This is a genomic window from Bordetella muralis, from assembly GCF_965139205.1.
GTDB lineage: Bacteria > Pseudomonadota > Gammaproteobacteria > Burkholderiales > Burkholderiaceae_B > Bordetella_A > Bordetella_A muralis.
Genome location: NZ_CBCSIU010000002.1, coordinates 1 through 56,289, shown reverse-complemented (window position 1 = coordinate 56,289; position 56,289 = coordinate 1). Strand labels below are relative to the sequence as shown.

The 56,289-nt window shown below is 59.4% G+C and carries 52 protein-coding genes, 2 pseudogenes and 1 riboswitch (1 of these 55 only partly in view); of the genes and pseudogenes, 20 read left to right on the top strand and 34 right to left on the bottom strand.

Going from position 1 to position 56,289, the window contains the following annotated elements:
• Both ACNA0I_RS04635 and ACNA0I_RS04630 read left to right on the top strand, forming a co-directional pair.
• Window positions 1-326 carry the 3' end of an MFS transporter gene (locus tag ACNA0I_RS04635; protein WP_415804889.1) on the top strand. It extends 1,003 nt beyond the left edge of the window, so 326 of the gene's 1,329 nt are visible here — the last part of the coding sequence; its start codon lies beyond the left edge, outside the window; its stop codon occupies window positions 324-326.
• Window positions 327-413: 87 nt separating this feature from the next.
• Window positions 414-1,559, top strand: a complete 1,146-nt coding sequence (locus ACNA0I_RS04630) for a YgeY family selenium metabolism-linked hydrolase (protein WP_415804888.1) — start codon at window positions 414-416, stop codon at window positions 1,557-1,559.
• A gap of 223 nt (window positions 1,560-1,782) precedes the next feature.
• On the opposite strand, the gene ACNA0I_RS04625 is transcribed toward ACNA0I_RS04630, so the two are convergent.
• The 4 genes and pseudogenes from ACNA0I_RS04625 to ACNA0I_RS04610 all read right to left on the bottom strand — a co-directional run.
• Window positions 1,783-3,216 (bottom strand): type II toxin-antitoxin system HipA family toxin, encoded by a 1,434-nt coding sequence (locus ACNA0I_RS04625; RefSeq protein WP_415804887.1) that lies wholly within the window; start codon window positions 3,214-3,216, stop codon window positions 1,783-1,785.
• Window positions 3,213-3,509, bottom strand: a complete 297-nt coding sequence (locus ACNA0I_RS04620; protein WP_415804886.1) for a helix-turn-helix domain-containing protein — start codon at window positions 3,507-3,509, stop codon at window positions 3,213-3,215. Before ACNA0I_RS04620 ends, ACNA0I_RS04625 begins: the two co-directional genes overlap by 4 nt.
• A gap of 116 nt (window positions 3,510-3,625) precedes the next feature.
• Window positions 3,626-4,334 (bottom strand): annotated as a pseudogene (locus tag ACNA0I_RS04615) (AMP nucleosidase); the annotation flags it as partial.
• 4 nt (window positions 4,335-4,338) lie between these two features.
• Window positions 4,339-5,119 (bottom strand): AMP nucleosidase family protein (locus ACNA0I_RS04610; protein ID WP_462935935.1); only part of this gene is annotated, 781 nt, incomplete at its 3' end.
• A 243-nt stretch (window positions 5,120-5,362) separates the two neighbouring features.
• Here ACNA0I_RS04610 and ACNA0I_RS04605 point away from each other — a divergent pair.
• Window positions 5,363-5,968, top strand: a complete 606-nt coding sequence (locus ACNA0I_RS04605) for a C40 family peptidase (protein ID WP_415804885.1) — start codon at window positions 5,363-5,365, stop codon at window positions 5,966-5,968.
• An 85-nt stretch (window positions 5,969-6,053) separates the two neighbouring features.
• Here the strand turns inward: ACNA0I_RS04605 and ACNA0I_RS04600 are convergent, their stop codons facing one another.
• Window positions 6,054-6,827 carry an SDR family oxidoreductase gene (locus ACNA0I_RS04600; RefSeq protein WP_415804884.1) on the bottom strand — a complete coding sequence of 258 codons (774 nt, stop codon included), beginning with the start codon at window positions 6,825-6,827 and terminating at the stop codon, window positions 6,054-6,056.
• Between the two features lie 213 nt (window positions 6,828-7,040).
• Between ACNA0I_RS04600 and gmk the strand changes: the two genes are divergently transcribed.
• The 3 genes from gmk to ACNA0I_RS04585 are packed head-to-tail and all read left to right on the top strand — an operon-like array spanning window position 7,041 to window position 10,232.
• A complete protein-coding gene (gene gmk, locus ACNA0I_RS04595) occupies window positions 7,041-7,673 on the top strand; it encodes a guanylate kinase (RefSeq protein ID WP_415804883.1) in 633 nt (210 codons plus the stop codon).
• 39 nt (window positions 7,674-7,712) lie between these two features.
• Window positions 7,713-7,916 (top strand): DNA-directed RNA polymerase subunit omega, encoded by a 204-nt coding sequence (rpoZ, locus tag ACNA0I_RS04590; protein WP_094821324.1) that lies wholly within the window; start codon window positions 7,713-7,715, stop codon window positions 7,914-7,916.
• Between the two features lie 21 nt (window positions 7,917-7,937).
• A complete protein-coding gene (locus tag ACNA0I_RS04585; RefSeq protein WP_415804882.1) occupies window positions 7,938-10,232 on the top strand; it encodes a RelA/SpoT family protein in 2,295 nt (764 codons plus the stop codon).
• Between the two features lie 11 nt (window positions 10,233-10,243).
• On the opposite strand, the gene glnQ is transcribed toward ACNA0I_RS04585, so the two are convergent.
• The 3 genes from glnQ to glnH form a co-directional block, all read right to left on the bottom strand.
• On the bottom strand, window positions 10,244-10,972 hold the full coding sequence (gene glnQ / locus ACNA0I_RS04580; protein WP_415804881.1) for a glutamine ABC transporter ATP-binding protein GlnQ: 729 nt from the start codon (window positions 10,970-10,972) through the stop codon (window positions 10,244-10,246).
• Window positions 10,969-11,628, bottom strand: a complete 660-nt coding sequence (glnP, locus tag ACNA0I_RS04575) for a glutamine ABC transporter permease GlnP (protein ID WP_415804880.1) — start codon at window positions 11,626-11,628, stop codon at window positions 10,969-10,971. The genes glnQ and glnP overlap by 4 nt, the downstream gene beginning before the upstream one ends.
• Before the next feature lie 105 nt (window positions 11,629-11,733).
• Entirely contained in the window at window positions 11,734-12,480 is a 747-nt protein-coding gene (gene glnH, locus ACNA0I_RS04570) for a glutamine ABC transporter substrate-binding protein GlnH (protein WP_415804879.1), read from the bottom strand.
• Between the two features lie 247 nt (window positions 12,481-12,727).
• On the opposite strand from glnH, the gene ACNA0I_RS04565 reads away from it, so the two are divergent.
• Complete coding sequence (locus tag ACNA0I_RS04565) at window positions 12,728-13,750, top strand: C45 family autoproteolytic acyltransferase/hydolase (RefSeq protein ID WP_415804878.1); 1,023 nt, start codon at window positions 12,728-12,730, stop codon at window positions 13,748-13,750.
• Between the two features lie 125 nt (window positions 13,751-13,875).
• On the opposite strand, the gene ACNA0I_RS04560 is transcribed toward ACNA0I_RS04565, so the two are convergent.
• Window positions 13,876-15,423 carry an autotransporter outer membrane beta-barrel domain-containing protein gene (locus tag ACNA0I_RS04560; RefSeq protein ID WP_415805268.1) on the bottom strand — a complete coding sequence of 516 codons (1,548 nt, stop codon included), beginning with the start codon at window positions 15,421-15,423 and terminating at the stop codon, window positions 13,876-13,878.
• Between the two features lie 438 nt (window positions 15,424-15,861).
• A pseudogene (locus tag ACNA0I_RS04555) lies at window positions 15,862-15,984 on the bottom strand (ESPR domain-containing protein); the annotation flags it as partial.
• Between the two features lie 908 nt (window positions 15,985-16,892).
• On the opposite strand from ACNA0I_RS04555, the gene ACNA0I_RS04550 reads away from it, so the two are divergent.
• On the top strand, window positions 16,893-17,081 hold the full coding sequence (locus ACNA0I_RS04550) for a hypothetical protein (RefSeq protein WP_415804877.1): 189 nt from the start codon (window positions 16,893-16,895) through the stop codon (window positions 17,079-17,081).
• 35 nt (window positions 17,082-17,116) lie between these two features.
• Entirely contained in the window at window positions 17,117-19,306 is a 2,190-nt protein-coding gene (locus ACNA0I_RS04545; protein ID WP_415804876.1) for a phosphocholine-specific phospholipase C, read from the top strand.
• 92 nt (window positions 19,307-19,398) lie between these two features.
• On the opposite strand, the gene ACNA0I_RS04540 is transcribed toward ACNA0I_RS04545, so the two are convergent.
• On the bottom strand, window positions 19,399-20,724 hold the full coding sequence (locus ACNA0I_RS04540) for a 3-deoxy-D-arabino-heptulosonate 7-phosphate synthase (RefSeq protein WP_415805267.1): 1,326 nt from the start codon (window positions 20,722-20,724) through the stop codon (window positions 19,399-19,401).
• 74 nt (window positions 20,725-20,798) lie between these two features.
• On the bottom strand, window positions 20,799-21,374 hold the full coding sequence (locus ACNA0I_RS04535; RefSeq protein WP_415804875.1) for a GNAT family N-acetyltransferase: 576 nt from the start codon (window positions 21,372-21,374) through the stop codon (window positions 20,799-20,801).
• A gap of 196 nt (window positions 21,375-21,570) precedes the next feature.
• On the opposite strand from ACNA0I_RS04535, the gene ACNA0I_RS04530 reads away from it, so the two are divergent.
• Genes ACNA0I_RS04530 through ACNA0I_RS04520 form a run of 3 tightly spaced genes read left to right on the top strand, consistent with a single transcriptional unit; the run spans window position 21,571 to window position 24,345 of the window.
• Window positions 21,571-22,545, top strand: coding sequence for a TRAP transporter substrate-binding protein (locus ACNA0I_RS04530; protein WP_415804874.1), 975 nt, complete (start codon window positions 21,571-21,573; stop codon window positions 22,543-22,545).
• 5 nt (window positions 22,546-22,550) lie between these two features.
• Window positions 22,551-23,051, top strand: coding sequence for a TRAP transporter small permease (locus tag ACNA0I_RS04525; RefSeq protein WP_415804873.1), 501 nt, complete (start codon window positions 22,551-22,553; stop codon window positions 23,049-23,051).
• Window positions 23,044-24,345 carry a TRAP transporter large permease gene (locus ACNA0I_RS04520; protein WP_415804872.1) on the top strand — a complete coding sequence of 434 codons (1,302 nt, stop codon included), beginning with the start codon at window positions 23,044-23,046 and terminating at the stop codon, window positions 24,343-24,345. Before ACNA0I_RS04525 ends, ACNA0I_RS04520 begins: the two co-directional genes overlap by 8 nt.
• A 147-nt stretch (window positions 24,346-24,492) precedes the next feature.
• On the opposite strand, the gene ACNA0I_RS04515 is transcribed toward ACNA0I_RS04520, so the two are convergent.
• Both ACNA0I_RS04515 and ACNA0I_RS04510 read right to left on the bottom strand, forming a co-directional pair.
• Window positions 24,493-26,793, bottom strand: a complete 2,301-nt coding sequence (locus tag ACNA0I_RS04515) for an ATP-dependent DNA helicase (protein ID WP_415804871.1) — start codon at window positions 26,791-26,793, stop codon at window positions 24,493-24,495.
• A gap of 70 nt (window positions 26,794-26,863) precedes the next feature.
• Window positions 26,864-28,504 carry a VRR-NUC domain-containing protein gene (locus ACNA0I_RS04510; protein WP_415804870.1) on the bottom strand — a complete coding sequence of 547 codons (1,641 nt, stop codon included), beginning with the start codon at window positions 28,502-28,504 and terminating at the stop codon, window positions 26,864-26,866.
• Between the two features lie 127 nt (window positions 28,505-28,631).
• Between ACNA0I_RS04510 and ACNA0I_RS04505 the strand changes: the two genes are divergently transcribed.
• From ACNA0I_RS04505 to ACNA0I_RS04495, 3 genes are all read left to right on the top strand, one after another.
• Entirely contained in the window at window positions 28,632-29,024 is a 393-nt protein-coding gene (locus ACNA0I_RS04505; RefSeq protein WP_415804869.1) for a phage holin family protein, read from the top strand.
• Window positions 28,999-29,448, top strand: a complete 450-nt coding sequence (locus ACNA0I_RS04500) for a hypothetical protein (RefSeq protein ID WP_415804868.1) — start codon at window positions 28,999-29,001, stop codon at window positions 29,446-29,448. The genes ACNA0I_RS04505 and ACNA0I_RS04500 overlap by 26 nt, the downstream gene beginning before the upstream one ends.
• Window positions 29,449-29,571: 123 nt before the next feature.
• Window positions 29,572-30,630, top strand: coding sequence for a porin (locus tag ACNA0I_RS04495; protein ID WP_415804867.1), 1,059 nt, complete (start codon window positions 29,572-29,574; stop codon window positions 30,628-30,630).
• Window positions 30,631-30,696: 66 nt separating this feature from the next.
• Here ACNA0I_RS04495 and ACNA0I_RS04490 read toward each other — a convergent pair whose 3' ends face one another.
• From ACNA0I_RS04490 to ACNA0I_RS04460, 7 genes are all read right to left on the bottom strand, one after another.
• A complete protein-coding gene (locus ACNA0I_RS04490; RefSeq protein WP_415804866.1) occupies window positions 30,697-31,491 on the bottom strand; it encodes a putative hydro-lyase in 795 nt (264 codons plus the stop codon).
• A gap of 86 nt (window positions 31,492-31,577) precedes the next feature.
• Window positions 31,578-32,936: an amidase gene (locus ACNA0I_RS04485; RefSeq protein ID WP_415804865.1), complete on the bottom strand. Its 1,359-nt coding sequence runs from the start codon at window positions 32,934-32,936 to the stop codon at window positions 31,578-31,580.
• Window positions 32,937-33,085: 149 nt separating this feature from the next.
• Window positions 33,086-33,775 carry a DUF2848 domain-containing protein gene (locus ACNA0I_RS04480; RefSeq protein WP_415804864.1) on the bottom strand — a complete coding sequence of 230 codons (690 nt, stop codon included), beginning with the start codon at window positions 33,773-33,775 and terminating at the stop codon, window positions 33,086-33,088.
• 90 nt (window positions 33,776-33,865) lie between these two features.
• The gene (locus tag ACNA0I_RS04475) at window positions 33,866-35,149 is read right to left on the bottom strand and encodes a TRAP transporter large permease (protein WP_415804863.1); all 1,284 of its coding nucleotides are present in this window, start codon (window positions 35,147-35,149) and stop codon (window positions 33,866-33,868) included.
• Entirely contained in the window at window positions 35,146-35,766 is a 621-nt protein-coding gene (locus ACNA0I_RS04470; protein ID WP_415804862.1) for a TRAP transporter small permease subunit, read from the bottom strand. Before ACNA0I_RS04470 ends, ACNA0I_RS04475 begins: the two co-directional genes overlap by 4 nt.
• Window positions 35,767-35,943: 177 nt before the next feature.
• Complete coding sequence (locus ACNA0I_RS04465; RefSeq protein WP_415804861.1) at window positions 35,944-36,990, bottom strand: TRAP transporter substrate-binding protein; 1,047 nt, start codon at window positions 36,988-36,990, stop codon at window positions 35,944-35,946.
• Between the two features lie 413 nt (window positions 36,991-37,403).
• Window positions 37,404-38,327 carry a LysR family transcriptional regulator gene (locus ACNA0I_RS04460; RefSeq protein ID WP_415804860.1) on the bottom strand — a complete coding sequence of 308 codons (924 nt, stop codon included), beginning with the start codon at window positions 38,325-38,327 and terminating at the stop codon, window positions 37,404-37,406.
• Between the two features lie 119 nt (window positions 38,328-38,446).
• Here ACNA0I_RS04460 and ACNA0I_RS04455 point away from each other — a divergent pair, with 119 nt between their 5' ends.
• On the top strand, window positions 38,447-39,418 hold the full coding sequence (locus ACNA0I_RS04455) for a DMT family transporter (RefSeq protein WP_415804859.1): 972 nt from the start codon (window positions 38,447-38,449) through the stop codon (window positions 39,416-39,418).
• Between the two features lie 16 nt (window positions 39,419-39,434).
• Here ACNA0I_RS04455 and ACNA0I_RS04450 read toward each other — a convergent pair whose 3' ends face one another.
• Window positions 39,435-40,109 carry an ABC transporter ATP-binding protein gene (locus ACNA0I_RS04450; protein WP_415804858.1) on the bottom strand — a complete coding sequence of 225 codons (675 nt, stop codon included), beginning with the start codon at window positions 40,107-40,109 and terminating at the stop codon, window positions 39,435-39,437.
• Between ACNA0I_RS04450 and ACNA0I_RS04445 the strand changes: the two genes are divergently transcribed.
• The gene (locus ACNA0I_RS04445) at window positions 40,108-40,776 is read left to right on the top strand and encodes an arylesterase (RefSeq protein WP_415804857.1); all 669 of its coding nucleotides are present in this window, start codon (window positions 40,108-40,110) and stop codon (window positions 40,774-40,776) included. The genes ACNA0I_RS04450 and ACNA0I_RS04445 overlap by 2 nt on opposite strands.
• Here the strand turns inward: ACNA0I_RS04445 and ACNA0I_RS04440 are convergent.
• From ACNA0I_RS04440 to ACNA0I_RS04430, 3 genes are all read right to left on the bottom strand, one after another.
• Window positions 40,773-42,746: a SurA N-terminal domain-containing protein gene (locus ACNA0I_RS04440; RefSeq protein ID WP_415804856.1), complete on the bottom strand. Its 1,974-nt coding sequence runs from the start codon at window positions 42,744-42,746 to the stop codon at window positions 40,773-40,775. The genes ACNA0I_RS04445 and ACNA0I_RS04440 overlap by 4 nt on opposite strands.
• A 378-nt stretch (window positions 42,747-43,124) precedes the next feature.
• Window positions 43,125-44,165: a CDF family Co(II)/Ni(II) efflux transporter DmeF gene (gene dmeF, locus ACNA0I_RS04435; protein ID WP_415804855.1), complete on the bottom strand. Its 1,041-nt coding sequence runs from the start codon at window positions 44,163-44,165 to the stop codon at window positions 43,125-43,127.
• Between the two features lie 105 nt (window positions 44,166-44,270).
• Window positions 44,271-44,546 (bottom strand): metal/formaldehyde-sensitive transcriptional repressor, encoded by a 276-nt coding sequence (locus tag ACNA0I_RS04430; RefSeq protein WP_415804854.1) that lies wholly within the window; start codon window positions 44,544-44,546, stop codon window positions 44,271-44,273.
• A gap of 50 nt (window positions 44,547-44,596) precedes the next feature.
• Window positions 44,597-44,773: riboswitch (yybP-ykoY riboswitch) on the top strand.
• Window positions 44,774-44,776: 3 nt separating this feature from the next.
• On the opposite strand from ACNA0I_RS04430, the gene mntP reads away from it, so the two are divergent.
• Window positions 44,777-45,349, top strand: coding sequence for a manganese efflux pump MntP (gene mntP, locus ACNA0I_RS04425; protein ID WP_415804853.1), 573 nt, complete (start codon window positions 44,777-44,779; stop codon window positions 45,347-45,349).
• Window positions 45,350-45,396: 47 nt separating this feature from the next.
• Here the strand turns inward: mntP and ACNA0I_RS04420 are convergent, their stop codons facing one another.
• The 9 genes from ACNA0I_RS04420 to ACNA0I_RS04380 form a co-directional block, all read right to left on the bottom strand.
• The gene (locus tag ACNA0I_RS04420) at window positions 45,397-46,350 is read right to left on the bottom strand and encodes a Hint domain-containing protein (protein WP_415804852.1); all 954 of its coding nucleotides are present in this window, start codon (window positions 46,348-46,350) and stop codon (window positions 45,397-45,399) included.
• 323 nt (window positions 46,351-46,673) lie between these two features.
• On the bottom strand, window positions 46,674-47,153 hold the full coding sequence (locus ACNA0I_RS04415; protein ID WP_415804851.1) for a VOC family protein: 480 nt from the start codon (window positions 47,151-47,153) through the stop codon (window positions 46,674-46,676).
• 148 nt (window positions 47,154-47,301) lie between these two features.
• Window positions 47,302-48,609, bottom strand: coding sequence for an ABC transporter substrate-binding protein (locus ACNA0I_RS04410; protein ID WP_415804850.1), 1,308 nt, complete (start codon window positions 48,607-48,609; stop codon window positions 47,302-47,304).
• 160 nt (window positions 48,610-48,769) lie between these two features.
• Window positions 48,770-49,894 carry a zinc-dependent alcohol dehydrogenase family protein gene (locus tag ACNA0I_RS04405; RefSeq protein ID WP_415804849.1) on the bottom strand — a complete coding sequence of 375 codons (1,125 nt, stop codon included), beginning with the start codon at window positions 49,892-49,894 and terminating at the stop codon, window positions 48,770-48,772.
• Between the two features lie 196 nt (window positions 49,895-50,090).
• Window positions 50,091-50,843: an SDR family oxidoreductase gene (locus tag ACNA0I_RS04400; RefSeq protein ID WP_415804848.1), complete on the bottom strand. Its 753-nt coding sequence runs from the start codon at window positions 50,841-50,843 to the stop codon at window positions 50,091-50,093.
• Between the two features lie 125 nt (window positions 50,844-50,968).
• Window positions 50,969-51,625, bottom strand: coding sequence for an ABC transporter ATP-binding protein (locus tag ACNA0I_RS04395; RefSeq protein WP_415804847.1), 657 nt, complete (start codon window positions 51,623-51,625; stop codon window positions 50,969-50,971).
• A 3-nt stretch (window positions 51,626-51,628) separates the two neighbouring features.
• On the bottom strand, window positions 51,629-52,369 hold the full coding sequence (locus ACNA0I_RS04390; RefSeq protein ID WP_415804846.1) for an ABC transporter ATP-binding protein: 741 nt from the start codon (window positions 52,367-52,369) through the stop codon (window positions 51,629-51,631).
• A 2-nt stretch (window positions 52,370-52,371) separates the two neighbouring features.
• Entirely contained in the window at window positions 52,372-53,316 is a 945-nt protein-coding gene (locus ACNA0I_RS04385) for a branched-chain amino acid ABC transporter permease (RefSeq protein WP_415804845.1), read from the bottom strand.
• Window positions 53,316-54,221: a branched-chain amino acid ABC transporter permease gene (locus ACNA0I_RS04380; protein ID WP_415804844.1), complete on the bottom strand. Its 906-nt coding sequence runs from the start codon at window positions 54,219-54,221 to the stop codon at window positions 53,316-53,318. Before ACNA0I_RS04380 ends, ACNA0I_RS04385 begins: the two co-directional genes overlap by 1 nt.
• 260 nt (window positions 54,222-54,481) lie before the next feature.
• Between ACNA0I_RS04380 and ugpQ the strand changes: the two genes are divergently transcribed.
• Complete coding sequence (gene ugpQ / locus ACNA0I_RS04375; protein WP_415804843.1) at window positions 54,482-55,222, top strand: glycerophosphodiester phosphodiesterase; 741 nt, start codon at window positions 54,482-54,484, stop codon at window positions 55,220-55,222.
• A gap of 15 nt (window positions 55,223-55,237) precedes the next feature.
• The gene (locus tag ACNA0I_RS04370; protein WP_415804842.1) at window positions 55,238-56,095 is read left to right on the top strand and encodes a 23S rRNA (adenine(2030)-N(6))-methyltransferase RlmJ; all 858 of its coding nucleotides are present in this window, start codon (window positions 55,238-55,240) and stop codon (window positions 56,093-56,095) included.
• The last annotated feature ends 194 nt before the right edge of the window (window positions 56,096-56,289 follow it).

Sequence of the window (56,289 nt, the reverse complement as noted above, 5' to 3'; positions counted from 1 at the left end):
GCACGGGCCTCGTGTTAAGCACGATGTACAGCCACAACCCGCCGTTCGCGGTGCTGATGCTGTCCGTGGCGGCTGCGGGATGCATGGTGTGCTCACCGCTGTTCTGGAGTTTGCCCACCGCGTTTCTAAAGGGCCGCAGCGCCGCTGCAGGGATTGCTGGCATCAACTCTTTCGCCGGCTTGGCGGCCTTTGTCAGTCCGTATGTTATCGGCTGGATCAAGAACGCGACAGGATCGACCGATTACGGCATGTATTTTCTGTCCGCGTTCACGGTGCTGGGCGCCATTCTGGTCTATCTCGTCCCCAAAGACCTGGTCAACCGCTGACAGCTGCTCGTTTGATGTGTGCCCGCCCTGCCCTGGCCGCATCGCGCGCCATGGCGGCCCTTTCTGATTTGCAGTGGAGTGAATTACATGACTAGCGATGTCATCCAATTGACCCAGGACATGGTGCGCATACCCAGTCTTTCCGGTCAGGAAAGCGCGATGGCCGACCTGATGAAGCAACGCATGCGCGAATTCGGGTTCACCTCGGTCACTATGGATCGAAATGGGTCTGTCCTGGGCTTGATCGGACCCGACGACGCGGACGTCGCGTTGCTGTTCGATGGCCACATGGATGTCGTGCCCGTATCCGGCGAATGGCGCTTTGATCCTTTCGGCGCGACGATTCACGAAGGCCGGCTGTACGGCCGCGGCAGCACCGACATGAAAGGCGGTATCGCGGCGGCGATTTGCGGCGTGGCCGCCGCCGCACGCGAAGGCACGCTCAAACGCCGCGTCGCCGTGTCAGCCAGCGTACTGGAAGAAGTCATCGAAGGCCACGCGTTGGCCAGCGTACTGGATCAATGCCAGCCTGCCGCGGTGATCATCTGCGAACCGTCAAAACTCGATATCAAGATTGCACAGAAAGGCCGGCTGGAGATTCTGTTGACGTTCAAAGGCGTGCCCGCACATGCCGCCTCGCCGCACCTGGGCCGCAATCCGCTACATGCCGCGGCCCGCGCGTTGACCGCATTGGCATCGCTACCGCTGCCCAGCGACCCTATCGTGGGCGATGCGCTATTAGTGCCCACCGATATGATTTCGTCGCCCTATCCGTCTATCTCGATGATCCCGTCGTCGACCACCATACGCTTTGATCGCCGCACGCTCGGCGGCGAAACCGAGGAAAACGTGCTGGCCCAGATCGATGCCTGCCTAAGGCAACACGGGCTATCGGATTACACCTTGACGACAACCTGCGACAGCGTCAGTACCTTTACCGGGGAACGATCCGAGCCGGCCCGATGGCTGCCGGCGTGGCAGCAGACTCAGGACCATCCTTTGGTGACCAGCACTGTCGAGGCCGTCAAACGCAGCGGCCGCGAGCCGCGCATCGGCGTATGGCCCTTCTGCACCAATGGCTCGGAGTCTGCCGGCAGACGGCATATCCCGACCGTGGGACTGGGCCCCGGGCGCGAAGAAGATGCGCACATCATCGACGAGTCCATCGCGCTGGACCAACTCGAGGGTGCGCGCGAAATATACAAACAGTTGACGTTGATCGCGGCGGCGTAAGCTCTCGGCGCGCGGTTCGAGACCAGGGCGTGGCCTGCGACCAATGGGCGGCCCGTTCGATCGCTGTCTCAACGCATGCCATCACAACAACCACTCGATCCGCAGCCAGCCGACCATCGTGACGATGGCCCGCTTGAACCAGCCCGCGCCGAGTTCTTGCTGGTGGATCTCGGTGCGGCCATCCGCGAGCTGTTCATACCAAATTCAGTTGTCGCGGCCGCCATCAGCGCACCGATTTCACCATGGGATGCGCATGAAAATGCGCCAATAGATTTTGTTTTTGACGAGCGGTCAGCTTGGCTTGTTCGATCAGTGCAGGCCATTGCGCGTGCGCAGCTTTTACGCAATCGCTCACTGCCTTGGCGGCGGGCTTTTCCGGAATACGCAGGTGCGCGCAGAAAGCGCGCAGCATCGCAGGAGACAAGGCGGGTTTCAGTGACGCCTTGGCGCTCGATGGCACGTTGCTGGCGCCGATCGTTGGCTGCTGAGTCCCGGATGTGAGAGCTTGTGCCTTTTCCGGCGCAGTTTGCCCTGTGCCGGATCTGCCGGGACGGCGCGGCTCCAATCCCTCCGGCATGATGCGCAGCGCGTGTCCCTGACAAGGATGATAGGCCGCATAGGCCACGATATCGTATGCGGGCGCCAGCTGCGGCGTATGCCCATCCTCGTAGATCAGGCCGATGTTTTTCAGATGCATATCCGGATTGCCCAGCATCTCATTGACAGCCATACGCCGCAGCAACTCATGCACCGCGGGCTCGCCTAACGACGGAAACGCCATCAATACCGCCGCCACATCCAGATAGGACGCGGCTTGATATTTTTGCTCGGGCATTGCGCCCAATACCTGAGCGAAGTCTTCGCAATGAATACGCCGGCCCGGCTGACGGTCATAACGCACGACCGCCAGGAACTGCGTACGCGCATCCGCGTCACCCAAATCATAGCCATGCTCGGCCGCCAGATGCTCCAGCGGTTCGAGATAGGCCTCGCAAATATTCACGCCGGCCACCTGCGCCAACTGCAGCGACAGCGCCTCCAGTTCCGGCAACAGCGGCTGCCCCACTACCGGCAGCTTCGCAATGATATGGGTGTCGTGATCCCGCGTACGTCCCACATAACGTTCGCCCTGTTTGATCACGCCCAGCTTGGGCTGAACACCGGACAGTGACACGCCTTGTTCCATTGGGTCGGCCGTAACCGTCATTTCCAACGCGTCCTGGTCCTGTGTGACATAGTGCGCCAACTCGTCGCGAGACAGCTCGACCGGCCGCGCATAGACATTTCCGGGTAAATCTCCCCCACAGGCCGCCAACATCTCGAAATGATCTTTGGGATCGCAGCCCCGCACGCGGGCCACATGGTCGCGAAAAACGCCCTCTGGCAGCAGATTCTGGAAAAATGCCGGCAATAGCCAGCCATTTTGCGGGGAATAGCGTCCATTTAACGGCTCGCTCCGAATGTCCGCCCAGAACGCCGCCTGATCCTCGGGAGAGTTCGCCACATAGGCGGCCGACACTACCGGCGCATCCCACTGATGCGCGAAAGCGTCGTCGGCAACAAAGCGAGTCACCACGTCCGCCCCCTGCATGCGGTACTGGAACAGCACGCCAACCCGCGCAGCGCCGATGAAAATGGCCAGTGCTTGCACGTTCATTTTGTCTCACCCAGTTGTCGGCGTGCGACCTCGATGCGGGTGGGAATCTTGGGCTTGACCGCGTCCCCCGCGTCCACCGCAGCGGCTGCCCCTTTGGGGACCAATAACATTTCCAGCCCCAAGCGATCGGCCAGTGCCAGCAATGTGCTGACTTTGAAGTCCTGTTCGCCGCTCAGGACATTGGTCAGCGTGCGCTGTGCAATCCCCGCGGATTGGCGTAATTGAGCCTGCGTCTGGCCCTGCTGTTGCAAGCGCCCCCGCAGAATGTCGGCGATATCCGATAGGCTGTTCATGGTGGCAAATAGTAGCAATAAAGTAGTGTTATAAGAATAATAACTACTATATTGCTACTAAACAAGCCTTTATATAGCATTAAAGTAGTTTGTCAAAAAAATAAACTACTTTAATGCTACTGAAACGCCGTCTCCATAAAGGTGCGCAGTTTGCGGGAATGCAGACGCTCTGGCGGCATATCCCGCAAGCGCTCCAGCGCCCGTATCCCGATTTCCAGGTGCTGATTCACTTGGTCCCGGTAAAACGCGCTGGCCATGCCCGGCAATTTCAATTCGCCGTGCAAGGGCTTGTCCGACACGCACAGCAGAGTTCCGTACGGCACGCGGAACCGGAACCCATTTGCCGCAATGGTCGCTGACTCCATATCCAATGCAATCGCCCGCGACTGCGTGAAACGCTGCACCAGCTCAGTGTGATCCCGCAGCTCCCAATTGCGATTGTCGATGCTGGCTACCGTGCCGGTGCGCATGATGCGCTTCAGTTCCCAGCCTGATAAGCCCGCCACCTCCTCTACCGCCTGCTCCAGCGCCACCTGCACCTCGGCCAAAGGCGGAACGGGTACCCATGTGGGCAGATCGTCGTCCAACACGTGGTCTTCGCGCACATAACCGTGCGCCAGCACATAATCCCCCAATCGCTGGGAATCGCGCAGCCCGGCGCAATGCCCCAGCATCAGCCAGGCATGGGGGCGCAGCACGGCGATGTGATCGGTGATGGTCTTGGCATTCGAGGGGCCCACTCCGATATTCACCAAGGTAATGCCCGAATGATTGGAACGTACCAGGTGATACGCCGGCATTTGCGGCAACCGCACGCCGCCGGCCNGCNGCGCCGCCGCTGTCTCGCCACGGTGAGTCATGCGGTTACCCGGCTCGACCAGCGCATCGTAATCGCCCCCACCCTCGGCCATCAGTGCCCGGGCCCGTGCGCAGAACTCATCCACATAAAACTGATAATTCGTAAACAGCACGAAATTCTGAAAATACGACGGCGCAGTCGCCGTATAGTGCTGCAGGCGATGCAGCGAATAATCCACCCGCGGCGCAGTAAATGGCGCCAGGGGACGCGGCTCACCGTCTCGGCCATGCCAGGAACCATTGACGATCGCATCGTCCGTCACCGCCAAGTCCGGCACATCAAACAGATCACGCAATGGCCTGCGCATGCCCGACAGGCGCTCACCCTCGACATAAGCCCCTTCCGGGAAGGCGAAATGCAACGGAATGGGGCTATCCGATTCGCCGACCTCGACCGCAACGCCGTGATTCTGAATCAGCAGGCCGATCTGCTCCAGGTAGTAGTCACGAAACAGCGTCGGCTGGGTCACCGTAGTTTGATATATCCCCGGCTCGGCGACATGGCCGAATGACAGACGACTGTCAATCAGGTCATAGGTATCCACCCTGATGCGGATCGCGGGGTAGTACGCCCGCACCGGCCCGGGCAGATCCCGGCCATTCACCACATCCTGAAACGCCGCCCGGATAAAGGCCGTATTGCGGCCGTAAATCTCCGTCAGGCGCTCAACGGCGGCTTGTGCTTGGTGAAAAGCCTCGAACTCCAGAGAAGGCGGAGAACTGTGGGAACCAATCGAAAAGTCAACAGTCATTTTTTAGATTTCCGTAAAACGGCACGCCTACACAACATATGCTTATCATGCATTAACACGATGACAGCACCAAATGCCCCTCAACCCGCCATCATTTGTTTCGATCAGGTTAGTAGTAACCCCAAAATGCAAAAAATCGTCAATGGGTTACAATGCCCCGTGGCTGCGTTGTATTGCCGCCACATTTTCGCCGGCTTGACGTAGTCAGCCATTCCGCCCCACTCCGAAAGTTGAAGTGTCGCAATGACTCCACCGACGCGAAAAGTCCGTCCTAATTTATTCGTACTCCCCTCATTCCTGGCCGCGCCGCTTTTGGCTCTCGGCCTCAGTTGGCTCCCCACCGCTCACGCCACAAAGACTCCCGAAGCGATCGCTTCGATGCAAGGGCTGCGGTTGATTGATCCCCTTACGGTTCCCAGCCTGTCCGACATGGTCGTGCGTGCTGGGCTGGAGACCATCGGTACCCCTTATGTCTGGGGTGGCGAGGATCCCAACGCCGGTTTCGATTGCAGCGGCCTGACGCAATTCATCTATCGCGAGATCGTCGGCGTGGAATTGCCGCGCACGGCACGCGAGCAGCGCCTCGAGGGCACCGGCGTCAAAAAAGCCGAGCTCAAACCGGGCGACCTGGTGTTCTTTGCGACGATGCGCCGTCGCGGCGTCTCCCATGTGGGCATTTATATCGGTCAAAACCAGTTCGTCCATGCCCCTACGCGTGGCTCGAAAGTCCGCGTCGACAGCCTGGACAACAGTTATTGGTCGCGCCACTACGTCGCGGCACGGCGTTACATTGAGCCGAACACTGCCCCTCAAGGCCATCTGATCGCCAAGGCCGATACGGGCCAGTAACCCCGCCAAAAGCCGCCACGACGGAACATCAAAGGGAGCCCGCGGGCTCCCTTTGATGACATCGACGCGGACGAATCCCGGCGAATCAGCCTCTGCCCACAAACGGCATATTCGTCGCCATGATCGTCATGAACTGCACATTGGCGTCCAACGGCAGCTTTGCCATTGAGACGACGGCATGTGCCACGTGCCCGACATCCATGCGAGGTTCCGGCCGGCGGTCGCCGTTGGCCTGCAATACGCCCTCTGCCATGCGCTGGGTCATATCCGTGGCTGCGTTACCGATGTCGATCTGTCCGCATGCAATGCCGTAAGCACGGCAATCGAGCGAAATGGATTTGGTCAGGCCCGTCACGGCATGCTTGGTCGCGGTATAGGCGATCGACAAGGGCCTGGGCGCGTGCGCCGAAATGGATCCGTTATTGATGATGCGCCCGCCACCGGGTTGTTGAGCCTTCATCAATCGAATTGCCGCTTGCGCGCACAGGAACATGCCCGTGAGGTTGACATCCACAACCTCGCGCCATACGTCCACGGGCAGGTCCTCGATAGGCACCGCCGGCGAATTGCGCCCCGCGTTATTGAACAGAACATCAAGCCGCCCGTAATCCCGCTGTATTGCATCGAACAGCTCGCGCACGGCCTGCTCGTCGCTGACATCCGTAGGCACCACCAAAGCGCGCGCACCGTCTTCGCCAGCCGCGGTACGGGTCTGCTCGAGCTGTTCGCGACGGCGGCCTGCCAGCACCACTCGATAGCCCTGCGCCAAGAACTCCAGCGCGACGGCACGGCCAATGCCGCTGCCTGCGCCTGTCACCAACGCCACTGGCGAAATACTTGCCTGCTCATTTGACTGCATTTTTTTAGTCTCTCTGTATGGATCTGCGTCGCGTAATCCTAAAGCAATCGCGCGACTAGCGTTGCAAACAACTGTGATAATCCTGCGTCACTCCGGGGACACCAGCGCCGTTGTCTTCAGGCACGAGGACTCGGGCTCGGAGACCAAATATAATAGTTAAAAGCGTAATTTTGTTATTCTTCGCGTCCCGTATCCCGTTTGTCGATCTGATTTATGTCAAAACGCCCCGGTAATGTGTTCATGGTGGTTGCGCCCAGCGGCGCTGGCAAGTCCAGCCTGGTCAAAGCCCTGCTCGACCATGACAAATCACTGGTCTTGTCGATTTCCTGCACCACGCGCGCACCGCGCAGTGGCGAAGTTGACGGGCGCGAATACCGCTTCATCACCAAAGACCAGTTTGAAACTCTGCGCCAGAATCAGGCGCTGCTCGAATGGGCAGAGGTGCACGGCAATTTCTACGGCACTCCCCGGGATCTGATCGATCAAGCCACCGAGGACGGGCGGGACGTACTGCTGGAGATCGACTGGCAAGGCGCCCGTCAGGTCAGGCAACGCTTTCCTCAGGCTATCGGCATTTTTATTTTGCCCCCGTCCATCGAGGAACTCGAACATCGCCTCAAGGCCCGCGGCCAAGACGCCCCCCAAGTCATCGCTCGTCGATTGCTGGCGGCCGGCGGTGAAATCGCGCACGCGCCGGAATGCGAATATGTTATTATTAATCAAGAATTTAGCGTAGCCTTGGCGGAACTGTCGCAGGTGATCAGTGCCGCCCGGCTACGTTTTTCGTCTCAGGCCGTTCGCCATGCTCCGCTGTTCGCCCAGCTGGGCATTCCGGCCGATCACTGAGGCGCTCCTCCTTTTCACAGCCCGTTCCAGGTATAACTCATGGCTCGCATTACTGTCGAAGACTGTCTGAATCAGATTCCCAACCGCTTCAAGCTCACGCTGACCGCTACCTATCGCGCTCGCGAGCTGGCGCAGGGCCACGCCCCGCGTATCGACAGCAAAGACAAGCCCACGGTCACCGCCCTGCGCGAAATCGCCAGCGGCCATACCGGCCTGGAAATGCTGCGTAAAGTCCCCACCTGATCCAGTCCAGGGGGCGGCAACATGGCTTTTCCCCGGCTGAAGTACGCTTCTACGGGCCTGCTTGCTGCCTTGCGAGCAGGATCTCGGCTCGGACGCCGTTCCGACAAAAAAAACTCGCCTGTCGAGCTTTCGAGCACGACCGCTAACGGCACGCTTTCAGATACTCCCGCCTCTCCTGTCGCCTCGCTCGCACCGCTGACCGAGATCATCAGCAGTTATCTCGACAAAAAAGACGTCGAGCGGGTGCGCGAAGCCTATCGCTTCGCCGACCAGGCGCATCTGGGTCAATTCCGCGCAAGCGGTGCGCCCTACATCTCGCATCCGATCGCCGTCACAGAAATCTGCGCGGCCTGGAAACTCGATGCGAACGCGCTGTCGGCAGCCCTGCTGCACGACGTCATCGAAGACCAAGGCATTCCAAAGCAAGAGCTCGCCGAAAAATTCGGTGTGCAGGTCGCCGAATTGGTCGACGGCCTGTCCAAGCTCGATCGCCTGGATTTCGCGACCAAGGCCCAGCAGCAGGCCGAGAGCTTTCGCAAAATGCTGCTGGCCATGGCGCGCGATGTGCGTGTCATTCTGATCAAGCTGGCCGATCGCCTGCACAATATGCGCACGCTGGATGCCGTCAACCCAGAAAAGCGCCGCCGCATCGCTCGCGAGACGCTGGACATCTATGCGCCGATCGCGCATCGTCTGGGCTTGAACGTGCTGTTCCGCGAACTGCAGGACCTGTGCTTTGCGGCCATGTACCCCAATCGCTATCAGGTACTGTACAAGGCCGTACTGGCTGCACGCGGCAACCGGCGCGAGGTCATAGGCAAGATCAGCGACGCGGTACGTGCCGCCCTGCCCGCCGCCGGCATAGAGGCCGAGGTCTCCGGCCGTGAAAAAACCCTGTTCGGCATCTACACCAAGATGGTCGAACAGAAAAAGTCTTTCTCCGAGGTGCTGGACATCTACGGATTCCGCGTCATCGTGCACACACTGCCGGAATGCTATCTGGCCTTGGGCACGCTGCACCAGCTGTATCGTCCGGTACCCGGCAAGTTCAAAGACTACATCGCCATCCCCAAGGTCAACGGATATCAATCCCTGCACACGACGCTGGTGGGTCCCTATGGCACCCCCGTCGAATTCCAGTTCCGCACGCGGGACATGCATCACATTGCCGAGGCAGGCGTCGCATCGCACTGGCTCTACAAGGGATCCGATGTCACGCTGAACGATCTGCAAAAGCGCACCCACCAATGGCTGCAATCGCTGCTGGACATCCAGAGCCAGACGGGCGATTCCGGCGAATTCCTCGAGCATGTCAAAGTCGACCTGTTCCCGGATGCGGTCTACGTATTCACCCCTCGAGGCAAGATCATTTCCTTGCCGCGCGGCGCCACACCGGTAGATTTCGCCTATGCGATCCACACCGACATCGGCAACCAGGCGGTGGCGACCAAGGTCAACAACGAGTTCGTGCCGCTGCGCACCGAGCTCAGCAGCGGCGACGTGGTCGAGATCATCACCTCGCCTGCTTCGCGTCCTAATGCGCAATGGCTGAACTACGTGCGCACCGGACGCGCCCGCTCCGAAATCCGCCACTATCTGCGTACGGTCAAATACGAGGAATCGGTCGCCTTTGGCGAGCGGCTGCTGGAACAAGCCCTGCAAGAGCTGCATCTGAACCTGCCTGCGCAGGACGACCCGGCGTGGCAGAAACTCGCACGCAGCACGGGCGCGAGCTCTCGCGACGAGATCCTGGCCGATATCGGTCTGGGCAAGCGGCTGGCTGCCGTCGTCGCACGACGCTTTGCGCCCGAACACCAGTTGGTCGCCACGACGGCCGCCGCCGTCGACGAGATCACATCCGCGCGCAGCGCCCCCATTCTGATCCAGGGCAACGAGGGTCAGGCGGTACAACTGGCCTCCTGCTGCGGCCCATTGCCCGGTGACCCCATCGTCGCAGGCCTGCGTCTGGGTCAAGGCCTGGTCGTACACACGGCCGATTGCCCTACCGCGACGCGTCTACGGGCCCGCGAACCCGATCGCTGGGTCAACGTCGCATGGGACACACATACCGCCAAGCACCTGTCTACACGCCTGGACGTCATTACACGCAATGAACGTGGAGTCCTGGGCCGGCTCGCCGCCGAGGTCACCGCCGCCGATGCCAACATCGTACAAATCACCATGCACGATGATGCCATCTCAACGGTCTCGCTGCATCTGACGATCCAAGTCGACAGCCGCAAGCACCTGGCTCAGGTCATTCGTTCGATACGGCATGTGCCGCAGGTTCAAAAAATCGTTCGGGTCAAAAACTGAGGGACATCGCGTCAAGCCACGTGCTGCAAAAAGTCTTTCAAGCGCTGGCTTGGCGGACTGGACAATAGTTCCGCCGGCGGTCCGTCATGGGCAACCTTGCCGCCGTCGATGAAAATCAATCGGCTGCCGACTTTACGCGCGAATTCCATCTCGTGCGTCACCACCACCATCGTCATCCCTTCTTCGGCCAAGTCTCGCATGACTTTGAGCACCTCGTGCCGCAGTTCCGGGTCCAGCGCCGAGGTCGGCTCATCAAACAGCATGAGTTTGGGTTTGATCGCCAGCGCGCGCGCAATGGCCACGCGTTGTTGCTGCCCGCCTGACAGTTCCGATGGATAGTGATTCATCCGCTCGCCCAGGCCAACCTTGCGCAACAGCTCCTCGGCCTGCGCGCGCGCCTCGCGGCGCGGCACCCCTCGCGTATGAATCGGCCCAAACATGACGTTATCCAGCGCCGACATCTGAGGGAACAGATTGAACTGCTGGAACACCATCCCCGCCTCGCGCCGGATCTCGCGGACCTGTGCGGAGGGTCCTTTCACGCTCAGGCCATCGACGAGCAAGTCACCGCCCTCGATCGTTTCCAACACGTTGATGCAGCGCAGGAACGTGGATTTTCCTGAGCCCGAGGGCCCGACCACGACCACCACCTCTCCCGCATCAATATTCAGCGTAATGCCGTTCAGTACAACAGAATCGCCAAAGCGTTTGATGACATCGTGAAATTCGACCATGCTCATAAGATGCGCATCCTTTTTTCGACCAAGCGCAGCGCCAAGGCCAGCGCTCCAGTCAGAATCAGATAGATGATCGCCACTGCGGACCAGATCTCGACGGCCCGAAAATTACTGGCCATGATTTCCTGACCCTGGCGCGTCAGTTCGGCCACGCCGATCACGATAAACAGCGATGAGTCTTTCAAGCTGATGATGCATTGATTGCCCAACGGGGGAATCATGCGGCGAAACGCCACCGGCCCGATGATGTGCAGCAGAATCTTGTGAAACGGCAGGCCCATGGCCTGGCCGGCCTCTTTCAGGCCTTTGTGCACCGACAGCAGCGAGCCGCGCACGATCTCGGCGATATAAGCGCCCGAGTTGATAATCAACGTGGCGATCGCCGCCCAGATAGCGTCTACGCGCAACCCCGGGATCATCAACGGCAAGGCAAAGTAGATGAACATCACCTGCACGACGATCGGCGTACCGCGAATGATCGACACGTAAATCTGGGCAATGCCCGAGAGAATCGCGGGCCCGTACGCTCGCGCGACGCCAGCCAGTGCCCCGAGCACAAAGCCCCCCACCAGCCCCCAGAACGTGATTTTGACGGTCATCAGCGTACCGTCGAGCAAATTGGGCAAGGCAGCCCAGATGACAGACCAGTCGAATTGCACGGCCTTCCCCTTCGTTGTGATGGCGCGGGCCAGTCTGGCGCCGCACGTCGTTTGCTGTGCGGGTGCGAGCGGTCACGCCCGCGCCCAGCCTGCTCAACCAACTATTCAGGGTTTTTTACCAAACCACTTGGTATAGATCTGGTCGTATTGACCGTTGGATTTCAGCGTGGCCAGGGCCTGATTGACCTTGGCCGTCAGATCGCTGCCCTTGGGGAAAGCGATCCCGTAGAAATCGCCGCTCTTGACCGTGCCGGCGACTTTGACTCGGCCCTTGCCCGCTGTATTGGCGTAGTACTGCACGTTCGGCGTATCGTGCACGGCGGCATCGACACGGCCGGTCGCCAACTCGAGATACGCGTTGTCAATGTTCGGGAACAGCCGCAGCTTGGCGTCCGGTACCTCTTTTTTCATAAAATCGACAGTAGCGGTGCCAGTCTTCACTGCGACACTTTTGCCCGCCAGGTCGGAGGCGGCCTTGATGTCGGTATTGTTCTCAGCCACCAGAATGGCCAGGCCGCTCTCGTAATACGGATCCGAGAAATCGATGACCTGTTTCCGATCATCTCGTATCGTGATCCCCGCCAGCGCTGCGTCGATATTTTTCGTCTGCAAACCGGGAATGATCCCGTTGAAATCCATGGGTTGCAGCTTGTATTTCAGGTTGAGCTCTTTGGCGATGGCCGCCCAGAGATCGATGTCAAAACCGGTGTAGGTACTACCCTGCTTGAACTCAAACGGAATAAACGCCGTATCCGTGGCAACGATCAACTCTTTATCCTGGGCCGCGGCGGTGGACACTGCGCCGATCAGGCTCAACCCCATCAGCACGGCGGCAAATTTGCGTTTCATCATCGATCTGCTCCTGTAGAGACAACCGGCCTCTGGGAAACCCAGATAGGCCAATAAACACATTGCAACGGGTAGCTGCATGCCTGTAATCCATCTTAACTCATGCGTCCCCATGAGCGTATAAGGGACGACGCCAATTCCCAATCCGACCCCAAAATGTAACGTGACTGGAAATATCGTGGAGACCTAGCGGAAAGTATCCTATGGGTGTAATCAGTTCCTCGATGACGCTCTACGCCGGAGACGACTCATGCCGTTCAAACCTGTACGCATCACAGGCACTCGCCGCCAAGTCGGCTTCGCTTTAGGAAAGCTCGCCCGCCCGCTGATGTCGGTCTATCTGGATCAAAGCACGACGTGGCGAGCATTACGTCCCTGGCGCGGTCACGCCTATCTGCAGGAGCTCGCCGCACACATCCAGCGCAATCTGCCCGAACTCTGGCAAGAGTTCGAAGGCATGGTCGAGGGCGTGCAAATGCCCGCAGAGGATTTGCTGCTGTGGAACTGTCGTGGCGACCTGTTGCATCAGACGACTGACGGCTGCACCTCTGTGGCGATACACGGCCCCGATGGCGCTCGATGGATCGGCCACAACGAGGACGGCGATCCCTACCTTTATGGGCGTTGCCATGTGGTCGACGTGCAGCCGGACGATGCGCCAGGTTATGTCAGTTTCTATTACCCGGGGTCATTACCGGGGCATACCTTTGCTGCCAATCGCGCGGGGATTGTTCAGACCATCAATAATCTGCGTACGCGCACCCGGCGTGCCGGTGTACCGCGCATGTTTTTGGCGCGCGCCGTGCTGGACTGCACGACCCTGGATCAGGCGATCACACGCTTGCACGACACGCCACGTGCGGGCGCGTTTCATCACACCTTGGGCGCAGCGGGCGACGATCGATTGTTCAGCGTAGAGGCTATGCCTGGCCTATGCTCCATCGAGCCTGTCCAGCGTCGATATGGACATGCGAATCACCTCGTGCATGCGGCAACCAAAGACGTTGCCCAGATCGTCACTGACTCATCCCGCGCACGTCAAAGCCGCATCGAAAGCCTGTTGGACAGCTGGCACGAAGACATCACAGAAAGCGACATCGTCGCCGCCTTGCACGACAAAGAAGGAAACCTGCCCATCCTGCGCGGCGCAGCGGACGATCCCGATGAGGAAAACACCCTGGCAACTGCGGTATTTACCCTGGACGATGCCCACGTCGCCCTGAAGGTTTACGATCGGAAAGCGACGGCGGCACAAAGCCTCGCCATCAAATGATGAATCGAGCCGACACTGACCGTCCTGGCATTGTGGTGTACTTCACTGCGCAAAAAAGCCGTCAAGATCAACGATGATCTTGACGGCTGACTACGCGGCTCGGATGTAATGCCCTATCGCGTGGATCAATAGCGATACTTCGCCATCAGGTTGCCGCCGGTCTCGTGATAACCCGCAGTTCCCTGGTTATGGAACACCTCGACATTGAGCGAGAGGCGCTGATTGAGGTTGCCTTCCACGCCCAATTTCAACTGGCCGGCATCGCGCCCGCTGTTCATCTTGGCATCGGCATTGTTCATGCGAACACCGTAGCCCTTGGTGGTATGCAGCCAGTTGGCCTCGATGTGAGGCGTGATGATAGACGTCAGTCCCGTAGGAACATGCGCAGCGGCGCGCAGTCCCACACTGGTCTGCATGCGCGACCCATTCAGAAACTCGATCCGGGTACCATTGCCATCGGTGAAATTATCCGAGCGCACATGTTGATAGATCAACTGCGCATGTGGCTGCAGCACGTACTTCACGTTATTGTGCTCGGCGATCTTGGCGTTGTAGCCTAACTCCAGCGACGCGGTCATACCTTTTGACTTGTATTTCTCGCCCGGCAGATCGTTACCCTTGACGTGGTTATCGAACTGGTTCCACAGCAGCCAGCTGTCCACGTACACGCCCTGCTGGGTTTCGGCATTCTGCTGATAGGTCCCATACAGGCCCAGACCATAGCCATCGACTTTGCCCTTGCTGCCAAAACCGGCCAAGCTCGAACTGGTTTTGCCATCATAGTGGCCATACCCGCCCATCACACCGAGCGTCACCTGATCGCGATCATTGGTCGAATCCACCAGCATGTCGATACCCATCATGACCGTATTCTTGTCACCTTTGGTACGCAACTGCCCAGACTCGTCTTTCAGGGCGCTGTGCGAACCGCTGTACCGGATCCAGGCACTGCCCTGATGCGGATGGCCTTCGCCCTGAAAATAGCTGCCCAAGCGATCGTTCAGGTTCATCCGGAACATCGTGTTGGCTGCCCAGGCGTTGCTGTTGTACGAGCCTGCCTTCGGTTCGAGCACAATCACGCCCGTCTCCGCAGGCAACGGAGTCACGGCGAGGGCGGACGCGGCACTGGAATTTTCGACGTTGATTTCGCTCTGCTCACTGGACGAATCGTTCGAATTTTTTTCTTCACTCGACTCTTCTTCTTCGTGGACAACAACCGGTGCCGTCGACGAGGTATCCTCAACAACCGGAGTGGATAGATCGGGCGCATCACCGCCACCATCAACGGCGGACGCCTTCGACGAGGTATCCCCAACAACCGGAGTGGATAGATCGGGCGCATCACCGCCACCATCAACGGCGGACGCCTTCGATGAGGTATCCCCAACAACCGGAGTGGATAGATCGGGCGTATCACCGCCACCATCAACGGCGGACGCCTTCGACGAGGTATCCTCAACAACCGGAGTGGATAGATCGGGCGTATCACCGCCACCATCAACGGCGGACGCCTTCGACGAGGTATCCCCAGCAGTCATAGCGGACCGACCGGACGTATCACCATCAATAACACGGATGGCCTTCGTCGAGGTTTCTTCTACACTCGCGCCGGGGACATTAGGCGTAGCGTCGTCACGAAAAATAGTGGGCACCATGGACACAAAGGGCGCCATGGACGAGGGATTCTTTCCACTCGTGGCGGAGTGATCAGGCGCATTACGTTCGTCTTGGCTGCTTTCTGACGAACGTTCTTTGTTCTTCGCTGCACCCGTACCCACCAGATCATCCACACGCGTATGCAGTATCTCATCTGCCTTCGACGCCCAGCGCTCAACAGTCCCCGTGGCGCCTGAAGCCAGAACCTCATGCATAGGACGGGACCTACGCACGGCCACCCCAGACTCGGGCTTTTCGATTGGGGCATGGCCTGCACTATCGAGCCTATCCGAAGGCAATTGATTCGTATCCGTCGCAGTCACCTTCAACGGCATCGAAATGGGCACTGTTTCGTTTTTCAAAACGGATGAGGATGGAGCCTCAATCATCGGTGTCGTATTGGAAAGCGTGGGCCGAATATCAACGTGCGAATGCGCCAGATTCGGCAGGAGCAACGAACCCACCAACATACAGGAGGCAATTACGGAAGAATTTTTGCCTCGACTTTTCGTCAGCTCTGACGCCACTACCCAGCAGTGCAGACTGCGATTCCAAATCAGCTTAAAGACCTTATTCATTTATTCTCTTTCTCTCCCGACAAGGCATGTATCCTGATCGAGATGTCAATGCGAAGATGACAAGGGACGTGTCCCCTTGCCCTCCTCAGTTCAAGGATTGTGGTGATTCAAAATTTCTTCTGTCGAAAAAATTTCGCGAAATTTAGCCACACCGAATTGAGAAACGAAATTTCAGCAATAGGAAAAATGAAGTTATGCCGCGCTCTTGGCCGAATTGAAGGCCCTTTATTTTTTCTTTATTTTTCAAAAGCCTATAAACAAAAAAAACGGACTCGAAGAGAATGTCCTCCTTGGCAATTTGATATCTCAGCAAGAAAAAAAAGGACGATTCCTACGTCTAAGAAGAAATCATGCTAGAGATTTGGCCACGATCAATGCCGAGATGAAATGCCGGCCGTTTGAAAAAACCACGTATAAATCGCGTCGGATTATCGGTGGCGAAATCTCAATTTCTCGCTATTTTTAAGGGGTCTCATGCCATCCAAACCGGATCCCGAATGGACTTAGATATCTAAGAAAACCCATCACAGGAAAATCAGACTATCCCTATGCCTCCTACAACGTTGAGGCCGTCGTACACCGTAAAAGTCGTGCTGCTGTCGTTGAGACTCGACTTCTGTAAAACATCTTTCCAAGCCTTAAGCGAATCCATCGCCTTGGATCGTCGCCCTCCTCGTCCTTCATAGGAGGCGGAGCCTGGTCTATGACAGCGCCGAGACAGCACTCGACCCAATCTGCAAAATCTGCAATACAACAATGCATCGCTGTCAAAAAAATGCCTTTTTTCAGGCCTAGACTTCCGCCCCTGACGGTTGCAATCCGACCCTGTTTTTGAGCTGGCTTATCAACGTGCGCACTCTCGCCTGATCACCGCGGGCACGCACATTCTTTCCAGGCGATACGAAACGATGATGCGAAGTAACACTGAGGGACGGCCCTATACGCGCAAGCTGGCATGGGCACTGAGCCTGTCGTTGGCCGTCTTGCTGGCGGCTTGCAGCAATAGCGACTCGGACGATGACGAGACGACGCCTCCTCCTCCGGGCGGCGGCACCACCGAGTGCACCGCCGACGTCCATTGCGCGCCCGCGCCCTGAACCCCTCTCTCATCCACGATACGTACATACCCAACATGTCATTTGATCCCTCCAAGCGCGGGTTTCTGCGTGCTTCGCTAGGCACCACCGCAGCATTGACTGCCCTCTCTACCTTGCCGTTGTCCATCCGGCGCGCGTTGGCCATCGAGGCGAACTCCGCCACAGGCACCTTGCAAGACGTCAAGCACGTGGTGCTGCTGATGTTGGAAAACCGTTCGTTCGATAGCCATTTCGGGACGTTTCGCGGCGTGCGCGGGTTTGGCGATCGCCATCCGATCCCATTGGCCAACGGCAGCCACGTGCTTTATCAAACAGACGCCAACGGCAATACGGAAACGCCCTATCACCTGGACGGCAGCAAGGGCAATGCACAGCGTGCGGGCGGCACACCGCATACCTGGCTCGACGCGCAGGCAGCTTGGGACCATGGTCGCATGAACCGGTGGCCTGTCGCCAAACAGCCGCTGTCCATGGCCTATATGGAAAACGCCGAAGTCCCGTTTCATCGCGCGCTGGCCGATGCCTTTACGCTATGCGATGCGTATCACTGTTCCATGCATACAGGCACGATCCCGAATCGTCTGTTCTACTGGACCGGCACGAACGGCCCGTCGGGCGACAACTATGCAGCCATCATCAACCAGTACAACGGCGGCAACGATGTAGGACCATCGACCGAAGGCTGGACATGGACCACGTACGCCGACCGCCTGGAACAAGCCGGCGTCAGCTGGAAGGTCTACCAAAGCCTGGACGATAATTTCGGCTGCAACCAGCTCATGACGTTCCGCCATTGGCGCGAGGCCATGGAGGCCATGCCCGCCGACCGCCGCCCCGTAGCGTTGCCCGCCATTTCACCGGCCTACGATCCCGCCATCGACGATGCCCTCAGTCCGCTGGCCAAGGGCTTTGGCAACACCATGCCCGACGGCCTGCTGCAGAGCCTGCGAGACGATGTGAAAAACGGCACGTTGCCTGCGGTGTCATGGGTCATTCCTCCGTCGACGTACAGCGAACATCCCGGCCCCTCCAGCCCTGCCCAAGGCGGGTGGTACATGCAAGAGGTCCTCGATGCATTGACCTCGAATCCCGAGGTGTGGGCCAGCACCGTCTTGCTGATCAACTACGACGAGAACGACGGGTTTTTCGATCATCTGCCGCCGCCGTCTGCCCCGTCGGTGCGTGATGACGACTCCTTGGCCGGTAAGACGACGCTGAGCGACGAGGAGATGGCTTTCGAATACTACAACTACGCTCCTGCCTCGTCGTCACATCCGGCACAGGACGGCAAACCTTTTGGTCCGGGTCCGCGCGTGCCGATGTGGGTGGTGTCTCCCTGGAGCCGTGGCGGCTGGGTGAATTCCCAGGTGTTCGATCACACGTCGACGCTGTTGTTTCTGGAAAAACGATTCGGCGTACAAGAGCCCAACATCAGCGCCTATCGCCGCGCGATATGCGGCGACCTGACGACGGCGTTCAATTTCGCCAATCCGAACGGCGAAGCGCTGGCGACGCTGGGCGGCAGCACGACGAAAGAGGCAGCGGCCGAACTGGTCGCTCAACAGGAATCCGCCGCGGCGATTCCAGTGCCGGTGGATCCTGCCTTGCCGCACCAGGAAACCGGTACAAGGCCTTCGCGTGCGCTGCCGTACGAGTTGCACACCACAGCCAGGCCCGACGCCAGCAAAGGAACCGTTACGTTGGCGTTTGCCAATAGCGGCCAGGCCGGTGCGGTCTTTCACGTGTACGACAAACTGCACCTGAGCCAGATTCCGCGCCGCTATATGGTCGAAGCCGGCAAGGAACTCGATGACGCGATCGACGTCAGCGTGGACAATGGCCGATACCATTTCTGGATACTGGGACCCAACGGCTACCATCGCGAGTTCATCGGCGATCTGCGCGATACGGCAACATCGGGATTGGAAATCCAGGTCTGCTATCAATCGTGCGAGCCCGCAGAGGTCCAGGTCAAGCTGTATAACCGTAGCAGCAGCGCAGTCACCTTTAGCGTGACCGCGCAAGGCTATCGCCAGGACGGTCCGTGGACGAGCCAGGTCGAGGCCGGAAAAATCGGCGAACTCAGCTGGGCGCTGGGTGACAGCGGCAATTGGTATGACTTTGTCGTGAACGCGGGCGACTCCAAAGTCTGGTCGCGCCGCTTTGCCGGTCATGTGGAAAACGGCAAAGACTCGGTCTCGGATCCCGAGATGGGTCAAGGCTGATGAGGCCGGGGCGAGACGCCGTGACGTATCGCCCCGGATGTAGATCGGATGCCATTTACCCAGCCTGCCCCTGGCGTGCCTGGCATGGCCGATCAGGCCGCGTCAGACCCGGACTGGCCGTTTACCGCCATAAACAGATCATCGACATGTACCATCAGGTCGCGGACTTGGCGTAACAGTGGATATTGACGTCGCACCGTGTCCCACCGGGCGGATGTCAACAACTGTTCCCAGACGGACGCCAGGCTCTGCCTATCGCCTGGGGCTGCACCTGCCAAACTGCTGGCATATGCCACGCTGCCAGGTGCGGACAAGAGTTGCATACGCGTGGCGGTACTGAGCAATTTCGGATAGGCATCAGCCACGGCATCGCAGCAATAAAGAACACTGCCTGCCACATGGGTATCCTCAGCGGCGAATCGCTTTAGCGACGAGCCGCGCAATTGCACACGTCCTTGATGAGTGTCAAACGCATACGTTGTTTCGGCCTGCGCACTGGCCAACAGCCGCAGGCCTCGCAACAGGCGAGGCAAATCGGTAGTCGCTGCATCGACGGAGGCTTTTGCCTCAATCAGCAAACAGACGTCAAACGTCGGCGTATCGCCATCCGAAGGAGTCTGCTGCAACAGCACGGCATCCCACTCACTCTTGGCATAGTCGGCATTCCCGGGCAGCGACGGCGAGGCACGCATCGACGTCACGACGCGATAGGGGATTTTGTTCTCCGCTTGCGCGTTCAGCCGTTGAGCCAACACCTCTAGCGCCTGCGCCGCGCGAGCTTCGACTGCCGCGCCGCGCTGCTGCGACGCAGCGCCTTGTTCCATCGCCACGGCACTGCCTGCACGAGGTCCCTGCTGGTCCCATAGCGAGCGGTAGCGCTGCACCAGCGGGTCGGATACCAACACCGACAGACGTCGCAACCGTCCCAGCGCCGGGCTGCCAGACAACCGGTCCATGCCGCGTGTGACTGCCGAATCGGCTTCGGCCTGTGCCAGAGGCAGGACTTGTTCCGCACAGACACACAGCGCATGCCAGTCTTCCGCGGCCGCAAAGGCCTGCAATTGCGTCAGCGCCGCACGCAGCGCCCCTGTGGGCATGCGTTGCAGTTTCGTCGGATGAGCGACGGTATTGACCGCTGCATGGACTTCACGCCGATCCTGATTTGCGTGGGCAGCGAGCGAGGCATACTCGCGCACCGCAGCGGTTTGATGACGCAAGACCATGGCCTGAAAAGCGGTGTCTCCGCGCGTTGGCTGCACCGCCTCTCGAATCAAACGATCAAGAGCATCGAAGAACCGGCGTTTCAGGGCATCGTCCGGCGTATCGCCAGCCTCCAGCAAGACTCGAACCTGTTCCAGCACGATGGCGAGCGCTGTCGATGGATTCTCACTTTGCGTGCGAGACGACGCCGCCGGCATCGCGGGCAGCCGATATCGGCGCCTCACCGTGCGCAGTATGTCTTGCAATAGGGACGAAGGCTGCACGCGTTGCACTACGCTTGACGTTGAAACGGCGCCGGCGCAGTCGCGGTATCCACGAGTCTCAAGAACATATGTTTGTCCGCGTAAAGTTTGCCATCGATGCATAGCGAATCAGGTTCTTCGCCACACAGTTGAAAGCCCAGGCTTGAATAGAGCTGAAACGCCGCCGCGTTGGACGCTGTCACGTTCAATGTGATTTGCCGAATCCCCGGCAGTTTGCGGGTGTGGGCGATAGCCGCCGTCATCAACGCCCTGGCTGCCCCTTTTCCCCTCAGATCAGGATGCACATACACGCCCCATATTGTGGCCTTGTGCATGGCCTTTTTGCCCCGATGCCTGAATACGCCCGCACTGCCTTTGAGCTCGCCTGCGACAAATGCGCCGATGATCAAGGCGCCGTCGTTGGGGCCAACCCGGGCAGACCAATCCGCCTCTGACAATACAGCCTCATCCTCCAGGCTGCTCATGAACGATTCGGGCGAGTCTGCGAGCATCTGCGCGCGCAGTACACGGAAGGCTGCGACGTCTGCGTGATTCAGCAATCGGTATTCCACCCCGTTGGCGACGGGTTCCTGTTCGAGAGACATGAAAGCTGGGACCTCCAAAATGTAAATTTTGACACAGCACGACCCTAGGACTTTCCCCTATGTAGGGGTTTCCTGGGGCAATCGGCGTTCTTGGCCCCGTAGAATTGCAACGCTTATGGCACCGCAATGCTTGCTCGCAGTGTTTCTGTGATACGCCGGGCTCATCGCCCTCTCTATGCGAAGAAGGATCTCTCTGATGAAAAAGACCCTCCCCTTGCTGGCTGGCAGCTTTGTGCTGGCTTTCAGCGCCAGCGCTATGGCTCAAACCACGTGGGATCTGCCCAGCGCCTATCCTGCCAGCAATTTCCATGTCGAAAACCTGAATACGTTTGCCAAAGACGTGGAGTCGCTCTCCGGCGGCAAGCTGAAAATCACGATCCACAATAACGCGTCGCTCTATAAGGCGCCCGAGATCAAGCGCGCCGTTCAAGGCAACCAGGCTCAGATTGGCGAAATCCTGCTGACCAACTACGCCAACGAAGATCCGATTTATGCCCTGGACGGCTTGCCCTTCCTGGCAACGGGCTATGACGCCTCGTACAAACTTTATCAGACGCAAAAACCGTATCTGGAAAAGAAACTGGCCTCGCAAGGCATGACGCTGTTGTTTACGGTTGCCTGGCCCCCGCAAGGCATTTTCACCAACCGTGACCTGAAAACCGTCGACGATCTGAAAGGCCTGAAATGGCGCGCCTATAGCCCTGTCACTGCCAAGATCGCGGAACTGGTCGGCGCTCAACCCGTCACGGTCCAGGCTGCCGAGCTGTCCCAGGCGATGGCTACGGGCGTGATCGACTCGTATATGTCGTCGGCCTCGACCGGCTATGACACCAAGACCTACGAGTACATCAAAAAATGGTACGACACTCAGGCTTGGCTGCCCAAGAACGCGATCCTGGTGAACAAGAAAGCCTTTGACGCATTGGATCCGGCAACCCAGGAGGCGCTGAAAAAAGCCGGCGCTCAAGCCGAAGAGCGCGGCTGGAAGCTCGCCGAGGAAAAAGGCGAGTGGTACAAAAAAGAGCTCACCAAGAACGGCATGGCTATTGTGCAACCCACACCTGAGCTCAAAGCAGGCCTGAACAAGGTCGGCGAAGTCATGATCAAGGAATGGGAGGATCGTGCCGGCGATGACGGCAAGGCCATCATCGAAGCCTATCGCAAGATGTAATCCCCATGCGCCGTTTACTCGATACTCTGTACGGCGCGGCCGGCCTCTTGGCCGGCCTGTGCATGATAGGTGTGCTGATTTCAGTACTGATTTCCATCATTGGCCGCCAGATCGATTGGCATGTAGCTGGCATGGACGCCTATGCGGGCTATTTCATGGCCGGTGCCGGTTTTTTGGCATTAGCCAGTACGTTCAAACACGGTGAACACATTCGCGTCACGCTGTTGCTGAATTCGCTGGCAGCGCGCGGCAGCCGGCGCCTGGATATTTTTGCGCTGTGTGCAGGCACCCTCCTCGCGGCCTCTTTTGCGTTCTTCAGTATCAAGCTGATGCTGGACTCGCATACCTATAACGATGTATCCACGTCCAACGATGCCACGCCATTGTGGATACCCCAGATCAGCATGGCTGTCGGGACCGTGTTGTTCCTGGTGTCGCTGGTCGACGAATTGATCCGCCGCTTGCACGGTCTGCCTGCTCCTACGTCACAGCAAACCCATGAATGAAGTCCTGGTCATTACCCTATTAGTCGTCTCTATTTTCGCACTGCTGGGCTGCGGAGTCTGGGTAGGTCTGACATTGGCAGGCACGGCCTGGATCGGCATGGAGATTTTTTCCAGCCGGCCTGCCGGCGATGCAATGGCAGTCACCATCTGGGGCGCAGCCTCGAGTTGGACGTTGACGGCGCTGCCCTTGTTTCTGTGGATGGGCGAAATCCTGTTCCGCACGCGATTGTCAGAGGATCTATTCAAGGGGCTCGCGCCCTGGCTGAATCGCCTGCCTGGCCGTCTGTTGCACACCAACGTGATCGGCTGCGCGATCTTTGCCGCGGTATCGGGTTCATCGGCCGCAACTTGCGCGACGGTCGGCAAGATGACGATCCCCGAGTTGAAACGGCGTGGCTATCCCGAGAGCAAGGTGCTCGGCACACTATCCGGTGCGGGCACACTGGGGCTGCTGATTCCTCCCTCGATCATCATGATCGTCTATGGCGTGGCGGCAGATGTCTCGATCGCCCGCCTCTTCATCGCAGGCATTGTGCCAGGCATCATGCTGGCTGCGCTGTTCATGGGCTATATCGCCTGGTGGGCCATACGCAATCCTAAGGAAGTGCCCGCCTCGGACGAGCACATGACGTTGCGGCAAAAACTCTATCAATCTCGTCATTTGATTCCCGTGTTGCTGCTGATCGCAGCGGTGCTGGGATCAATTTACGCGGGGGTCGCAACAGCGACGGAGGCTGCAGCGATTGGTGTGGTGGGCGCGTTGATTCTGTCGGCACTACAGGGGACGCTGAACAAAACCAGCTTTTGGCAATCGCTGATGGGCGCGACCCGGCTGTATTGCATGATCGCATTGATCCTGGCCGGCGCACAGTTCCTGACGCTGTCCATGGGCTATATCGGCCTGCCGCGTGCGCTGGCCGAATGGATCGGCGGACTGGGACTGTCGCAGTTCGGATTGATCATGGCGCTGATGGTCTTTTTCATCGTGTTGGGTTGCTTTCTGGATGGCATTTCCATCGTCGTGCTCACGATGGGGGTGCTGTTGCCGACGGTGCAGGCGGCTGGAATCGATCTGATCTGGTTTGGTGTTTTTGTCGTGTTTGTCGTCGAGATGGCGCAGATTACGCCGCCAGTCGGGTTCAATCTTTTTGTGCTGTCGGGGATGACGGGGCGAGAGCTGCCCTATATTGCCAAGGCGTCGCTGCCGATGTTCTGTTTGATGACGTTGGCGGTGCTGTCGTTGTATGTAGTGCCGGGGATAGCTACTTGGTTGCCGCAGCATATGAAGCTGTGATGTCGGACTGACGATCGACACGCGTGGGTTCAGTTGGCGCCGTCTGCAACAGGTAGACGGCGCCAATTTTATTGGGACATGCCTGTTAGGACGTGCCTGTTAGGACATGCCTGTTATTGAGTCTTGATGGCGGGGTTTCCCGGCAGCTTACTCACGACGTTCGCCCCGCCCCTGTGCGACAGGGATTTGCCACCATCCAGGCAATAACGCCTGCACCTTCGCCCTGCGATAGCGATCGTCGATGAGATAAACCGTGCCACTATCGTGCTCGCTGCGGATCACGCGGCCAGCGGCCTGTACGACCTTTTGCAGCCCGGGGTACAAGTAGGCGTAGTCATATCCCTGGCCGCCGCCATAGAGTTTTTCCATGGCGGCCTTCATCTGCTCGTTGATTGGATTGACCTGAGGCAGACCCAGTGTCGCGATAAAAGCGCCGATCAGCCGTTTGCCCGGCAAATCGACAGCCTCTGAAAATGCGCCGCCCAGCACGGCAAACCCGACGCCAGAGCCCGTTTCGGTGAACCGGGCCAAAAATTCCTCCCGGCTGGCTTCGTTCATGGCACGCGTTTGTTTCCAGAGCGGGACGTGCGGATGGCATTGGCTCAACAGATCGGCCACCTGCTCCAGGTATTCGAAGCTGCTCAAAAAACTCAAATAGTTGCCTGGGCGTTCAGCATATTGTGTCGCGATCAGGTCGACGATGGGACGCAATGACTGTTTGCGGTCCCGATAGCGGGTAGAAACGTTGCCCGCGACATGCACGGCCAATTGTTCCGGCTGGAAAGGCGCGGCTACCTCGATCCAGGCGGTACTGTCCGGCAGACCGAGCGTGTCCCGGTAATACTGTTGCGGATTGAGTGTGGCGGAAAACAATACCGTTGCGTGCGCCGCCGCGTAACGCGACGCCAAGTGCGGCGCGGGCACGACATTGCGAACGCAAAGCGTCGATGAACCCGTCTGGACGGCGGGATCGTCGGGCCGATCTCGCGTGACATCGAACAGCGCGTGCGGGCCGAATTGCTCTGCCAATCGGGCAAAGCTCAGCATCTCGAAATAGAACAGCAACAGGGGATCATCCTGGGCCAAGGGCGCCTGTCCCAGGTGTTCCGCGACGGCAGCTGTGGCCTTCTGTACCGCGGCGAGCACGCCAGCGGGGACGGCGTCGTAGGGCTGATACGCGGCGGTCTGTTTGCGGTTTAACGCATTCCATGCCCGATTCAAGCCATCCAGCGGTTTACGCAGCGCCTTGGGCGCAGCCTGGCGTGCTCGCTTGAGTGCAGGTTGCGACAGCGTACTGCTGTACATGTGACGCGCGCGGTCCACGAGATTGTGCGCTTCGTCCACCAGCACCGCTACGCGCCACTGATGAGCCTGAGCGAGCGCGTACAAAATCGCATTGCTATCGAAGTAGTAGTTATAGTCGCCGAGCACTACATCGCTCCAACGCGCGAGTTCTTGCGACAGGTAGTACGGACATACACCGTGTTCCTCAGCGACGGTGCGTACGGTTGATCCGTCCAACCGCGTATGCGTCAACGCGGCGGCACGAGCCTCGGGCAAACGGTCATAAAAGCCGCGGGCCAATGGACAGGACTCGCCATGACAGGCCTTGTCGGGGTATACGCAGACCTTATCGCGCGCCTGCAGATCGAGCACTCGCAATCCGGGTTGAGCGGCCGACTCGTTGAGACGGTCCAACGCCTGTTGCGCTATCGCCTTGCCTGCGTTCTTGGCCGCGAGGAAGAATACCTTGTCGATGCGCGTATCGGGTGCGGCCTTGAGTAGCGGAAACAAGGTGCCTAGCGTCTTGCCGATGCCCGTGGATGCCTGCGCCAATAAACAGCGTCCATCACGGGCCGTACGATATACCGATACCGCCAACTCCCGCTGTCCCGCGCGAAATTGACCCAGCGGGAAATCCATTTGCGCCAACGCGAGGTCGCGCGCCTGGCGATGGGCGAGCTCGGCGGCCGCCCACGCCTGAAAACGCGCACATTGCTCTTCGAAAAAGGCCTGGAGTTCGGCCGCGTCGTAGTCGCGAGGAAATAGCGTTTCTTCTTCGGTAGCCACATTGAAATACACGACAGCCACGCGCAGGCGACTAATGCCTCTCGCCTGGCAAAACAAGTGGCCGTAGATGCATGCCTGCGCCCAATGCAGTGCACGATGGTTGTCGCGCACACTCCTCAGTTCGCCTCGGTAGGTCTTGATCTCCTCGAGTTGATTCGTGCTCGGATCGTATCCGTCGGCGCGACCGCGCACGAACAGGTCGCGGTACTGCCCCGACAACGCAATTTCAGACTCATAGGCCGCGCAGCGACGATCCACTACCGCAGCATGCCCCGCTACCCCTTCGGGGCCGGTCGGCGCGGGCGTGAAACGCAGATCCAGATCCCCTGCCCTGGCGGTGAATTCGCACAGCGCACGCACTGCGACCGAATAACTCATGCCTGGGCCCCATACCGGCAGGCTGCATCGGTCAATACATGCCACGGGCGCGTTGCGACCGAAGAATTGCTCATGCCTCATCCTCGCGCCATTGCACATGGCACACATGCGCCGCAATGCCATGCTCGGCGCAATATTGCAGCCAGCGAATCTGGTTGTCCTGCAATTTGTCGCCTGGCCCCTTGATTTCGATCAGTTCATAACGCTCTTCGCCGGGCACAAACCGGATCAGGTCGGGCAAGCCCGTGCGGTTTTGCGTGATGTCTTGCAGCATCCGCGTGAAAAATAGCCTCAGATGATTCGCGGGCAGGCAGTCCAACGCCAGACGCAACAACGGCTCGGATAACGCTCCCCAGAACACAAAAGGCGATTGCAGGCCGGCTTTTTCGGTGTAGTGCCTCCATATCGTGTCACGGTAAGCGCCCGATTCCAGCTGCGACAGTGCTGCGGCAAATAGATCAGCACGGCGTGAAACAAAGTCCGGCGCAGACAAGTCCGCAGGCTCGCGCTGAAAGGGATGAAAGAAGGCACCTGGCAATGGCGCGAAAACGGCTGGCCAACACAGCAAGCCAAATAACGCGTTGATCAACGTGTTTTCGACGTAATACACCGGCGCAGCGTCGCAGTGCAGATGATCGCGTGCGACAAGCTCCACAGACTGCGGTTCAACGGGGCGCAAGAGCGCCAGATCGCGCCGTACCGGAGCCGCGATGGCAGCTCGCGCGAGCGCAGGCAGCCCGGCGTTGCGCCGCAGGCGCGGCAGCATTCTCGCCAGAGCCTGGGTTTCCGCCTCGCTTTCCGGGGCTTGCCGAGCATGCAGGGCCAGTCCTAACGCGTCGTCATGGCGTTCCATGCGCTCGAGCATTCGAATACGGCGGTGACGAGCCCCCGGATAAGCACATTGCTCATACACGCGATAGGCCATATCCCAATGCCGCGCGCGCTCACAGGCGTGACCGATGCGCAAGAGCACCTTGGCGCGGCGTTGCTCCAGCCAGGCGTTCGTGCTGGCGCAGGACTGCACGACATCCAACAGATCATCTATCTCAGGGTTCGTATCCAGCGCCTGGCGGCATGCATGCAGCGCCAGGTACCTGTCGATATCGGCGCGTGTCTGGAATGCACGCGACGCCTGGTCGAACGCGACGGATTCGTAGCGGAACACCCCCAGATCGGCCAACACGAACTCTGACCAGTCCTGCCGCAGATTACCGAAAAACATCAGGCGCAGCCGGTCGCAATGATCTCCCAGCATAAAGCGCCAGGCCGGCTCGGGCGACGCGGGGCACCACTGGTCGTAGGATCGGGCCTCATCATGCCGCTCGCGCAATACGGCCAGCCATTCCGACTTGCGCAGCCCTGCCATGACAGACGCCGGGAACAAACCACGCAACTCTGGCAAGGTGCAGATATCGAATAGCTCATCCAACGCCATCGGCGCCCGGGCGTCGAGCCAGCCCAACGCCGCCAAGGGCGCAGCGGCCGCAAGCAGATCGGGAATTTCTTCGTACGCCAGGCGGCTGGCACGAAACCACGGTCCCCGTCTCATCGCCATGCGCACGAATAGCGCGCGCGACATCTGCGGCAAGCGGTCAAAATCGTCGAAAAACGCCCGCTCGCCCTCATCGAGCAAATCGGCATAACGATCGGCCACGACCTCCAGCGCACGCTGAAAGTTATGCAGATAGTAGTAGCGGTGCGGGGGCAGCATTTGGTAAAAACTGGATGTTTATCCAGTAATCATATCAAATCCCGGCTGGGCAGTATCTCGCTCATGGGACGCAGCCTACCCGGGTATGCGACTTGCAGCGCAACGTCCACCAAACCTAGGGGATGCCATGATTTCAGAACGATTGAAACGGATACGCCATCTGGCCGAGTTTGTCATTGAACGCAGCGGCGACTATCTCGAACTGGCCGGCATGGAGCTGTCGCTATACCGCTCGGCCTTGGTCACTACATTGATCAGCAGCGTGGCGCTGCTGTTTTGCGCACTCGGTACACTAGCCTTTATATCGGTAGCGACCATCGTGAGTTTCTGGGACACGGATAATCGGCTGCTCGTGGCGTGGTTGGTGGCTGGCGCGTGGTTGCTGATTACCCTCATCGCGCTGACCATTGCCGCCCGCAACGCGCCGAAAAACGCGCTTTTTTCCGAACTCAGCCACCAGGTGCGCCTCGATGCCGCCGCCGCCCGGAGTCATTATGCCCAAGACGACCACACAAGCTGAAAAAGACGCCTTGCTGGCGAAGATGGAGCGCGATAGAGCTGAGCTGGCGGACGCCTTTGCGCGCGTGGCCAATCAGACAAAAACCTCCAGCGGATGGGCCTCCACCACGGCGCTGGCCGCCGGAGCCGTCATCGGATGGCCCCGGTTTTTAAAAAAACCCATGCGGGCGATGGCGGCCATAGCGCTGCGCGACCGGGTCGCCAACGCCCTCAAGCGCCGCCACCAAAGACGTGCCAGCCCGCCAGCGGCCAACGCTGAAGTCGACCGCCTGGCCCAATTGACAGCGGATCTGCGCCAAGCGATAGAACGTATAGCGCCCGCGGAAGAAGTCGAGCACATACGGCGGGAACTTGACGACCAAGTGCGACGCATCCGCGAACTAAAGGCGCTCGAAGCGACCCCCGGGCAAACCCTCTCCCGCTAAAGGACAGGCCGACCGATTTTCGGTATAGACTTGCGACCTGATTCCTCGGTCGTCTCACATCTATCCGCTGTGAGGCGGCCATATTTAATTCCGACTACGAGTCGGATCTCAGGGAGCGAGACAATGAAGAAAACCGCTATGGCGTTGCTGGCGCTGAGTGGATTGGCTGCGGGAACAGCCGCCGCCGAATCGAGTGTGACCTTGTACGGGATTGCAGATGTCAGTATTCGATATCTGAATCGCAGCAGCCAGGTCGACGGCAGCCACATCGGACTGGCCAACGGCGCCATCTCCAATAGCCGTTGGGGCCTGCGCGGGGTCGAGGACCTCGGCAACGGGAATAAAGCATTCTTCCGATTGGAGAATGGCTTCAATGTGCAGAACGGGAATGGCTCCGATCCAGACAAGACGTTCAGCCGCCTGGCCTACGTCGGCCTGGACGGCGGGTCGCTCGGTGTCCTGACGCTGGGCCTGCAGAACACGCCCATGTTCAACCTGCTGGCCGATCATTTCGATCCCCTGACCGTCGGCAACTACGATCAGAACGCCTGGTTGCCCGCAGCCATGTCGCGCGTGCGCACGGGCAATATGTTCACCTACGCCAACACGCTGGGCGACCTGGCGCTGGTGCTCTCCTACGCCAACGGCGAGGACTACGACGACCACAAAGTCGGCTCGCAATATGGCGCATCGCTGCGCTATACCTTTGGCCAATTTGCAGTGGGCGGCGCCTATCAGCAGACCTATTCGGAAACCAGCTCGGATTATCGCCAACGCGTCTGGAACCTGAACGCGTCATACCAGTTCGAATCCGCCAAGGTCTTTGCCGGCTACTTCAACGGCCGGGACGAAACCGGATTCGTCAATGCCGTCATGGGCGGCAACCCCGTCGCAGGCCTGGACCGCAAGGACAACGGCTATTTCGCCGGCGTCACCTGGCAAGCCACCCCCAGTTGGGCCCTGACCGGTGCAGCCTACTATGACCGCAGCGAAAACGTCGTCGTTTCTGGCGACAAAGGCAAGCGCTACGCCCTGGTCGGCGTCGCCGAATATGCCCTGTCCAAGCGCTCCCAAATCTACGTGACCGTTGACTACAACAAAGTCAAAGACGCCGCCAGCGACGAAATCGCAGGCAGCGGCAGCCAACTAGGCGCCGCAGTAGGATTCCGCCACATCTTCTGACGGTCTCCACGCCAATAGCATAGGCCTCGCCCCTATGCTATTGGCAGCCCGCAACTGGCCAGGCATTCACAGCACTGCCATCCGGCTGTTCAACAGATCAGTAATCAACATGTGCCCCGGCGCATGCGTAATGCAGAACTCCGGCTGTACCGCGGCAACGACCGATTGAGGGGTAACGCCGCAGGCCCAAAACACAGGCACCTCGCCCGGGCGGATCTCGACCGCGTCGCCATAGTCCGGGCGGTTAATGTCCATAATGCCAATTTCAGCAGGATCGCCGAAATGCACAGGCGCGCCATGTACAGAGGGGAATCGTGAAGTCACCTGGATGGCACGGATCGCGTCGGCGGCTTTGAGTGGGCGCATGGACACGACGAGCTGTCCATGGAAAGGCCCCGCGGGCACCGTCGGAATCGAGGTGCGATACATCGGCACGTTGCAACCCTGCTCGATGTGACGGACAGGCAAGCCGTTATCCAGCATGGCCTCTTCGAACGAAAACGAGCAGCCGATCAGAAAAGACACCAGGTCATCACGCCATATGTCGCGGACATCGATGGGTTCATCAACCAGTTGTCCATTGCGCCAGACGCGATAGCGCGGCACATCGCTGCGGATGTCGATGTCATGCCCCAGATCGGGCAAGGCCGGACTGCCGGGCTCAGACATCGCCAGCAAAGGACAGGGCTTGGGATTGCGTTGGCAGAACCGCAGAAAATCCGCAGCCAGGTTCGATGGCAAAATCGCCAGGTTGGCTTGCACGTAGCCCGGCGCGATATTGGCGGTGGGACCAGTCAGCAGGCCGTCACGCGCATCGAGACGCGCACGATAGGCAGGATGGGTATCAGCAGTGTAGGTCATGATTCTATGCGGCGCTCCCTTGATTGCAAAGGAGCCGCCATCTCTCTAAAAATGCCGGCATCCGAATGAGCAGGGCCGGCGTTGCGTTACGAGCGCAACAGGTCTTCGATCGCCATCCCTATGGACAGGACTCGAGTGTCTGCGCCGTTAGATCCCGCGATCATGAGCCCAACGGGCGCGGTGTCCGCAGGCTGACACGGCACCGATACTGCACAACCATCGAGAAAATTGATCAATGTGGGATTACGCAGAATCAGTCCATTTGTGGCGTAGTAGACCTCGTCGCTGGCGGTGACCTCTGCGATGGTCGGCGCGGTGATAGGCACGGTCGGCATCATCAAGGCATCGTAGCCTGCAATGCGGTGATCAACCGCCGCGACCCAAGCCTCGCGCGCGTCCAGCAAGTCCAGATAGTCGGCCGCGGACATGCCTTCGCCTCGACGGATGCGTGAAACCACGCGCGGATCATAGCGGTCGCCTGCAGTAGCAATCAAATCACGATGCCAGGCCCAAGCCTCGGCAGCAGTAAAACCGCCTTTGGCGTTGATAGCCGCCAACTGGTCAAACTCCGGAATCTCGATTTCATCGACCAGCGCCCCGGCAGCGGATAGCCGGCTGATGGCCGCAGAAAAAGCGGCTGCGACGCTGGCGTCCATACCATCCAAGGCCAAAGTCGTTGGCACCGCCAGACGCAGGCCACGCACAGCGGCGGGTTGCCAGGATGGAATCGCGCTGTCGATATCGTCGCCCGCCAGGATCGCATCCAGAGTCGCGCAACAGCGGACAGTGGGCGCCAACGGGCCGATGGAATCGAGATTGGCGGATAAAGGCAACACGCCAGCCATGGACACTCGCCACGCGCTTGGCTTGAAGCCGGCCAGACCACACAAGGCTGCGGGAATACGTACCGAGCCGCCGGTATCGGAACCGATCGCACCCAGGGCCATCCCATCTGCGACGGACACGCCTGCCCCCGAGGACGAACCGCCCGGAATACGGCCGCTAGCGCGGTCCCAGGGATTGAGCGGCGTACCGTAATGCGGATTGACGCCTAAGCCTGAGTACGCGAATTCGACCATGTTCGTACGGCCAATGATGACCGCCCCCGCAGCCAACAAGCGCTGAACCACGACCGCGTTTTCCTCGGCAGCGGGAGCCCCCTGCAAAGCGACAGAGCCCGCCAGCGTCGTTTCCCCGGCGACATCAAACAGGTCCTTGATCGAAATCGGCAGCCCATCGATCGGAGAACGCGACAGGCCCGCGGCCCGCAGGGTGTCGGAGGCCTGCGCCGCTGCGCGGGCCTGTTCGGCATAAATGCGCGTAAATACTCTAGCGCCCTCGCCTGCCGGATCGGTAGCACGCGCCAGTGCAGTTTCGGTCAACTCGACGGCGCTCAGGCGGCCTTGTTGCAAGGCCGTAGCGGTGTCATGCAATGTGGAAAGCATAAAGTCCTCGTGGCCGCCCGGGCGGCGCATCTATGATGATCTGGTGCCGGGTGCTGTGATGAAATCCAGATATGGTCTACATGTTGACGCTGTTCAGCGTACCGCCCCACCTGTATGGTGCAGGCCATGCAATCAAGCGGATTTCATGCTCAAGCAACCTCCGGCAATACCTCTACATCATACCGATGACGCAGCGACCGTTGGCGACGCGGGTCGAACAGTTCCATGATGAATGTGGTCGACGCGCGAATGCCGCCGATAGCCCCTACAGTGCCACAGGTCATGCCGGTGCCATCGGGCAAACCTGAGCCACCGGTATAGCCGGCGATCAGCTCCTGAGGCGTGCGCAACGCATCCAGTGTGCCCTCTTGGTACACGACCTCAGCGCCGTTCTCGATGATGCGGGAACGAATCACAAGTTCATCCCAGTACTCGGCGACATCAGAGAGACGCCATGCCGTCGTCCCTACCGGTTTCGCGCAGACCTGCTTGGACAACGCCACACTATGCGACTCGAGTTTGCGGTCAGTATGGTCGGAGGCAATACTGACGTAGAGCTCACCATCCAGGGCAAAAACAAAGGTCTCGACTTCGCCTGACGAGGCGTCGCCGACCGCCTGAATACGATCAGTCTGCGTCAATTGATTATCCGCGATGCGGTAGTACAGCGGTACGCTGGTGGGACGCGGCACGCCGATCGCGGCGAGTTCTTCGATATGGTGCTCGATGGCCGCGCGATCGCGGCCTGCCCAACCTGCGACGACCAGATTGCGAATATCGACTTCGATTGCGCTGACGCTATTATCGTTAGCGGATTCGACTTGGAATACGGCTTTCATTTGTTGCTCCGAGAAACCTCGGCATCCATGCCAGGAGGGGAAAAGGCGCAGCCGCGAGGCTGCGATTAAATTCAATACATCGCCACGGCATCAGCCGAATGCGCGTGGCAGCCATAGAGCCAGATCTGGAATAAAGGCCAGCAGCGCCAACAGGACGAACATGGCGGATACAAACGGCAATGCGCCGACGATGACCGCGGTCATGTTTCCGCTCTTGCGCAGACTCTGCACTACGAATAGATTCAGGCCCACGGGCGGCGTAATCAGTGCGGCCTCGACCAGCACGATGATGACGATGCCCAGCCAGATCGGGTCGTAGCCCAACGCAATCATGATCGGCGCCACGATGGGGATGGTGGTGATCATCATGGAGAGCGTTTCCATGAAGCAGCCAAGGACCAGATAGAACACGACCACAATCAGCAGCATCCAACCGGGCGACAGGCCAAGCCCCGTAATGGACTGGGTCAACGCATCGGTGATGCCCGTCGCCGCCAGAATGAAATTCAAGAAGCTGGCAGCAATCACGATCAACATGATCATCGCGGTGGAACGCATCGTGCCTTCGATGGCATCGCGCAACATGGTGAACGTCAGCCGGCCATAGCACGCTGCGAGCACCAATGCGCCGAGCACACCGAGGGCCGCCGCCTCTGTGGGCGTGGCCAAGCCTGCATAAATCGAGCCAACCACCAATAGAAAAATCCCCAACGGTGGCGCCAGATGTGTCAGGCTGACAATGCGTTGCCCCCATGTCGCATGGATTTTGTGCCCACCCCACGCCGGTTTGATCACGCAAGCGATCACGACAGTCAGCATGAAGAGTGCCGCCAAACCTAGGCCCGGGATGATCCCCGCCAAGTACAGCTTGGGCACGGACGAGTTCGTCAACACGCCGTAGATGACCAGATTGATCGACGGCGGAATCAGTATCCCCAGTGTGCCGCCCGCAGCGAGACTGCCCAAGAACAGCGGCTCGTTATAGCCGTACTTCTTGATCTGCGGCAGCGCGACCGTGCCAACCGTGGCGGCCGTGGCCACACTGGACCCGGAGGTCGCGGAAAACAAGGTCGATGCACCGATATTGGCATGCATCAATCCCCCCGGCAACCACGACAGCCAAAGGCTCATCGCGCTATACATGCGTTCGGCAAATCCAGAGCGCAACAGGATTTCGCCCAACATGATGAACAAGGGAATCGCCACGAGCAGAAATTCGTTATTCGTGCTCCAGGAGACTTCTCCCATGGCGCGCGTGAGCGGCAGCATCGAATACAGCGGGTCCAGGATCAGACCCAGCACGCCCAACGCCGCACCGACCGGAATCGAAATGCCGATGAGCACCAACAGTAGTGTCAGAGCAGTCGTGATCATGCTGCATCCCCTTTCACCATACGCTCGCCGGCGGCGGCTTCTTCCTCGGCCTCTTCTCGCGTGGAGCGCACGCCGCAGATGGATTTGACCAACGCGATGTCACCCGTCACCAGCGCCAGCGAGGCACGCACCAGCATCAGGGCTACGGTGATGCACATCCACACCAGCCCGAGCCACCACAACCCCTGAGGAATCCAAAGCGGAGTCGCCAACGGCGTATTCGCAGCGGAACGGCTGGTCCATGAGGTCTGCACGATCTCGAGGGCGTAATACGTCAGATACGCCATGAAAATGCCCAACGCGACCAATGCAATCCAGTCAAGCAAGGCCGATACGCGTACCGGGAAGAACTGATACAGAACGTCCACACGCACATTGGCGCGTTGCAGGGTGGCAAACGCCAAGGCCCACGTCGTGCTGATCGCAAACGCGTAGCTGGACAACTCGTCTGCGCCGCCCGTCGTAAAGCCAAAGAGCTTGCGTGCCACGACGTCGAATGAAATCAATAGCACGCTGGCCAGAATGAGCGCGCCTCCAGCCCAGACGGCCGCTCGCGAAAAGGACTCTGCACAGCGCAATAGCTTGCCCAGAGCTCGAAAATGTTCGGATGAGGTCATAAATATCTGCCTTCGTTGCCGCGCATCAACGCGAGCGTCATCTCACGTGCGATGCACGACGTGTATTGCGATGACGGCGCACCTGTTCAGCGCGGCCATCTAAACGATGTGTCACCATCGTTTGACGACATGACTACCCAGAGCGCCAGGCGCTATGAGGTAGTCATGTATCAGCCATTATTTCTTGGCCACGACGTCCAGCTCTTTGCCGATGGTCGCGTTGAAGTCCTCGACGCATTGCGCCGAGCAGCGTGCCGCCCATTTCGGCAACACGGCTTCAGCCAGGACTTTCTTCAGCAGTTCGCGATCGGCGTCCGTAGGCTGGACCAACACCATCTTGCCCTTGACGGGATACGGACATGCGGCTGCGCCCGTATTGCAGTCATAGCCTTCTTGCGTCTGACGGGCAGCGGCGTCCCAGATATCGTCGACCAATTTGTCGATGTTGGTCTGCAGGAACGTCTGCACCTTGGGATCCAGCTTGTCCCAGGCTTTTTGGTTCACTGCATGAATCTGCTGATTCCAGTTGATGGGCAAGGCATACAGGTGCGTGGACACCTCGTACCATTTCGCGGAATAGCCGGACAGCGAGCCGGTGATTGCGCAATCCACGACCTTGTTTTGCAGCGCAGGAACCACCTCGCCAAATGCCATGGTGACGCTGGACCCGCCCAGGGCCTGCACAAATTCGGCGGTCGTGCGGCTGCTGGTGCGGACCTTTTTGCCTTTGATATCGGCCAGGCTCTTGATGTCGGCATTGCAGAACAGCACTTGGCCAGGATAGGTCGAGATGCCCAGCAGCTTGACGTTGGCGCCCTCGCCATAGACCTTGGCATAGACCGGCTCAAAGGCATTCGTCACCGCACGCGCGGTTTTGACATCTGGGGCCAGGCCAGCCAGATCGATCGCCTCGTTGATCGGATTGTCGCTGGCAAAATAAGACAGCGTGGCGGTGCCGAATTCGATCACGCCCTGTGACATCAGTCGCAGCAGCTCAGGGCCTTTCAAACCCATTTCGTTAAAGCCTTTGATGTCCGCCGTCACCTGGCCTTTGGATAGCTCGGGAATGGTCTTGGTCCAGAATGGTTTTTCGTAGTCGTTGTAGGCGGTCAGGTTGCTCAGGCCACCGACGACTTTCAAATGCGTCTTGGGCAGATCCTGAGCATGTGCGGCAGTGCTCAACAACGCTGCGGCGATGGCAGCAGTGATCAACGGCTTCTTCATGGAGGCTCTCCTTGCAGGCGGGATTCGATACGCGCCAGGCCCCGTTACCCGATGACGCGCTGCGATCAGCAAAACGACCGCCGCAGATTGTCTGCAGCCGGCCTTGCTCTCGCACGCATTCCACCGGCTGGACATAAACCTGTCCAATCGTAAGTTGCGATGCTGAGATATAAATATTCTTTATGTCTCTGTGCAGAACAGAAGACCAATCGGCGCAAAGCCAATAACGGCGCGGGTTTGCCGCCAGGTAGCCACAAAGCGCATCAGGACGTTGAATGCGGCTGAACAGCTGATCAATCGCAAGGCATCAGGGAAAGCCCTAGCCCATTTAGCATCCAACCCGGCCCTCACCGCCGTAGTCAATAGTGCTCCAACAGGTACGTTGTCCCGATGCGATTGCGGGGTGCGGTAAATTACGAGCCCGCTATCCCGCTCTGCGGCAACGGCTGCAATTTTCCTTCGGCCGCTTGCTGCGCCAGCAACGCAATCGTGCGGGCCACATGGCTGTCCGGTCCTTGTACCCACGTCGCAGTAAAGGCCAGATCGGGCAAGGGATCGGCCTGAACATTCAGGATGCGCAACTCGCCATTGGCAAGCTCTTTATCCAGAAATACCGGCGCGATGACACTGGTGCCGATGCAATCCAGCGTCATGCGCACCACCATCGACAGCGAAGCACTGCCGTACATGCGTGGGGCTTGCACGCCAGCGCGCGTCAACATGTCACGCACCATTTGATAAGGCCGGCTGCTCGAGGGATACGTAATCAGCGGCAGCTTGCCTATGCGCTCCAGCGTCAGCGGCTCTGGCCCCAGCGCCAGACGCGGGCTGGCCACCCACGCCAACGGATAGGCGCACAGTGGCAGATTCTCGAACCGCGGCTCGAGGATCGGCCCCATCAAGAAAGCCAGGTCAATCTGACGCGATGTCAGGTGGCTATGCAGGACGGATGTCGTATCGACCTCGATCTGCAGCACCAGCGCCGGATAGGCGGCATGCACGTGCTCGATCAGTAATGGCAACCAGGTCTGGACAATGGTCTCGGCCACACCCAGACGCAATGGCCCGCGCATCACGTTCTGTTCGCGCGCCGCTCGCAACATATCGCTGCGCAGCTGCAGCATGCGCTCGGCATGTGACAACAGCTCTTGCCCTTTGCCAGTCAGCGTCACACCCCGGGCGTCACGTTCAAACAGCCGAACTCCCAGGTCGCCTTCCAACGAGGCGATCCGCTGAGAAATAGCCGGCTGCGTGGTGTTGAGTTTCTCCGCCGCCGCCCGAAAACTGCCCAGCGTGGACACCCAAAAGAAAGTTTCGATGTTGCGTAGATCGATCATGGTCCGCTCATCATAGCCGCCACCTCCGTTTCCTAGGGATAGGCGTATTATGTTGCGTTTTACCGAGCCGGCCTTGCGCCGGCTTGCGTTTGCCCTGTACTAGAACCAAGGAGACTCGCATGCACCGGGCCGCCGCCGGATCCAGACCGGCAGCTTCGCCATTGCCCTCTGCGCCGCGCGCCCCGTCTGCGCGCCCCGTGTTAGGCATTGTCCTGTTGATTTTGTCGGCCTGGACGCTCACGTGCCTGGATGCCAGCGGCAAATGGGTGATGGAGGCAGGCGTACCCTTGTGGTTTCTGTGCTGGGTACGTTATATGGTGCATCTGGTGCTGGTGCTGGGACTGGTGTTGCCCAAACGGGGCATGGGCATTTTGCGCAGTACACGCCCGCGGGAGCAGCTCATCCGTGGCGGCGCGATGCTGTGCGCAACCGCGGCTTTCTTTACCGCACTGAGCTATATGCCGCAGGCCGAGGCCACGGCCATCAACTTCCTGGCGCCGTTGCTGGTCTTGGCCCTGGCCCCCTGGGTGCTGAAAGAACCTGCCCGCATGTCGCGCTGGGTCGCGGCCGCAGTCGCATTCTGTGGCGTGCTGATCATCATCCGCCCGGGCGGTGGCCTGCATCCCCTAGGCGTGCTCTTCGGCCTGTTGACGGCTTGCTGCTTTACCGCGCAATACATCGCCACGCGCCGCATCGCCGGTGACGACCCGTACACCTCGCTGATCTGGAGCGGCGCCGTGGGCGCGGTCTGTCTGACCCTGATGTTGCCCTTGATCCTGCCGACTGCGCTTCCGGTACTCAGCAATCTGAGTCCCGGTAATTGGATGCTGCTGATTTCGACCGGGTTCTCAGGCGCGTTGGGCCATCTGCTGCAAATCGGGGCCTATCGCAATGCGGCGGCGTCAACGCTGGCGCCATTCGTCTACCTGCAGATCGTCAGCGCGACGACGGTGGGTTGGCTGGCGTGGGGGCACTTTCCCGATGCGCTGACATGGCTCGGGATTGCGATCATCTGCGCCAGCGGTATCGTGACGGGGCTGATTGAATGGCGCCGGGGTCAGGTCACTGCACGCCAAGTACGGCAGGCTTGACAGGCCATGCGGCCCATCAAGCGTCGAGTATGCGCCCAGCCGATAGCACCAATTGCTGGCCACACCGCGAGGCCAGTTGCGGGTCATGGGTGACCAGAATCAGCGTCGTCCCCTGCTCGCGATGCAAATCGAACATGAGGTCTATCACCGTCTCACCCGTCGCGGCATCGAGACTGCCGGTGGGCTCGTCGGCAAATAGCAGATCGGGCTGCACCACGAACGCGCGCGCCAATGACACGCGCTGCTGTTCGCCGCCAGAGAGCGTACGAGGATAGTGATGCAGGCGTTCTCCCAGGCCGACGCGTTGCAACATGCTCTGGGCGGCCTCTCGCGCCGGCTGGCCGGCGAGCTCTAGCGGCAACATGACATTTTCCAGGGCCGTCAGATTGGGCAGCAACTGAAAAGACTGGAACACGAATCCCACATGCCGGGCACGCAACTGCGCACGGCCGTCCTCGTCCAGGGAAAACAAGTCTTGTCCCGCCAGCCGGACCGTGCCCGACGAGGGAACATCCAACCCCGCCATCAGTCCCAATAAGGTAGATTTACCGGAGCCGGAACTGCCAGTGATCGCCAAAGCGCTGCCGGCAGCCACCGTAAAATCGATATTTTGCAGGATCGACAAGGTACCCCCGGCATCGGAAACCTGTTTGCCCAGCCCTGAGACTTCAATCGAGACCTTACTATCCATGCGTATGCTTTTCCGTTGTTTTGCCATAGGCGCGTTGGCCATTTCCGCGACAGCCTTCGCTCAGACCCCCAATCCCGCCGCGGGTTCCGCAACACACACCTTACTCGTCGTTGGTGACAGCTTGTCGGCCGAGTATGGCTTGACGCGCGGATCCGGTTGGGTGGACTTGCTGGCCAAGCGAATGTCAGAACAATACCCTAACTATCAGGTTGCGAACGCCAGCATCAGCGGCGACACGACGAGCGGGGGGCTCGCCCGCCTGCCAGCACTGCTGCAGCGCCATCATCCAGATATTGTCGTGATCGAACTGGGCTCGAATGATGCGCTGCGCGGCCTGTCGCTACAGATGACCGAGCAGAATCTGCGCACGATGACACAGAACGCGCAAAAAGCCGGGGCCCAGGTGCTATTGGTGGGCATGCAGATCCCGCCGAACTATGGCCGGGATTACACCCAGCGCTTTGCCAGCATCTTTCCGGCGGTCGCCAAATCCGAGCAAGCTCATCTGGCGCCCTTCCTGATGGAAGGCATCGCCACGGACCGCACGCAGTTTCAGGCAGATGGCATTCATCCCAATGAGCAAGCGCAACCTGCCCTGCTTAAAAACGTATGGGCCGCATTGCGGCCCATATTGGAAACAACAAGCAAAACGGCTAAACAGCCTTAGCCTGCGGCCGATTCGGGGTCATCCGACCCCTTGATCGCATTCGCCGCCTCGGGCAGGATCTTGACCTGATATTGCTCGCGCAGCATTTTCATGATGGCAGCGGACTCGGCGTCGCCCCAGGCGGCGCTGAGTTGCCGGCTAAAGAGCTCGGAGTCAGCGGCCTCGACTTTGCCGGGCTCGACCTTGTCCAGGCGCACCACCACATAATCATTGCCGTCGACAGCGCCTGCATACGCGGGCACAGGCTGCGAGGGCAAACGCATCGCGGCCTGCAACACGGGCGCAGTCAACTGTTGCGGTTGTTCGCGCGTCACGGTGATGCTGGCGCCAAAGCCCTCGGGCAGGCTGGCCGCATCGGCCGACCAGGTTTTCAGGGCCTCCTCGCCTGCCTTGCGGGCAGCCTCGGCCGCTCGCTCGTTGGTGAGGCGATCACGGATGGAGTCGGTGACCTTGTCCAGCGGCGAAACGTGTTGCGGCTGAACCTCTGCCGCCCGCACGACGAGCAAGGTGTCAGACGACAGCTCGATCACGCCGGAATTCAGCTTTTCACGCAACGTATCGTTCGAGAACAGGGATTCACGCACGCGCGGATTGTCCAGCAAGGCCGCATCGCTGCTGGCCGATGCCGGATTCGCACCGACAGTTTTATCCGCGGGCAGCAGCCCCTGGCGAGTAATGCCGCTGACGCTGCGAATCTTCAGGCCCAGCGCATCGGCGGCAGGCTGCAGGCTGTCGCGCTGGTCATAGACGATCTCGGTCAGCTTGGTCGCCATCTCCGCAAATCGCGTCGCCGCGATCTGCTTGCGGATCTCGGCCACGATCTCGTCGCGAACCTCGGCCAGGGGCTTGGCGCTTGCCGGCTGGATGTCGGTCACCTGGATCACGTGAAAGCCCGACGGGCTCTCGACAACCCCGGACACCTGGTCCTTGTTCAGGCTGAAGATGGTCTTGTTCAGGTCGCCGGTCAGCATGCCGGAGGCCATCCATCCCAGATCGCCACCCTTTTGGGCCGAGCCTGCGTCCTGCGAGTTGGCTTTGGCCAGATCGGCAAAGCCAGCCGGATTGGCGGCGGCCTGCTGGGCCAGCGACTCAGCCTTGGCACGAGCCGCCTGGCGATCCGCATCCGAAGCGCCGGCGGCCACCTGAATCATGATGTGGCTGGCGCGTCGGCGTTCGGGCTGGCCAAAACGGTTCTTGTTCTGTTCGTAATAGCCGGTGATGTCCTCGTCTTTGACTTGGATGTCTTGCGATGCGGCAGCCTCGTCCAGCACCAGGTATTGCGCGGTGACTTGCTCAGGAACCGTCAGCTGCTGTTGATTGGCGTCGTACCAGGTCTTGATGTCCTCGGGGGACACGGATACCTGAGTACGGTAATCAGCAGCCGCAAAGCGGCGCAATTGCACGGTGCGTTCCTGGGTCAGGGCCGACTCCAGCGACGCCGTCACGGCCGCAGGCGCAGTAGCGGACTCCGCCACGGGCTGCAGCACGCGTCCGATCGCCAGATCGCTGCGCAAGCCGGCCTCGTACATCGTAGGCGTCATTCCCTGGCTGGCCAACACCTGGCGATAGCGCTCAGGCGAGAAACGGCCGTTATCCTGGACCTGGGGAATAGAAGCGATGGTGTTGCGCAGCGTGCTATCCGAGACCGAAAAACGGTTGTCCTGAGCCACCTGGGCCAAGAGGCGCTGGTCGATCAACTGGTTCAAGAGTTGCTCACGCATAGCCGGCGTATCGACCAGTGCGGGGTCATAACGGCTGCCCAGGCGTTGGCGGAAATTCTCGAGCTGATTGCGGTGCGCATTGTCGAACTCGCCGCGCGTAATGGGTTGCCCGGCGACCGTGGCCAACTCCGGTTCACGGTTGATAAAGCTGTCATAGCCCTGGATGCCGACCAGGAAAAACGACGGCACGATCAAAATCAGCAGAATGAACTGCATCCAGCGACGGTGATTGCGTATTAGTTCGAACATGGAATCCTTGTTTGCCCTACGCGGCGCCCGGCAAAAACGGACCCCGCGCCGCAAAAAAACGCATCAAAACAGACCGCAACGCCAATCTCATGAATGGCATTATCCCGAGACACATGTTTTGTCTCGCGATGGCCCGGCACAAATAAATACGCCACGCTTGCCACGGCGCGGCGGCGCTGCCCAAAAGGGGCTCCCCTGAGGGAAGGCTTTCCCATCTGCGGCCGATGGCACATCACCCTCCACCCGCCGACAGGACACCCCCGACGGGATGTTTTTGCCTTGAGGCAGCCGGGGCAAAAAAGGGCGAACCGATTCGCCCTTGCCACTGCTGTAACCGCACTAGGTTAGCCGCCGGAGTTTACCATTGTCAGCGGGATATCAGACAAGCAGTTTGGCAGCGTCCGGCAGAGGGGCGACTTCGACCGTCAAGTGACGGATTTCATCGATAGACGCGAGTTTGGCGCGAATCTCGCCTGCGGTAATACCAGCCGCCGCCTTGACGCAGACGATGGCTGCCCGCGCCTGCGGGCCGATCTGCCAGACGTGCAGGTCAGTGATGGTCGTGCCGGCGCATGATTCAAGGGCGTCCCGGATTTCCTCGGCGACGTGATCATCCGTGGCATCCAGCAGGACGCTGCTGGTATCGCGCATCAGTGTCCAGGCCCAGCGCGCGATGACGGCCGCCCCGACGATGCCCATGACAGGATCGAGCCATACCCATCCGAGATAGCGGCCTGCCAGCAAGGCCAGAATAGCCAATACCGAGGTCAAGGCATCGGCCATCACATGTAAGTAGGCCGAGCGCAGGTTGTTGTCCTGGCCGTGGCCATGACCGCTGTGCTCGTGAGTGTTGTCGTGGAGATGATGGTCGTGACTGGCATGTCCGTGGCTGTGCGCCTCATGGCTACCGTGGGCCCGGTGACCGTGCGAGTGATGAGGGTGCCCATGGTGATGCCCGTGCCCGCCCGAGAGCAACATCGCGCTCACGATATTGACCAGCAATCCGATGACCGCAATAACGGTGGCCTCGCCGAACGCCACCGAGCTCGGATTGACCAATCGGAGTGCCGATTCCACCCCGATGGCCAGCGCCACGATGCCCAGAATCAGCGCGGAGGCGAAACCAGCCAGCTCCCCGACCTTGCCCGTCCCGAAGCTGAATGCACGGTCATCCGCATGACGTTTGGCGTATCCGTATGCCGCAGCTGCGATGCCCAGCGCCCCAGCGTGGGTCGCCATATGAAAACCATCGGCCAACAAGGCCATGGAGCCCGTGACATAGCCGGCGATGACCTCCCCCACCATCATGACGAACGTCAGGGCGACGACCCAGGTCGTCCGCTTTGCGTTGGCGTCGTGGTCGCGGCCGAGGAACGAATGTCCATGCTGGTCTGCTGACAGATTGTCGCTCGTATTCATTGTGTCACTCAATAGGCCCGGATTACCGAGACGGAAAGAATGCAACGGCAAGGCCGCAGGATCGGCTGATACCTGTGTCTGATGTCATGGACGGTCAACGGTCCACTATTTGGAATAGCGCCGGATGGCCGTGACCAGCGCCTCGACCCCCTGCTGCCGTTCGTCTGCACTCAAATCCGGATGAGCGACATGCTCTCGGGCATGGGCCTCCAGCAGTTCATCCAACAGGCCATTCAGCGCGCCTCGGGTCGCTGCGACCAGATGCAGGATTTTGTCGCAGTCGGCCTCGTTTTCCAGAGAACGCTGGACGGCATGGACCTGCCCAGCGATCCGTTGAACGCGCTTGAGCAGCTCGTCTTTGTGCGTCGAGATGTGCGACATAGGATACCCCCCTTAGGTATAAAAAGATTAACACGAAGTCTGATAAAATCGCCGTTCTCTCTGGGGAGTAGCTTCCTTTCAGGATTTTCTGAAAGAGGCTTGCGTCAACATTCTTGGCCCGACGGCCATGGCGCAAGCGGCCTGTGTGGCTTGGCGAGACCATAGATCCTTCACATTGCGCCGGGCGTGTGAATGGTCTGTGCTGTCTATGCCCGGTTGATTAGGTCAACATGAACGCACTTTCCACGCTCGTGCTCGCCCTGGCGATGTCTACGGATGCTTTTGCCGCCGCTGTCAGCAAAGGCACCGCCCTCAAAAACCCCAAATTCCCCGAGGCCCTCAGAACCGGCGTCATCTTTGGCGTCATCGAAGCGATCACTCCGCTCATCGGATGGGGCCTCGGCTCTGTCGCCGCCCAGTATGTGCGCGAATGGGATCATTGGATCGCCTTCGCCATGCTCTGTATTTTGGGGCTGATGATGATCCGCAATGCCTTCAAGCTGGAGAATGAGGAAACAGCCCCGGTAAAACGCCATTCTTTCTGGCTATTGGCCGCCACGGGTTTTGCCACGAGCATCGATGCCATGGCCGTTGGCGTCAGCCTGGCCTTTATTGACAACAATATTGTGGTCACCGCCATTGCGATTGGCTTGGCCACGACGCTCATGGTGACAATAGGCGTGCTGGTGGGCCGAATTCTGGGCAGCATCGCGGGCAAGCGCGCGGAAATCCTGGGCGGAATTGCGCTAATCGGGATCGGCTCAACGATTCTTTACGAGCATCTCACGGCAGCCGGGCTCTGAACGGTGTTCCAGGCCATGGCTATGCAACAGCCTCAGGGCCGTGCAGATCAAGCGGCTTTCGACAACCGCTGTGCCGAGGCCAGCATGTCCGCCCGTTGCGCAATACGGCCATGGATCGCCGCGATCTCCTGAGCCTGACGCAGCGCCTTGAAGCCAGGCCGATCCGCCATGCGGCGGCGTTTATCTTCAGGGCGCAGTGCGGTGACATCGACGTTCTGAAAGAAATCGCGATTACCGCCATCCGCCCACGACTCGGAATAGACGCCATGGGCCAGCACCACATCGAACTGGTCCAACTCAACGTGGTAGTACGACACGCTTGTCACCTGCTCTTCCTGCGTGATCGTGATGCCATTGATCAGATCATGCGCACGCACCAGCACGCCATCGACGTACAGATGATGCCAAGGTGAGACGAGCAGATCCTGTGCCGGTTGGTTGTCGCCCAATGCATCCTTGCGAATACGTACCGGTGCGCAGCGGGCTTTTTGTCCGGGGGTACGCAATCCAAACGCGCCATAGTTGCGCCACCCTATCCACTTGACCGTACGCCATCCCGTGCTGCCACGGACTTGGCAGCCCGGCTCGAGGTCTTCGATGGCTACTGGCCCCAAGAGGGTCTCAATCAACGTGCCACGCACAAAACATACTGGAAACACGTCCGCGGGATCAGTCGAAAAAGGAATCGTGTCGCCGACTTCGTAGGACTGGCTGAAGTCAGTGGTCAGATAGGATAGATAGGGCGCGCCGGCCATCTGCGCCACGATACCTGTACTCGTAGTACCGACAATCGTCACGTCCTCGAAGAGTTGTGTCTCTCCATTGCTAGTGGTCTCGACCGTCAAGGTATCCCCGATCGCGAAACTGCCATCATCGGACGCTTCGGTGACGCGGTAGGTCACATTCGATGTCACGGGTATCTTGTAAAGCACGACACCCGCGTTGTCTACGAGATAGCCATGACTATCACCCGGGTACTCGAACGTAAATGATTGGCTCACTGCGATTCCTTTTAATCAACCGAGCGCCAGAAGCGTTCACTGCTAACGCAGCCAGACACACCATGACAATAAATGCTGTTTTCTGTTTAAAAATATAGCATTTGATGGTCAAAATGTGATCAAAAAGAATCGGCAGCAATAATCAGAAACAGTTAGCCAGGATGACACAATCGGCCCGCTGCGCAAGACGGCCATGGATCGCCGCGCTCTCGCGCGCCCGACGCAGCCTCGCAGCCTTGAAGCCGCAACGAGCGGCGATGCGGCGTTGCTTATCCTCGGGGCGCAAAAACCAGGGCGACGAACAGCCCGGCCTGCCCTGCGCCTCACCCACGCCGCGCGGCCTCAATGGTAGCGATATCGATTTTTTTCATCGTCATCATGGCGTCGAACGAGCGTTTTGCGACGGCCGGATCAGGATCGGTGATGGCTTCGAGCAGAACGCGGGGCGTGATCTGCCACGACAACCCCCAGCGATCCTTGCACCAGCCGCAGTCGCTTTCCTGCCCCCCATTACCAACGATGGCATTCCACAGCCGATCCGTTTCCGCCTGATCTTCCGTGGAAATCTGGAACGAAAACGCTTCGCTGTGCTTGAAAACCGGGCCACCGTTCAGACCGACGCATGGAATACCCGCGACGGTGAATTGCACCATCAAGACATCGCCCTGTTTGCCATCGGGATAGTCGCCCGGGGCGCGGAGAATATCCCCTACCGAGCTATTGGGAAAGGTTTCGGCGTAGAACGTCGCAGCATCCAACGCGTCGCGGTCGAACCATAAACAGATTGTGTTCTTGCTGATCATTGCGCGTCTCCTCAAAGAAATACCAGGTCATCTACCCCCTCAAAGTAACGCAAATCGTCCCCAGCGCGAATCCCGTATCGGTCATGTGAACCATAAAAAAGGCGCCCGCAACATGCCGGGCGCCGAATGTCACACGCGTGCAGAACAATCAGTCTTTATAGACCTTGATCTGATCGCTCTTGAGCACGTCCGCATTCAAGCTCTTTTCAATCCAGCCCATCGACGTTTCCTCAACGCCCGGGGTCACCAGATCCGCCGGCACGATGGTGATATCCGACAGCACCTTGAACGGATACTTGTCGCTCTTTTTGGTCACGCCAAAGAGCTGCGCCTCCAGGCTCTGTCCGTCGACGCGATTGAGCGTCAGCTCACGCCCAAAGCCTTTGAACTTGATGTCGTGCATTGCCGCGGCCACCTGCTCCGGCGTGGGCCATGCGCCGCCGTTGTCCTTGATGGCCTTTTCGTAGCCCGCTTTCAGGCCATTGAGGGCTTGCACCATGTGGTACACCGAGTAAATCGGATAGGCGCCGGTCTTGTCATGGAATTTCTTGATGAATGCCTGGTGGGCGGGATCATCCTTGGTTTCCGGGTGCAGGAAATAGTGGTCGCCGCGCGCCCCGATGTAGACGCCTTCGGGCAGTGCGTTGCCCAGCCGCTCGAGCGAGCTTTCGGCCAGCGACAGGACGAATGTCGAGTTCTTGAACAGGTTACGCTGCGAAGCCTGGCGCACGAAATTATCCAGATCGCCGCCCCACGAGGTCGACAGGATCACGTCCGGACGCAGCGCCTGCAAACGGCTGATTTCCGTGGAAAAGTCCGCCGCGCCGAATTTCGGGAACATCTCGGCGACGACTTTCACGTCGGGTTTGAATTTCTTCAGCGCTGCCATGAAGATGTCGCGCGAGTCGCGGCCCCAGGCGTAGTCCTGGTTGACGATGGCCAGCGTCTTGAAGTCCGGCTTCACCTTCATCAGGTACAGCACCTGTGCCACCATCTCGGTGGTGGCGTTGGCCTGGGTACGAACGACGTATTTGTATTTCTTGCCCTCCAGGGCCTTTTCCGTGCCGCAGTCCCACAGCACGTTCAGGACTTTCAGGTCCTCGGCCACGGGCGCCACGATGTTGCAGTGGCCGCTGGAAATCGCCGACAGCATGACCCGCGTGCCGCCCTCTGCCAGACGGCGATACTCGGTCAGGAGCTTTTCGCCGCCGCCGCCCTCGTCGATATAGCTGGGCACGATTTTCACGCCATCGATGCCGCCATTGGCATTGATGTCCTGGATCAAAATCTCGGCAGCATCGCGGGCGGGAATGCCGAACACCGAGGCCGAGCCCGACAAATAGGTCGAGATGCCGACACTGAGCTCTTTGGGTTTGTCGGCGGCGTGGGCGAATGCCGCCACGCTCGATAGCAGCACGGCGCCCAGCAAGGGGGTCAGCCTGGAAAGTTTCTTCATTGTGTTGTCTCCTGTCCAACAGTTCATAAGATTTATCGATTGACCAAGCAGGCCACTGGCCCACTTGGTCGATGCGGTGTCAGGTCCGTTGATTCGTCTGAGGTTTTGGACAAGACACCCCTCTCGATCCCATCAGCGCATTCAGCCTGAAATCTGGCCGTTAAAACACAATCGCGTCGCGCAGATTGCTCCCTGTCGCCAGCTCGTCGAAGCCCTCGTTGATCTGATCCAGCGTAAAGGACTTGCCCATCATTTTGTCTACCGGCAATCGGCCGCCTTTGTATAGATCGATGTAGCGTCCAATATCGATGGCAGGAACGCCCGAGCCTAAATAGCTGCCGCGGATTTCACGCTCCTCGCCCACCATCTGAGAAAGTGACAGCGAAAAACCCAGTTTGGGATTCGGCAGGCCCGAGGTGATGGTCGCACCGCCCCGCCGGGTGAGTTTGTAGGCCGTTTCAAACGCGGGCACCGCACCCGCCATATCCAGCCCATAATGCACACGGCCGCCGGACAGGTCATAGAGATCGTCATCGCTCTTGACCTGCTTGGGGTTCACCGTATGCGTGGCGCCCAGCTCACGCGCCAACGCCAGTTTGTCGTCGGAAAGATCCACCGCCACCACCCGGCGCGCGCCAGCTGCGACGGCAGCGAGCAAGGCGCTCAGCCCCACGCCGCCCAAACCGACAATCGCCACATCGTCGCCCGCCTTGACGCGAGCGCGGTTCAACACCGCTCCCGCCCCGGTCAAGACAGCACAACCGAATAGTGCCGCCTCGCGATGGGACAGTTCGACGTTGACCTTGACGCATGAACGGCGTGACACGACGGCGTATTCGGCAAAGCACGACACACCCGTGTGGTGATTCAAATACTCGTCACCGACATGCAAGCGCCGCGCGCCGCTCAACAATGTCCCTTGCGTATTTGCGGCCGCCCCCGGTTCACACAGTGCCGGCCTGCCCTCCAGGCAGGGATGGCAGCAGCCGCAGCTGGGGACGAAGACCATGGCGACATGATCGCCGGCTTTCAGATCCGTGACACCGGCGCCAACCTCGACGACCTCGCCCGATGATTCATGGCCGAGCACCATAGGCAGGCTGCGCGGGCGATCCCCATTGATGACGGATAGATCTGAATGGCAAAGGCCCGCAGCACGGATACGCACCAAGACTTCGCCGAAGCCTGGCGGGTCCAGTTCGACTTCGGTGATTTGCAAGGGACGGCTGTCTGCATACGGCGCGGCCAGGCCCATATTACGCAAAACGGCAGCTTTGATTTTCATCGACAACTCCGAAAAATCTGAACGCATGGCTGCTGCGAACGGCTGCAGCAAAGACACATCTATGTAAAACGTCAGGCACCCAGTTACACGACAGCCTCCCAATACGAATTGCTAAACGCCGGGCTGCAGGACTACGTCCTTCAATGGCGCCACACAGGATCGCATGACTACGCCCGTCAACGCACGCCGCTGTGCATCAAATCGTGCGGCCGCCGTCCACCGGGAACTCGACGCCAGTGATGAACTCTGCGGCATCGCTGGCCAGATAAAGCGCCGCTGCGGCGACATCCGACGGTTGGCAGAAACGGCCCAGTGGAATCGTGGACGAAAATTTCGCGCGGTTCTCCGGCGTGTCCGGCAATCCCATGAACAATTCGAACATCCCCGTCACACCCATCACCGGGCAAATGGCGTTGACACGGATATTGTCGGGGCCCAGTTCAACCGCCATCGATTTGGACAACACGTTTACCGCGCCTTTGGAGGCGTTGTACCAGCTCAACCCGGGACGCGGCCGGATGCCGGCGGTGGAACCGATGTTCAGGATCACACCGCGTTTTTGCTGGCGCATATGCGGGATAACGGCCTGCGACATGTGATAGATGGATTTCACATTGATCGCGAACATACGATCAAACATTTCCTCATCCACATCCAGCATGGGCTGGTTCTTATGGGTGATGGCGGCGTTGTTCACGACGATGTCCAGTCCGCCAAATGCCTCCAGGGTATGCTTGACCATCGCGTCGATGTCCGCGCGGCTGGAGACATCCGTCTGCAGTGATAGCGCAACGCTGCCGATCTCGCCGGCCACACGATCAGCGGCTTTTTTATTGATGTCGGCGATCACCACCTGAGCGCCCTCTTTGGCGAAAAGCTTGGCGATGCCTTCGCCAAAGCCACTGCCTGCGCCCGTGATGATGGCGACTTTGCCTTGTAATTGACCCATATCTCTCTCCGTCTTCTGCCTGGGGTTACTTACCGTGTTGCCAAATAGTCTTCAGTGGCGAGAACACTATTCACTGAGGGCCACCCGTATTGGGTTTACCTGCGCCCGTGTCATGAAGGTTCCCTTCAATTCAGTGCGATCGCGCCACGCTCGATGGTCCAGATCTGGTCCGGGATATCGCCGAGCAGTTTGACGTTGGACTCGGTAATCACCACACACAGATCGGGTTGCAAGTCTTTCAACCGGGCCAGAGCCTCGGTGTAGTCGCGCGCGAGCTTCGGCGCCAGCCCCTGAAAGGGCTCGTCCAGCATCAACAGGCGCGTGCCCACCATCACTGCTCTGGCGAGCGCCACCATCTTGCCCTGCCCGCCCGACAACGCCGCCCCGGAACGCGCCAACATGGGTTCCAGCTGAGGCACAACCTTCAGCACCGTGTCGATACGTTGCCGGATCGCTTCATTCGATTGTCCCTGTACTTCGCAAGGCAGACGCAGGTTCTGCTCCACCGTCATCGTGGGAAAAATCACGCGATCCTCGGGGGAATAGCCGATCTGGTGTGCCGCTCGCAGATGTCCCGGCAGCGCCGAGAGCTCAATGCCGTCGAACTCGATACGCCCGGATTTCAGCCGAGTCAGACCCATGATGGTGCGTAATAGCGTCGTCTTGCCCGCGCCATTGCGGCCGACAATGCCGATCGTTTTCGCCGCCTCAAATCGGGCAGTGACATCACGCAGAATGCGGTTGCCGGCGAGGTCTACGTTAATGGCCGATAGATTCAACATGGCTCATACCCCCAGGACTTCGCTCTTGATTTGCGGATGGTTCAGGACGTGCTCGGGCGAACCGTCGGCAGCGACCTTGCCGGCGATCCACGCCGCCACGCGCGTGGCGTAGCGAGATACGATATCCACGTCGTGTTCCACAAACCAGCTCGTCACCCGGCGCTCGTCCAGGGCATGCATGACGGTTTCCATCAAGCCGTGCTTGTCCTCCGAGGCTACGCCACTGGTGGGCTCGTCCATGATCAGGAGTTTGGGTTGCAGGGCCAACGCCATGGCCACGTCCAGCAGCTTGCGTTTGCCCTCCGGCAGCTCAATGCAAAGCGCCTCGGCGTCCGGCAACAATCCCACCAGATCCAGCGTCGCATCGACTTCCCGACCATCTATGGTGTGCTCCAGGGCACGGAACCAGCTCAGGTCTTTATTGCGTCTCGCCGCAGCAATTTGCACGCATTGGCGCACCGTGTGCTCTGTAAACAACTGCGGCAGTTGAAACGAGCGCCCCAGGCCAAGCCGCACGATCCTGCGCGGTGCCATGCCGGTCACGTCTTTGCCGTTGAAGTAGACCTTGCCCTTTGAGGGCTTCAGGTATCCGGTGCAGATGTTGATGAACGTGGTCTTGCCCGCACCGTTTTGCCCGATCACGGCAAGGCGTTCGCCCTCATGCAGCTCAAAATCAATATTGTCCGCCGCCACGACGCCGCCAAAGGCGAGCGTCAGGCCGGTCGTCTTCACTAACGGTTCCATGCTCAGTTCCTTGCCGGTTTGGAGTTGGCCATGCGCTTCATGATCTGACCGACAAAGCCGGTCGGGAAAATAAAGATCACCAAGATCAACGTCAGCCCCAACAGGAACTGCCACAGCCCGGGGAAATAGGCGGCCGAGGCCAGCTTGACGAATTCGAACGCGGCGGCTCCCAGGAATGCGCCAGCCGCGTGGCCCGCCCCGCCCAGAATGGTGATAAAGACGAACTCCCCTGACCGTAGCCAGGAACCCAGCTCAGGCGTGACCAGCCCCTGCATCAAGGCAAGCAAAGCACCCGATATACCCACCACCACAGCCGACAGCAGATACCCTTTCCACATGATCAGATATGCGGAAAAGCCCAGGTATTCGATGCGAGTCTCATTGGTCTTGATGGCCGACAATGCCTGCCCGCTACCCGAACGGAAATAACGTTGTACCCACCACGCCAGCAGCAGCGACAACACCAAGGTCAGCACCAGCAGACCACGCTCAAAGGCCGCGCGTTCCATAACCATGCCGAACAAGGTGGGACGCACAATGCGCAATCCATCCGAGCCGCCCGTCAGGTGATAGAGCTTGCCCAGCAACGCAAACAGCACCATGCTGAGCGCGAGGTTCAACATCCCGAAGAAAATCCCCCGGTAACGCACCACGAACGAGCCGACGATCAATGCAGCGGCGAAACTGGCGACCACACCCGCCACGATCAGCAGCAATGCATCTGCGCCGGGCATGGCCCGCGCCAGGAATGCGACCGTATACGCGGAGATGCAGGCATACATGGCATGACCAAACGACACTTGCCCAGCCCGCGCCATGATCGAGACTCCCAGGGCCGCGATCGCGTACGTCAACCCAATCACAATCGGCGTGATGGTCCAGGAAAAGCTATAGCCCACGATGAGCGTGACGATCGCGGCCAATACGCTGAGGATAGGAACGCTCATCAGATCCTCCTTGTTTGAGCCACGGTGAACAGGCCATGCGGCCGGATGATCAGCACGAGCACCATGATGATGTACGGGACGGCGACCTCCAGTTCGGGCGCGGTGTAGACCGTCATGGCGCGGATAATGCCGATCAACAGCGAAGCAATCAGCGCACCCGTGATTTGCCCCAGGCCCGCCGTCGCCACCACAGCAAAGGACAACACTGTCATATCGGTCCCGGCGCCGGGCACGAGCGAGGTCGTCGGCGACGCCAGCGCACCGCCCAAAGCCCCCAGAATCGTCGCGATCACGAAAGTCACCAGGCCGATCTTCTTTGCGTTGATGCCCAAGGACGTGGCGACCTCACGATGGTGGGTCATGGCCACGGTCTGCTTGCCCAGCTTCGTGTGCTTCAGGAAAAACTCCAGAAACACATAAGCCAGTAAAGCGGTCACCGGCACGATGATCAACTGATACGTCGTGTAGGTGATGTCGCCCAACTCGATATTGCCCAACCGGTTTACCACTTCGCTGGCGCTATAGGGCTGTGCGCCCCAGATCATGCGCTGGATGTCTTCCAGCATCAGAAACGCGCCAAAGGTCAGCAGCAGTTTGAGGATGGGATCGTAGTTCTGCGCGCGGCGGATCAGCAGAAACTCCATCACGCCGCCCAACACCAGCCCTACGACAATCGCGGCCGCGAACAGGGCCGCAAACAACAAAATGGGAGATTCGCTATGTGGCGCGAGCGCCATGACAAAAGTGGCCGCCGCATAACCGCCATACGCATAAAACGCGCCGTGAGCGACGTTCAGTATTCCCATGACGCCAAACACCAGCGTCAGGCCCATCGAGACCAGAAATAGCAGGCTGGCATAAGCCACACCGTCTACCAAGGCCAAAGGCAGTAGATCCCAGGTCAAACCTTGTCTCCTTCTTTATGGAATATCACTGGAACGTGGGACCTTGTACCGCAAGCAAAACAAGACCGTGCACGCACAGCGATAGGGAATTACCCGGGTGTGTGTCACACCCTTCTCTGTTGTGGTGACAAAGTATAGGGATGCCCTTCGGTCAGGGGCTATTAAATTTTCTGGAAACCCAGCTTAATGAACCCTGAAGGGTTATTCTTGCAACCTCGACCTTTATTCGGTCTGGTTTTCACTATCTCACGATCATCCCTATGTCCGCTTCCTGGCCATATCCTACTCATATTGCCCATCGCGGCGGCGGCCGCCTGGCCCCCGAAAACACATTGGCAGCGATGCGCGTGGGCGCAAAGCACGGTTTTCGCATGGTCGAGTTCGACGTCAAACTCAGTCGCGATGACATCGCCTTTCTGTTGCACGACGACGACCTGGATCGCACCACAGATGGTTGTGGCCCTGCTGGCGCCCTGCCCTACACGGAACTGGTGTTGCTGGACGCGGGAGGCTGGCATTCACCGGCCTATGTTGGGGAACCTGTTGCCAGCTTTCAGGCCGTAGCCCGCTACGCGATCGCCAATCACATTGCCTGCAATGTCGAAATCAAACCCAGTCCCGGCCGCGAAGCCGAAACCGGCACGGCAATAGCGTTGGAAGCGCGCGCGCTCTGGCAAGGCGCCACCGTCGCCCCCTTGCTGTCCTCGTTTTCCGAAGCCTCGCTGGCCGCGGCCCAGGCCGCCGCACCGGAATTGCCCAGGGCCCTGCTGGTCGAACACGTGCCCGCCGACTGGCGCGAACGCTTGGCCAAGTATGATTGCGTCGCCCTTAACATCAACCAGCGTGATGCCACCCCTGAGCTGATCGAGGACGTACACGCAGCGGGCTACCGCATTGCCGCCTGGACCGTCAACGATCCGGCGCGCGCGCAACTGCTGCTATCCTGGGGCATGGACGCCATTTTCACCGACGAGCTGGCCAGTATTCCCCCTATTGCCTGACGACAGGAAATTATTTTGTTTAGTTATCGACACGCTTTCCATGCCGGCAACCATGCCGACGTGTTAAAGCACGCGCTGCTGGTTCAAATGCTGGAATATCTGAACCTTAAGGACAATCCCTACTGGGTCATCGACACCCATGCTGGCGCAGGCTTATATGCGCTCGATAGCGAATGGGCCAACAAGAACGCCGAGTTTGCCGACGGCATCGGCCGTTTGTGGGATATGAATGATCTGCCGCCACTGCTGGCGGATTACGTCGCCCAAGTCCGGCGCTACAACCCCAATGGCCGCTTGCGCCATTATCCAGGCTCACCCTGGTTCACGCTGGACGCATTACGCGATCGCGACCGGCTGCGCTTGTTTGAAATGCATCCGAACGAATCGGGAATCTTGGCGAGCAATCTAGAAAAACTCGACCGGGTCGCATTACGTCAAACCACCATTTTTGCCGCAGATGGCTTCGAAGGAATGAAATCGCTGTTGCCCCCGCCGACACGTCGGGGCATGGTGCTGATCGACCCCTCCTACGAGGACAAACAGGACTACAAGCGCACACTAAATGCCGTCAAAGAGGGTCTCAAGCGTTTTGCGACCGGCACGTACGCTGTATGGTATCCGCTCGTTCAACGACGCGAGGCAACCGAAATGGCCCGCCATCTCGAGAACCTGCCGATCAAAAACTGGCTGCACGTATCGTTGACGGTAAAACGACCCGTAGCCGATGGATTCGGCCTGCATGGCAGCGGCATGTTCATCGTCAACCCGCCCTGGACCTTGCACGCGGCATTGAAAGAAACGATGCCCGTCCTGACCAAATTACTAGCCCAAGACGACCGCGCTACCTACAGCCTGCAGCATCGGGCAGACTGATAAACCGTCTGGCAGTCTGCAGCTTCTCCTCATACGATTAGCTCGTCGCAGGGGGCAGGATCCGCGCTCAGCCGATTGGCTAGTTGGTGCTGAATGGGCGTGGCGAGGGTGGCGTGCTTATGGACGTCGAGCCGAGGCAATCGGGCCGTGAGGGCTTCACAAAGCCGGTCCGGCGCGCGGGCGCCGGACACCGT

What these genes read in the sequence shown, in the direction of transcription:
- ACNA0I_RS04630 (WP_415804888.1), top strand. Translation starts at nt 414, where the DNA reads ATGACTAGCGATGTCATCCAATTGACCCAGGACATGGTGCGCATACCC.
- ACNA0I_RS04625 (WP_415804887.1), bottom strand. Translation starts at nt 3,216, where the DNA reads ATGAACGTGCAAGCACTGGCCATTTTCATCGGCGCTGCGCGGGTTGGC.
- ACNA0I_RS04620 (WP_415804886.1), bottom strand. Translation starts at nt 3,509, where the DNA reads ATGAACAGCCTATCGGATATCGCCGACATTCTGCGGGGGCGCTTGCAA.
- ACNA0I_RS04605 (WP_415804885.1), top strand. Translation starts at nt 5,363, where the DNA reads ATGACTCCACCGACGCGAAAAGTCCGTCCTAATTTATTCGTACTCCCC.
- ACNA0I_RS04600 (WP_415804884.1), bottom strand. Translation starts at nt 6,827, where the DNA reads ATGCAGTCAAATGAGCAGGCAAGTATTTCGCCAGTGGCGTTGGTGACA.
- gmk (WP_415804883.1), top strand. Translation starts at nt 7,041, where the DNA reads ATGTCAAAACGCCCCGGTAATGTGTTCATGGTGGTTGCGCCCAGCGGC.
- rpoZ (WP_094821324.1), top strand. Translation starts at nt 7,713, where the DNA reads ATGGCTCGCATTACTGTCGAAGACTGTCTGAATCAGATTCCCAACCGC.
- ACNA0I_RS04585 (WP_415804882.1), top strand. Translation starts at nt 7,938, where the DNA reads ATGGCTTTTCCCCGGCTGAAGTACGCTTCTACGGGCCTGCTTGCTGCC.
- glnQ (WP_415804881.1), bottom strand. Translation starts at nt 10,972, where the DNA reads ATGAGCATGGTCGAATTTCACGATGTCATCAAACGCTTTGGCGATTCT.
- glnH (WP_415804879.1), bottom strand. Translation starts at nt 12,480, where the DNA reads ATGATGAAACGCAAATTTGCCGCCGTGCTGATGGGGTTGAGCCTGATC.
- ACNA0I_RS04565 (WP_415804878.1), top strand. Translation starts at nt 12,728, where the DNA reads ATGCCGTTCAAACCTGTACGCATCACAGGCACTCGCCGCCAAGTCGGC.
- ACNA0I_RS04560 (WP_415805268.1), bottom strand. Translation starts at nt 15,423, where the DNA reads ATGGCGCCCTTTGTGTCCATGGTGCCCACTATTTTTCGTGACGACGCT.
- ACNA0I_RS04550 (WP_415804877.1), top strand. Translation starts at nt 16,893, where the DNA reads ATGATGCGAAGTAACACTGAGGGACGGCCCTATACGCGCAAGCTGGCA.
- ACNA0I_RS04545 (WP_415804876.1), top strand. Translation starts at nt 17,117, where the DNA reads ATGTCATTTGATCCCTCCAAGCGCGGGTTTCTGCGTGCTTCGCTAGGC.
- ACNA0I_RS04540 (WP_415805267.1), bottom strand. Translation starts at nt 20,724, where the DNA reads ATGCCGGCGGCGTCGTCTCGCACGCAAAGTGAGAATCCATCGACAGCG.
- ACNA0I_RS04535 (WP_415804875.1), bottom strand. Translation starts at nt 21,374, where the DNA reads ATGTCTCTCGAACAGGAACCCGTCGCCAACGGGGTGGAATACCGATTG.
- ACNA0I_RS04530 (WP_415804874.1), top strand. Translation starts at nt 21,571, where the DNA reads ATGAAAAAGACCCTCCCCTTGCTGGCTGGCAGCTTTGTGCTGGCTTTC.
- ACNA0I_RS04525 (WP_415804873.1), top strand. Translation starts at nt 22,551, where the DNA reads ATGCGCCGTTTACTCGATACTCTGTACGGCGCGGCCGGCCTCTTGGCC.
- ACNA0I_RS04520 (WP_415804872.1), top strand. Translation starts at nt 23,044, where the DNA reads ATGAATGAAGTCCTGGTCATTACCCTATTAGTCGTCTCTATTTTCGCA.
- ACNA0I_RS04515 (WP_415804871.1), bottom strand. Translation starts at nt 26,793, where the DNA reads ATGAGTTATTCGGTCGCAGTGCGTGCGCTGTGCGAATTCACCGCCAGG.
- ACNA0I_RS04510 (WP_415804870.1), bottom strand. Translation starts at nt 28,504, where the DNA reads ATGCTGCCCCCGCACCGCTACTACTATCTGCATAACTTTCAGCGTGCG.
- ACNA0I_RS04505 (WP_415804869.1), top strand. Translation starts at nt 28,632, where the DNA reads ATGATTTCAGAACGATTGAAACGGATACGCCATCTGGCCGAGTTTGTC.
- ACNA0I_RS04500 (WP_415804868.1), top strand. Translation starts at nt 28,999, where the DNA reads ATGCCCAAGACGACCACACAAGCTGAAAAAGACGCCTTGCTGGCGAAG.
- ACNA0I_RS04495 (WP_415804867.1), top strand. Translation starts at nt 29,572, where the DNA reads ATGAAGAAAACCGCTATGGCGTTGCTGGCGCTGAGTGGATTGGCTGCG.
- ACNA0I_RS04490 (WP_415804866.1), bottom strand. Translation starts at nt 31,491, where the DNA reads ATGACCTACACTGCTGATACCCATCCTGCCTATCGTGCGCGTCTCGAT.
- ACNA0I_RS04485 (WP_415804865.1), bottom strand. Translation starts at nt 32,936, where the DNA reads ATGCTTTCCACATTGCATGACACCGCTACGGCCTTGCAACAAGGCCGC.
- ACNA0I_RS04480 (WP_415804864.1), bottom strand. Translation starts at nt 33,775, where the DNA reads ATGAAAGCCGTATTCCAAGTCGAATCCGCTAACGATAATAGCGTCAGC.
- ACNA0I_RS04475 (WP_415804863.1), bottom strand. Translation starts at nt 35,149, where the DNA reads ATGATCACGACTGCTCTGACACTACTGTTGGTGCTCATCGGCATTTCG.
- ACNA0I_RS04470 (WP_415804862.1), bottom strand. Translation starts at nt 35,766, where the DNA reads ATGACCTCATCCGAACATTTTCGAGCTCTGGGCAAGCTATTGCGCTGT.
- ACNA0I_RS04465 (WP_415804861.1), bottom strand. Translation starts at nt 36,990, where the DNA reads ATGAAGAAGCCGTTGATCACTGCTGCCATCGCCGCAGCGTTGTTGAGC.
- ACNA0I_RS04460 (WP_415804860.1), bottom strand. Translation starts at nt 38,327, where the DNA reads ATGATCGATCTACGCAACATCGAAACTTTCTTTTGGGTGTCCACGCTG.
- ACNA0I_RS04455 (WP_415804859.1), top strand. Translation starts at nt 38,447, where the DNA reads ATGCACCGGGCCGCCGCCGGATCCAGACCGGCAGCTTCGCCATTGCCC.
- ACNA0I_RS04445 (WP_415804857.1), top strand. Translation starts at nt 40,108, where the DNA reads ATGCGTATGCTTTTCCGTTGTTTTGCCATAGGCGCGTTGGCCATTTCC.
- ACNA0I_RS04450 (WP_415804858.1), bottom strand. Translation starts at nt 40,109, where the DNA reads ATGGATAGTAAGGTCTCGATTGAAGTCTCAGGGCTGGGCAAACAGGTT.
- ACNA0I_RS04440 (WP_415804856.1), bottom strand. Translation starts at nt 42,746, where the DNA reads ATGTTCGAACTAATACGCAATCACCGTCGCTGGATGCAGTTCATTCTG.
- dmeF (WP_415804855.1), bottom strand. Translation starts at nt 44,165, where the DNA reads ATGAATACGAGCGACAATCTGTCAGCAGACCAGCATGGACATTCGTTC.
- ACNA0I_RS04430 (WP_415804854.1), bottom strand. Translation starts at nt 44,546, where the DNA reads ATGTCGCACATCTCGACGCACAAAGACGAGCTGCTCAAGCGCGTTCAA.
- mntP (WP_415804853.1), top strand. Translation starts at nt 44,777, where the DNA reads ATGAACGCACTTTCCACGCTCGTGCTCGCCCTGGCGATGTCTACGGAT.
- ACNA0I_RS04415 (WP_415804851.1), bottom strand. Translation starts at nt 47,153, where the DNA reads ATGATCAGCAAGAACACAATCTGTTTATGGTTCGACCGCGACGCGTTG.
- ACNA0I_RS04410 (WP_415804850.1), bottom strand. Translation starts at nt 48,609, where the DNA reads ATGAAGAAACTTTCCAGGCTGACCCCCTTGCTGGGCGCCGTGCTGCTA.
- ACNA0I_RS04405 (WP_415804849.1), bottom strand. Translation starts at nt 49,894, where the DNA reads ATGAAAATCAAAGCTGCCGTTTTGCGTAATATGGGCCTGGCCGCGCCG.
- ACNA0I_RS04400 (WP_415804848.1), bottom strand. Translation starts at nt 50,843, where the DNA reads ATGGGTCAATTACAAGGCAAAGTCGCCATCATCACGGGCGCAGGCAGT.
- ACNA0I_RS04395 (WP_415804847.1), bottom strand. Translation starts at nt 51,625, where the DNA reads ATGTTGAATCTATCGGCCATTAACGTAGACCTCGCCGGCAACCGCATT.
- ACNA0I_RS04390 (WP_415804846.1), bottom strand. Translation starts at nt 52,369, where the DNA reads ATGGAACCGTTAGTGAAGACGACCGGCCTGACGCTCGCCTTTGGCGGC.
- ACNA0I_RS04385 (WP_415804845.1), bottom strand. Translation starts at nt 53,316, where the DNA reads ATGAGCGTTCCTATCCTCAGCGTATTGGCCGCGATCGTCACGCTCATC.
- ugpQ (WP_415804843.1), top strand. Translation starts at nt 54,482, where the DNA reads ATGTCCGCTTCCTGGCCATATCCTACTCATATTGCCCATCGCGGCGGC.